Origin of the sequence: Allobosea caraganae, from assembly GCF_003351345.1 — a bacterium.
GTDB lineage: Bacteria > Pseudomonadota > Alphaproteobacteria > Rhizobiales > Beijerinckiaceae > Allobosea > Allobosea caraganae.
On record NZ_QQTO01000007.1, the window covers coordinates 56,367 to 112,486 of the forward strand.

The 56,120-nt window shown below is 66.8% G+C and carries 51 protein-coding genes (2 of these 51 cut by a window edge); 24 read left to right on the plus strand and 27 right to left on the minus strand.

Annotated elements, in window-relative coordinates:
- The 3 genes from DWF00_RS02995 to DWF00_RS03005 form a co-directional block, all read right to left on the minus strand.
- Positions 1-575, minus strand: partial view of an NAD-dependent epimerase/dehydratase family protein gene (locus tag DWF00_RS02995; RefSeq protein WP_114829934.1) — the 5' portion only. The gene continues 421 nt to the left of window position 1, outside the view; only the first 575 of its 996 coding nucleotides appear in the window; the start codon lies at positions 573-575; the stop codon falls past the left edge of the window.
- Positions 576-637: 62 nt separating this feature from the next.
- Positions 638-1,465: a WecB/TagA/CpsF family glycosyltransferase gene (locus DWF00_RS03000; protein ID WP_114829935.1), complete on the minus strand. Its 828-nt coding sequence runs from the start codon at positions 1,463-1,465 to the stop codon at positions 638-640.
- Positions 1,462-2,442, minus strand: a complete 981-nt coding sequence (locus DWF00_RS03005) for a UDP-glucuronic acid decarboxylase family protein (RefSeq protein WP_114829936.1) — start codon at positions 2,440-2,442, stop codon at positions 1,462-1,464. The genes DWF00_RS03000 and DWF00_RS03005 overlap by 4 nt, the downstream gene beginning before the upstream one ends.
- Before the next feature lie 546 nt (positions 2,443-2,988).
- Between DWF00_RS03005 and DWF00_RS03010 the strand changes: the two genes are divergently transcribed.
- From DWF00_RS03010 to DWF00_RS03040, 7 genes are all read left to right on the plus strand, one after another.
- Positions 2,989-4,305 (plus strand): polysaccharide biosynthesis/export family protein, encoded by a 1,317-nt coding sequence (locus tag DWF00_RS03010; RefSeq protein WP_181832705.1) that lies wholly within the window; start codon positions 2,989-2,991, stop codon positions 4,303-4,305.
- A gap of 226 nt (positions 4,306-4,531) precedes the next feature.
- Positions 4,532-6,676, plus strand: a complete 2,145-nt coding sequence (locus DWF00_RS03015) for a GumC family protein (protein WP_114829938.1) — start codon at positions 4,532-4,534, stop codon at positions 6,674-6,676.
- 33 nt (positions 6,677-6,709) lie between these two features.
- Positions 6,710-7,678, plus strand: coding sequence for an NAD-dependent epimerase/dehydratase family protein (locus DWF00_RS03020; protein ID WP_114829939.1), 969 nt, complete (start codon positions 6,710-6,712; stop codon positions 7,676-7,678).
- The gene (locus DWF00_RS03025; protein ID WP_114829940.1) at positions 7,675-8,940 is read left to right on the plus strand and encodes a glycosyltransferase family 4 protein; all 1,266 of its coding nucleotides are present in this window, start codon (positions 7,675-7,677) and stop codon (positions 8,938-8,940) included. The genes DWF00_RS03020 and DWF00_RS03025 overlap by 4 nt, the downstream gene beginning before the upstream one ends.
- Complete coding sequence (locus DWF00_RS03030) at positions 8,937-11,201, plus strand: NAD-dependent epimerase/dehydratase family protein (RefSeq protein WP_114829941.1); 2,265 nt, start codon at positions 8,937-8,939, stop codon at positions 11,199-11,201. Before DWF00_RS03025 ends, DWF00_RS03030 begins: the two co-directional genes overlap by 4 nt.
- The gene (locus DWF00_RS03035; RefSeq protein ID WP_181832706.1) at positions 11,191-12,447 is read left to right on the plus strand and encodes an oligosaccharide flippase family protein; all 1,257 of its coding nucleotides are present in this window, start codon (positions 11,191-11,193) and stop codon (positions 12,445-12,447) included. Before DWF00_RS03030 ends, DWF00_RS03035 begins: the two co-directional genes overlap by 11 nt.
- Positions 12,425-13,654, plus strand: coding sequence for a glycosyltransferase family 4 protein (locus DWF00_RS03040; protein WP_114829942.1), 1,230 nt, complete (start codon positions 12,425-12,427; stop codon positions 13,652-13,654). Before DWF00_RS03035 ends, DWF00_RS03040 begins: the two co-directional genes overlap by 23 nt.
- 139 nt (positions 13,655-13,793) lie before the next feature.
- Here DWF00_RS03040 and DWF00_RS03045 read toward each other — a convergent pair whose 3' ends face one another.
- The 3 genes from DWF00_RS03045 to DWF00_RS03055 form a co-directional block, all read right to left on the minus strand.
- Complete coding sequence (locus DWF00_RS03045; protein ID WP_114829943.1) at positions 13,794-14,540, minus strand: LuxR C-terminal-related transcriptional regulator; 747 nt, start codon at positions 14,538-14,540, stop codon at positions 13,794-13,796.
- A gap of 822 nt (positions 14,541-15,362) precedes the next feature.
- Entirely contained in the window at positions 15,363-16,688 is a 1,326-nt protein-coding gene (locus DWF00_RS03050; RefSeq protein ID WP_114829944.1) for an O-antigen ligase family protein, read from the minus strand.
- 10 nt (positions 16,689-16,698) lie between these two features.
- Positions 16,699-17,793 carry a glycosyltransferase gene (locus DWF00_RS03055; RefSeq protein ID WP_147283720.1) on the minus strand — a complete coding sequence of 365 codons (1,095 nt, stop codon included), beginning with the start codon at positions 17,791-17,793 and terminating at the stop codon, positions 16,699-16,701.
- Between the two features lie 287 nt (positions 17,794-18,080).
- On the opposite strand from DWF00_RS03055, the gene DWF00_RS03060 reads away from it, so the two are divergent.
- Positions 18,081-19,964, plus strand: coding sequence for a Wzz/FepE/Etk N-terminal domain-containing protein (locus DWF00_RS03060; protein ID WP_181832708.1), 1,884 nt, complete (start codon positions 18,081-18,083; stop codon positions 19,962-19,964).
- A 157-nt stretch (positions 19,965-20,121) separates the two neighbouring features.
- On the opposite strand, the gene DWF00_RS03065 is transcribed toward DWF00_RS03060, so the two are convergent.
- Positions 20,122-20,406, minus strand: coding sequence for a hypothetical protein (locus DWF00_RS03065; protein ID WP_114829947.1), 285 nt, complete (start codon positions 20,404-20,406; stop codon positions 20,122-20,124).
- A gap of 382 nt (positions 20,407-20,788) precedes the next feature.
- On the opposite strand from DWF00_RS03065, the gene DWF00_RS28970 reads away from it, so the two are divergent.
- The gene (locus DWF00_RS28970; RefSeq protein WP_147283721.1) at positions 20,789-21,031 is read left to right on the plus strand and encodes a hypothetical protein; all 243 of its coding nucleotides are present in this window, start codon (positions 20,789-20,791) and stop codon (positions 21,029-21,031) included.
- Between the two features lie 15 nt (positions 21,032-21,046).
- Here DWF00_RS28970 and DWF00_RS03070 read toward each other — a convergent pair whose 3' ends face one another.
- From DWF00_RS03070 to DWF00_RS03090, 5 genes are all read right to left on the minus strand, one after another.
- Positions 21,047-21,490 carry a hypothetical protein gene (locus tag DWF00_RS03070; protein ID WP_114829948.1) on the minus strand — a complete coding sequence of 148 codons (444 nt, stop codon included), beginning with the start codon at positions 21,488-21,490 and terminating at the stop codon, positions 21,047-21,049.
- Positions 21,491-21,550: 60 nt separating this feature from the next.
- Complete coding sequence (locus DWF00_RS03075) at positions 21,551-22,732, minus strand: glycosyltransferase (RefSeq protein ID WP_181832709.1); 1,182 nt, start codon at positions 22,730-22,732, stop codon at positions 21,551-21,553.
- A gap of 45 nt (positions 22,733-22,777) precedes the next feature.
- Positions 22,778-23,896: a glycosyltransferase family 4 protein gene (locus DWF00_RS03080; protein ID WP_114829950.1), complete on the minus strand. Its 1,119-nt coding sequence runs from the start codon at positions 23,894-23,896 to the stop codon at positions 22,778-22,780.
- A 113-nt stretch (positions 23,897-24,009) separates the two neighbouring features.
- Positions 24,010-25,452 (minus strand): exopolysaccharide biosynthesis polyprenyl glycosylphosphotransferase, encoded by a 1,443-nt coding sequence (locus tag DWF00_RS03085; protein WP_114829951.1) that lies wholly within the window; start codon positions 25,450-25,452, stop codon positions 24,010-24,012.
- A 325-nt stretch (positions 25,453-25,777) separates the two neighbouring features.
- Positions 25,778-27,364, minus strand: a complete 1,587-nt coding sequence (locus tag DWF00_RS03090) for a GMC oxidoreductase (RefSeq protein WP_181832710.1) — start codon at positions 27,362-27,364, stop codon at positions 25,778-25,780.
- A 712-nt stretch (positions 27,365-28,076) separates the two neighbouring features.
- On the opposite strand from DWF00_RS03090, the gene DWF00_RS03095 reads away from it, so the two are divergent.
- On the plus strand, positions 28,077-28,757 hold the full coding sequence (locus DWF00_RS03095) for an FkbM family methyltransferase (protein WP_181832711.1): 681 nt from the start codon (positions 28,077-28,079) through the stop codon (positions 28,755-28,757).
- 84 nt (positions 28,758-28,841) lie between these two features.
- A complete protein-coding gene (locus tag DWF00_RS03100; RefSeq protein WP_114829954.1) occupies positions 28,842-30,707 on the plus strand; it encodes an acyltransferase family protein in 1,866 nt (621 codons plus the stop codon).
- Positions 30,708-30,763: 56 nt separating this feature from the next.
- Here the strand turns inward: DWF00_RS03100 and DWF00_RS03105 are convergent, their stop codons facing one another.
- The gene (locus DWF00_RS03105) at positions 30,764-32,260 is read right to left on the minus strand and encodes a lipopolysaccharide biosynthesis protein (RefSeq protein WP_181832712.1); all 1,497 of its coding nucleotides are present in this window, start codon (positions 32,258-32,260) and stop codon (positions 30,764-30,766) included.
- 91 nt (positions 32,261-32,351) lie between these two features.
- Entirely contained in the window at positions 32,352-33,698 is a 1,347-nt protein-coding gene (locus tag DWF00_RS03110) for a UDP-glucose dehydrogenase family protein (RefSeq protein ID WP_114829956.1), read from the minus strand.
- Positions 33,699-33,928: 230 nt separating this feature from the next.
- On the opposite strand from DWF00_RS03110, the gene DWF00_RS03115 reads away from it, so the two are divergent.
- The 3 genes from DWF00_RS03115 to DWF00_RS03125 all read left to right on the plus strand — a co-directional run bounded on the left by DWF00_RS03115 (position 33,929) and on the right by DWF00_RS03125 (position 36,945).
- The gene (locus DWF00_RS03115) at positions 33,929-35,200 is read left to right on the plus strand and encodes a polysaccharide biosynthesis/export family protein (protein ID WP_114829957.1); all 1,272 of its coding nucleotides are present in this window, start codon (positions 33,929-33,931) and stop codon (positions 35,198-35,200) included.
- Between the two features lie 165 nt (positions 35,201-35,365).
- On the plus strand, positions 35,366-35,689 hold the full coding sequence (locus tag DWF00_RS03120; RefSeq protein ID WP_114829958.1) for a hypothetical protein: 324 nt from the start codon (positions 35,366-35,368) through the stop codon (positions 35,687-35,689).
- Positions 35,690-35,700: 11 nt separating this feature from the next.
- Positions 35,701-36,945 (plus strand): right-handed parallel beta-helix repeat-containing protein, encoded by a 1,245-nt coding sequence (locus tag DWF00_RS03125; protein WP_114829959.1) that lies wholly within the window; start codon positions 35,701-35,703, stop codon positions 36,943-36,945.
- A 36-nt stretch (positions 36,946-36,981) separates the two neighbouring features.
- Here the strand turns inward: DWF00_RS03125 and DWF00_RS03130 are convergent, their stop codons facing one another.
- From DWF00_RS03130 to DWF00_RS03145, 4 genes are all read right to left on the minus strand, one after another.
- Positions 36,982-37,218, minus strand: a complete 237-nt coding sequence (locus DWF00_RS03130; RefSeq protein ID WP_114829960.1) for a hypothetical protein — start codon at positions 37,216-37,218, stop codon at positions 36,982-36,984.
- Positions 37,219-37,527: 309 nt separating this feature from the next.
- On the minus strand, positions 37,528-38,106 hold the full coding sequence (locus DWF00_RS03135) for a tyrosine phosphatase family protein (protein WP_114830150.1): 579 nt from the start codon (positions 38,104-38,106) through the stop codon (positions 37,528-37,530).
- Positions 38,107-38,151: 45 nt separating this feature from the next.
- Complete coding sequence (locus tag DWF00_RS03140) at positions 38,152-38,364, minus strand: hypothetical protein (RefSeq protein ID WP_114829961.1); 213 nt, start codon at positions 38,362-38,364, stop codon at positions 38,152-38,154.
- A gap of 202 nt (positions 38,365-38,566) precedes the next feature.
- Positions 38,567-39,613, minus strand: a complete 1,047-nt coding sequence (locus DWF00_RS03145; protein WP_114829962.1) for an aldo/keto reductase — start codon at positions 39,611-39,613, stop codon at positions 38,567-38,569.
- 127 nt (positions 39,614-39,740) lie between these two features.
- Here DWF00_RS03145 and DWF00_RS03150 point away from each other — a divergent pair, with 127 nt between their 5' ends.
- Positions 39,741-40,322 (plus strand): TetR/AcrR family transcriptional regulator, encoded by a 582-nt coding sequence (locus DWF00_RS03150; protein ID WP_114829963.1) that lies wholly within the window; start codon positions 39,741-39,743, stop codon positions 40,320-40,322.
- Positions 40,323-40,328: 6 nt separating this feature from the next.
- On the opposite strand, the gene DWF00_RS03155 is transcribed toward DWF00_RS03150, so the two are convergent.
- Together DWF00_RS03155 and DWF00_RS03160 are read right to left on the minus strand one after the other, a co-directional pair.
- Positions 40,329-41,363, minus strand: coding sequence for an aldo/keto reductase (locus tag DWF00_RS03155; protein ID WP_114829964.1), 1,035 nt, complete (start codon positions 41,361-41,363; stop codon positions 40,329-40,331).
- A 49-nt stretch (positions 41,364-41,412) separates the two neighbouring features.
- Entirely contained in the window at positions 41,413-42,606 is a 1,194-nt protein-coding gene (locus DWF00_RS03160) for an MFS transporter (RefSeq protein WP_114829965.1), read from the minus strand.
- A gap of 103 nt (positions 42,607-42,709) precedes the next feature.
- Here DWF00_RS03160 and DWF00_RS03165 point away from each other — a divergent pair, with 103 nt between their 5' ends.
- A complete protein-coding gene (locus tag DWF00_RS03165) occupies positions 42,710-43,615 on the plus strand; it encodes a LysR family transcriptional regulator (protein WP_114829966.1) in 906 nt (301 codons plus the stop codon).
- A 177-nt stretch (positions 43,616-43,792) separates the two neighbouring features.
- Positions 43,793-44,149: an ArsC family reductase gene (locus DWF00_RS03170; RefSeq protein WP_114829967.1), complete on the plus strand. Its 357-nt coding sequence runs from the start codon at positions 43,793-43,795 to the stop codon at positions 44,147-44,149.
- A gap of 121 nt (positions 44,150-44,270) precedes the next feature.
- On the opposite strand, the gene pstS is transcribed toward DWF00_RS03170, so the two are convergent.
- On the minus strand, positions 44,271-45,317 hold the full coding sequence (gene pstS / locus DWF00_RS03175) for a phosphate ABC transporter substrate-binding protein PstS (protein ID WP_245973729.1): 1,047 nt from the start codon (positions 45,315-45,317) through the stop codon (positions 44,271-44,273).
- Positions 45,318-45,447: 130 nt separating this feature from the next.
- Positions 45,448-46,320 (minus strand): DMT family transporter, encoded by an 873-nt coding sequence (locus DWF00_RS03180; RefSeq protein WP_114830151.1) that lies wholly within the window; start codon positions 46,318-46,320, stop codon positions 45,448-45,450.
- Positions 46,321-46,412: 92 nt separating this feature from the next.
- Here DWF00_RS03180 and DWF00_RS03185 point away from each other — a divergent pair, with 92 nt between their 5' ends.
- The 3 genes from DWF00_RS03185 to DWF00_RS03195 all read left to right on the plus strand — a co-directional run bounded on the left by DWF00_RS03185 (position 46,413) and on the right by DWF00_RS03195 (position 49,285).
- Positions 46,413-47,273, plus strand: a complete 861-nt coding sequence (locus DWF00_RS03185; RefSeq protein ID WP_114829969.1) for a LysR family transcriptional regulator — start codon at positions 46,413-46,415, stop codon at positions 47,271-47,273.
- A 61-nt stretch (positions 47,274-47,334) separates the two neighbouring features.
- The gene (gene tgt, locus DWF00_RS03190; protein ID WP_114829970.1) at positions 47,335-48,459 is read left to right on the plus strand and encodes a tRNA guanosine(34) transglycosylase Tgt; all 1,125 of its coding nucleotides are present in this window, start codon (positions 47,335-47,337) and stop codon (positions 48,457-48,459) included.
- 28 nt (positions 48,460-48,487) lie between these two features.
- Positions 48,488-49,285, plus strand: coding sequence for a hypothetical protein (locus DWF00_RS03195; protein ID WP_114829971.1), 798 nt, complete (start codon positions 48,488-48,490; stop codon positions 49,283-49,285).
- Here DWF00_RS03195 and DWF00_RS03200 read toward each other — a convergent pair.
- A complete protein-coding gene (locus DWF00_RS03200) occupies positions 49,190-50,188 on the minus strand; it encodes a DMT family transporter (protein ID WP_114829972.1) in 999 nt (332 codons plus the stop codon). The two genes, DWF00_RS03195 and DWF00_RS03200, sit on opposite strands and share 96 nt — an antisense overlap.
- A gap of 179 nt (positions 50,189-50,367) precedes the next feature.
- Between DWF00_RS03200 and DWF00_RS03205 the strand changes: the two genes are divergently transcribed.
- On the plus strand, positions 50,368-51,030 hold the full coding sequence (locus tag DWF00_RS03205) for a hypothetical protein (RefSeq protein WP_114829973.1): 663 nt from the start codon (positions 50,368-50,370) through the stop codon (positions 51,028-51,030).
- Positions 51,031-51,144: 114 nt separating this feature from the next.
- On the opposite strand, the gene eno is transcribed toward DWF00_RS03205, so the two are convergent.
- A complete protein-coding gene (eno, locus tag DWF00_RS03210; RefSeq protein WP_114829974.1) occupies positions 51,145-52,428 on the minus strand; it encodes a phosphopyruvate hydratase in 1,284 nt (427 codons plus the stop codon).
- A gap of 129 nt (positions 52,429-52,557) precedes the next feature.
- On the opposite strand from eno, the gene DWF00_RS03215 reads away from it, so the two are divergent.
- From DWF00_RS03215 to queF, 3 genes are read left to right on the plus strand one after another with little or no spacing between them, the layout of a single operon-like run.
- Positions 52,558-52,854 (plus strand): type II toxin-antitoxin system RelE/ParE family toxin, encoded by a 297-nt coding sequence (locus tag DWF00_RS03215; RefSeq protein WP_114829975.1) that lies wholly within the window; start codon positions 52,558-52,560, stop codon positions 52,852-52,854.
- A gap of 1 nt (position 52,855) precedes the next feature.
- Positions 52,856-53,146, plus strand: a complete 291-nt coding sequence (locus DWF00_RS03220) for an addiction module antidote protein (RefSeq protein WP_114829976.1) — start codon at positions 52,856-52,858, stop codon at positions 53,144-53,146.
- 27 nt (positions 53,147-53,173) lie between these two features.
- A complete protein-coding gene (gene queF / locus DWF00_RS03225; RefSeq protein ID WP_114829977.1) occupies positions 53,174-53,629 on the plus strand; it encodes a preQ(1) synthase in 456 nt (151 codons plus the stop codon).
- 128 nt (positions 53,630-53,757) lie between these two features.
- Here the strand turns inward: queF and DWF00_RS03230 are convergent, their stop codons facing one another.
- From DWF00_RS03230 to DWF00_RS03240, 3 genes are all read right to left on the minus strand, one after another.
- Positions 53,758-54,963, minus strand: a complete 1,206-nt coding sequence (locus DWF00_RS03230) for an MFS transporter (RefSeq protein WP_114829978.1) — start codon at positions 54,961-54,963, stop codon at positions 53,758-53,760.
- Positions 54,960-55,829, minus strand: coding sequence for a 3-deoxy-8-phosphooctulonate synthase (gene kdsA, locus DWF00_RS03235; RefSeq protein WP_114830152.1), 870 nt, complete (start codon positions 55,827-55,829; stop codon positions 54,960-54,962). The genes DWF00_RS03230 and kdsA overlap by 4 nt, the downstream gene beginning before the upstream one ends.
- A 64-nt stretch (positions 55,830-55,893) precedes the next feature.
- A protein-coding gene (locus tag DWF00_RS03240; RefSeq protein ID WP_114830153.1) for a multicopper oxidase family protein crosses the window boundary here: on the minus strand, positions 55,894-56,120 show its 3' portion. 1,243 nt of this gene lie beyond the right edge of the window; 227 of the gene's 1,470 nt are visible here — the last part of the coding sequence; its start codon lies off the right edge, out of view — the gene reads right to left on this strand; the stop codon is at positions 55,894-55,896.

Consider the following 56,120-nt stretch of genomic DNA (forward strand, 5'->3'; position numbering starts at 1 on the left):
GCCTTCTCGCGCCCGCCATCATAGGTCCCGAGCGGGCCGTAGACGTTGTGGAAGCGCACGACCCTGGTCGGGAAGCCCCAGTCCTCGCTGAAGTACTGGCACATCTTCTCCATGTAGAGCTTCTCGAGCCCGTAGCCCTCCTCGGGATCGGCCGGGAAGGCGTCGTCCTCGCGCAGCGGCGTCACGTCGGGCTTGGTCTGGAGGTATTGCGGATAGACGCAGGCCGAGGACGAGAACAGGAAGCGCTTCGCGCCGTTCTCGCGCGCCGCCTTGATCATGTTCACGTTGATCAGCGTGTTGTGCAGCGTGATCGGCGCGCGCGAGGAGGTGATGTAGCCGATGCCGCCCATATCTGCGGCGAGATGGTAGATCTCGTCGACGCCGGCCGTGGCGATCTCGCAGTTCTTCTCGCTGCGCAGGTCGAGGACCTCGAACTCATGGGCGGCGGTCGGCGCATATTCCGGGTGCTTGATGTCGACGCCGCGGACATGGCGGCCCTTCTTGACGAGATAGTCGGCTAGGTGGTGGCCGATGAAGCCTCCGGCGCCGGTAACGAGAGCGGTCTTCTGCGTCATAATCCCCTCCGTGGATCCAGGAAGTGAAGCGGCCGAGCCGGCCGAATGGCGTCGTTGCGGGTTCATCCGATCGTGGGTTGGCGCAGGCGCTGGACGGCCCGCAGCCAGAAGGCCGAGGCGGCGCGCCGGATCAGCATCCCGCTCGCCGCGGCGATGAAGCCGGGCACGATCCAGGCATAGCGGCGCAACAGCCGGCGCGGCTCCTGGTTCAGGCGGAACAGCCATTCCAGGCCGTTGCGCTGCATCCAGAGCGGCGCCTGCGCCTTGCGGCCGGCGAGGAAGTCGAAGGCCGCGCCGACGCCGATCATCACCGGCGCGTCGATGCGCCCGGCATGGCTCGCCATCCAGTATTCCTGCTTCGGCGTGCTCAGGCCGACCCAGACGATGTCCGGCTTCGCCGCATTGATCTGCGCGACGATGCCGGCATCTTCCTCGCTGCTGAGCGGCCGGAAGGGCGGGCTCAGCGTGCCCGCGACGGCAAGGCCGGGATAGCTGCGCGTCAGGGCGGCGGAGAGCGCATCGGCGACGCCGACATCGCCGCCATAGTAGAACTGACGATAGCCGCGCTTTGCCGAGAGCGCGCTCAGCGCCCGCATCAGGTCCGGCCCGTAGACGCGCCGCGTCTTGGAATGGCCGAGCAGGCGTGACAGCCAGACCAGCGGCATGCCGTCGGGCGTCACCAGCCCGGCCTGGTTGTGGATCGTCCGCAGCGTTTCGTCGCGCTGGCTCTCCATCACGCCATGGGCGCCGGTGATGCAGACATAGCGCTGCTTGCGCTCGGCGATCCAGGATTCGATCGTGTCGAGCGCCAGCGGCAGGTTGATCGCGCTGACCCTGACGCCGAGAATGTCGACGCGCGCCGGCTCCTTGCGGGTCCGTTCGGGGATCATGCCACGACCCTCCGCTCGGCCAGCCGCACCGGCGCCGCGGAGGTGCCGAGCAGCGCGTCGAAATAGGCGATGGTGCGGCTGAGCCCCTCCTTCAGCTCGACGCGCGGCTGCCAGTGGATGAGCTGCGTCGCGCGGTCGATGTCGGGGCAGCGCTGGCGCGGATCGTCCTGGGGCAGGGGCCGGCGCACGATCTCGGAGCGCGAGCCGGTGAGCGCGATGATCGTCTCGGCCAGCTGCAGGATGGTGATCTCGTTGGGGTTGCCGAGATTGACGGGGCCCGCGACCTCGCCCTCGACGTTCATCAGCCGCACCAGGCCTTCGACGAGGTCGTCGACATAGCAGAAGGAGCGGGTCTGGCTGCCGTTGCCGTAGATCGTGATCGGCTCGTTGCGCAGCGCCTGGACGATGAAGTTGGAGACCACCCGCCCATCCTGCGGATGCATGTGCGGGCCGTATGTGTTGAAGATGCGGGCGACGCGGATCTGCAGGCCGTGCTGGCGCTGGTAGTCGTAGAACAGCGTCTCGGCGCAGCGCTTGCCCTCGTCGTAGCAGGCGCGCGGGCCGTTGATGTTGACCAGGCCGCGGTAGTCCTCGCGCTGCGGGTGGATCTCGGGGTCGCCATAGACCTCGCTGGTCGAGGATTGCAGGATGCGCGCATGCAGGCGCTTCGCCAGGCCAAGCATGTTGATCGCGCCGATGACGCTGGTCTTGGTCGTCTGGACGGGGTCGTGCTGGTAGTGCACCGGCGAGGCCGGGCAGGCCAGGTTGTAGATCTCGTCGACCTCGACATAGAGCGGGAAGGTGATGTCGTGCCGGACCACCTCGAAACCGGTGACCGAGAGCAACTGAGCGATGTTGCCTCGATTGCCGGTAAAGTAATTATCGACGCAGAGCACCTCATCGCCGCCCTGAAGAAGTTTTCGACACAGGTGGGATCCGATGAAACCTGCCCCTCCGGTTACAAGAATTCGCTTCATCTCGTTGATCTCCAGGGAAGGTATCAGTAACTTCGTGTATAAATTCGTAGTCTTACGTCATGTTGGCGCAGAAATGGGCTTTCTGCGGAATGTCTGCGCAGGCACGCCATCGAATGTGAATTCTTTCATCAACATGACGTCATCGTTTACTTGATGTCGCAGCGATGCAATTGACGCTTTTGGAGCGCGAGCTTCCAATGAAGCTGTTTTTGGAGGTACTCCGCCTCTGGCTGAACGCGAGGGGAGCTGCTGCAGGAGAGTGGGATGAAGTTTTCGGGCAATCATGAATTCGCTGCAGGGGCGGGGATACGATGCATGTCCATGCGCGAGGTCGCTGCGCAGCATGGCGAAAACTGCATAATCTCGCTGTTAGGCCGGTGGTTTAGTCGGAAAAGCAGCAGTAAATTCCAGGAGTAATCCCATCGCTCCTGTTGCTTGCCCCGAATAGCGCCCGGATTGTTCCCGCGTTGCTTTAGGCTCTCGTCTGTTCGTGCTCGGCCACTTGCGCCGGGCCTGTCTCCGATGACCGACGAAGGACGAGCCGTGATGCCAGCACGCGCTTCCGCCACACTTCAAGGCGCTCTATCCCACCATAATAAGAGCCGGCTCAGGGCTGGGGCCTCCTGGCCCGCGCGCCTTGCCCTGCTCGCAGCGCTCGCAGCCGCCGCGCCGGCTCCTCTGCTGGCGGCGCCCGACGCGCCGCCCGTCTATCGGGTCGCCCCGGGCGACCGCCTCAGCATCCTCGTCTTCGGGCAGGCAGAGCTGTCCGGCGAGTCGATGGTCGATGGCGCCAACACCGTCACGGTTCCGCTGATCGGTCCTGTCCCCGTGCTCGGCCTGAGCATCAAGGAGATCGAGCAGCGCATTACGCAGCGCCTGGCCGAGGGCTATGTGCAGAAGCCGGTCGTCTCGGTGCGGCTGACCGAGCCGCGGCCGATCTACGTGGTCGGCGACGTCAAGACGTCCGGCAGCTACGCCTTTCGCCACGGCATCTCGGTGATCGGCGCGGTCGCGCTCGCCGGCGGCTTCACCGTCTCGGAGGAGCAGGCCCAGGTCGTGCTGCGCACCGACTACCTCCAGGCCGACGAGCGGCTGCGGACGATGGAGACGACGCGCGCCTCCCTGATCGCCCGCCGCATCCGGCTGGAGGCGCAGCGCGACGGCCGCAACGCGCTCGATTTCGGCGAGTTGACCGGCCCCGGCGCGGCGAGCGAGCAGGTGACGCAGATCATCAAGGGCGAGCAGCAGATGCTCGCCTTCCAGAGCGACGCCCTGCAGCAGCAGGTCGCGACGCTGGAGCAGCAGCTGCCGAAGCTGGAGACGGTCAAGGCCTTTCTCCAGGACCAGCTCACGGCCGAGAAGCGCCAGCTCGAGCTGGTCCAGATGCATCTCACCGACTACAACACGCTCATGAGCTCGGGCCTGGCCCGGCGCTACACCGGCATCGAGCTGCAGCGCGAAGAGGCGCGCAACCGCGGCAACATCGCCCGCTTCTCCGGCGACATCTCCAGCAACGACATCAGCCGCGGCGAACTGACGATCCGGATCCAGCAGGCGAAGGACGCCTACCAGCGCCAGGTCAGGACCGAGTTGCAGGACACCATGCAGCGTCTCGCCGAGGTGGAGGCGGCCCTGCCGACGGCCCGGGCGACGCGCGAGCTCAGGCTGCGCCAGGTCGGCTTCGTCGCCGACGCCGGCGGCGCGCCACGGCGCGCGCTCTTCGTCACCCGCACGATCGACCAGAAGGCCGAGACGGTGAGCGTCACCGACGACGCGCCGCTGCAACCCGGCGACATCCTGCGCGTCGAGCGGCTGCGCGAGCCCGACCGTTCGGCCGAGCCGGTCTCCGTCACCTGGCGCTGAGGGAGCTCTGCCGCCCAGGTCAGCGCCAAGTTCTGCCAAGGCCGGCAGGGCCGTTCAGCCAGCCTCCTGATGCAACCGCCTGCCCAATACTGCTGCGCCGCAGCATCATCGCCGCAGCGCAATAGGATTACTCCCAGCGCACAGCTTCCATGCACCTGCGTAACCCCGTCCAATCACCGCATCGAAGCGCGTCGAACAACCCTCTCACGGGACGATCGTGGAACAGATGAACTGGGCCTTTCAAAATCCGATCCGGCTGGAAGGCGCCGTCCGGCGGCATTTCGAGAGCGTCGGCTACAGCGCCATGCTCACCCTGTGGCGGCGCAAGCGCATGATCCTCGCGCTGATGGCGCTGGCGGCGCTCGCAGCCCTGGTCGTGCTGCTGCGCAGCGACAAGCGCTACACCTCGAACGCGCTCGTCCAGGTCGATTTCGGCCGTGACGACCAGACCGGCAACGGCCGGCAGGGCGGGGGGCTGTCCTTCGACCTCTCGGCCCTGGTCGAGACCGAGGCCCGCTTCATCAGCTCGCGGGCGATCGCCAGGCAGGTGGCCGACAAGCTGGCGGCCGAGCGCGGCGGGACGCCGCCGGCCGGCGAGCACGAGATCCAGCAGTTGATGCGCAACCTCACGGTGCGCAACGACAGCCGCTCCTACCTGATCGACATCGGCTACACTGCGGAGGATCCGAAGCGGGCGGCCGAGATCGCCAACCTCTTCGTCGACACCTACCTGAAGAACCGCAGCGAGACGAGCTTCGCCGCAGCGCGCCGGGCGAGCGAATGGTACGCGGCCCAGATCAAGGAGGCGCGCACGGCTCTGGAGGCGGCCGAGAGCGCCACCTCCGACTACCGCGCCGCCTACGACATCATCGACACGTCGAGCGATGGCGGGGCCCTGCAACAGCAGCAGATGCGCGAGATCGTCAGCCAGGCCAACGGCGCCTCGCTGGCGCGGCTGAATGAGGAGGCGCGGCTGGAGCGTGCCACGCGCGCCGTCGCCGACGGCACCATTCCGCCCGATATCGCGGCGCTGCCGCAGATCCAGCGCCTGAGCGAGAGCCGCGAGACCGCGCGCCGGCAGGTCGCCGAGCTGGTTGCGGCGTCGGGCGAGCGCCATCCCAATGTCGAGCGCGCCAGGGCCCTGCTCGACGAGACCGAGAGCCGCCTGCGCGAGGAGGTCCGCAAGGCCGTCACCACCATCTCCGAGGACGTCAACAATGCCCGCAAGCTCGAGGCCGGGCTCGAAGCCAGTGCCCGCAAGGCCAAGCTCGCGCTGATCGACAACAAGTCGCGCGAGGCCGAGCTGCGCACCTTGCAGGGCAAGGCCGACGCCATCCGCAACCGCCTGAAGACGCTGAGCGACAGCTACGTCCAGGCTCAGGCGCTCTCGGATCTCAAGCCGGTCGCCGCGCAGGTCATGATCGCGGCCGAGCCGATCGATACGCCCTCGGGCCCGAAGGCCTCCCTCGTCCTTGGCCTCGCCCTGCTGGGGGCGGCGACTTTGGGGGCCGGTCTCGCCTTCCTGCTCGAACGCCGCGACACCGGCTTCCGGCGCGAGGACGAGGTCCTGCCGGAGACCGATTGCCCGTGCCTGGGCCTGATCGCGGCGACCTCGGGCACCGCGATGCGGCTCGACATCGCGGCGCGGCGCGAGACCATGCGGGCGATCGCCGCTTCCACCGGCCTGACCGCGTTCCAGACCAGCGCGAAAACCGTGCTCGTCACCTCCGCGCTGCCCGGAGAAGGCAAGTCGCTCGTGGTCGATTCCCTGGCGCTCAGCCTGATGGAGATGGGCCGCAGCGTCCTCATCATCGACGCGTCGCCGCGCAGCGAGCCCGCCCGCGAGAACCGGCCGGCGCTGGAGGACATGGTCGCCGACGCGTCGAGCCGCCGCCAGTTCCTCGAGAGCCGGCGCGGCGAGCCGTTGCCGGTGCTTCAGCGCCGCAACGCCAGCCTGCGCAGCAGCCTGCCGCTGGTTGCCGGCGAGTCCATGGCCCCGCTTTCGGTCATCCAGCGCCGGACCGGCCTGTCCGAGGGCGGGGCGGTCTTCGCCAACGCCGCCATCGGCGATCTGGTCCGGGAGGCCAGCTCGAAATTCGACGTCATCCTCATCGAGGCGCCGCCGGTCATGCTCGTGGCGGACTCGCTCATCCTGGCGCAGGTCGCCGACATCGTCATCCAGGCCGTGCGTTGGCACGACACGCCCAAGTCGACGGTCTCAGCCGCGCTGAAGCGGCTGCGCGAGGCTGCCGTGCGCGTCAACGGCATCGTGCTGACCGGCGTCAACCCGGCCAAATACCAGAGCTACCACAGCTTCTTCGGCGCTTCGTCCACCCGGAAGTTCCGCAAATACTACGCAGCATTTGATTGAGCTTTGCCCGACCTCGCTTCGACGGAGGTAACATTGAATAACGGCCACGATCGCATTTTGATCACTGGCGGCAACGGCTATGTCGGCCGCCAGGTCACCCGCCAGCTCTACGGGCGCCACGAGATCTGCATCGCGGATAATATCCGCTACGGCCAGGTCCGCTTCTCGGACGACGAGCTCAAGCGCATCCGGCTGGAGCGGGTCGACATCACCGACCAGCGCGCCATCGCCGAGCTGGTCGCCGATTTCCGCCCGGATGCGATCATCCACCTGGCGGCGATCCACTACATTCCGGAATGCGAGCAGGAGCCGGCCAAGGCCCTGCTGACCAACGTGGTCGGCGTGATGAACCTGCTGCTCGCCGCGCCGGAGGGCTGCTGCTTCGTCTATGCCAGTAGCGGCGCGGTCTACAAGCCCGACACCCAGCCGCATTGCGAGGGCACCGCCGCGCTGGAGCCCAACGACGTCTATGGGCTGAACAAGCTGCATGGCGAGCACTATGTCCGCTACCTCGCCAAGCAGCGCTCGCTCGCGGCCGTCGTCGTCCGGCTCTTCAACGTCGTCGGCCCGGGCGAGACCAATCCGCACCTGCTGCCGGAGATCGTCGCGCAGCTCAAGGCCGGCCGCACCACGCTCAAGCTCGGCAACCGCTGGCCGAAGCGCGACTACATCCATGTCGAGGACGCGGCGCGGGGCTTCGCCACCATCGCGACCGATGCCGGGCTGGAGCCGGGCGCGACCGTCACCGTCAATCTCGGCACCTCGCACCCCTATTCTGTCGACGAGATCCTGAGCAAGCTGCGCGGCATCGCCCAGATCCGCTTCGCGCTGGAGCAGGACAGCGATCGCGTCCGCGCCGTCGACCGGCCCTTCCTCGCCGCCGACACCACCCAGATCCGCCAGCTTTTCGGCTGGGAGCCCGAATTCACCATCGACGACGCCCTGAGCGACCTCTGGCGTGCGCCCGACCTGTCCGAGGCGCTGACCGCGAAATATCGATGATCAGGGTGCTCGCAGCCATCGTGGCCCCGCCACATCTGACGGTCAGCGGCGCCGGGCGTGCCGGCGAGCAGCTCAGCCTCGCGCTTGCCGAGCATTGCGAGGTCACCGTCGCCAACATGATGGCATCGCAGACGGGTCCGGACGAAGGCAAGCTGCGTCGCGTGCCCGTGAAAGTGAGCCTGCCGCCGCTGCTGCCCTGGCGCCGCGTGCCCAACCGCTACCGCACGCTGTTCTACCGCTCGAACATTCCCGACCTGATCGAGGCCGGCGGCTTCGACCTCGTGCACCTGCACAATCCGATGCCGGCGCTCGAAATGGCGCGGATCGCCCGCGCCTGCCGCCGCGCCGGCGTGCCCTATGTGATCTCGACCCACGGCTTCAACGAGATCGCCAATGGCGAGCGCATCTACGGCTTCGGCCTGCCGAAGCGGCTGGTCTGGAAGGCTCTGGTGACGGAGCCGGTCTCCTGGGCCGTCCGGCACGCCGCTGCGATCTTCGCGCTCTCGCCGGCCGACAAGGAGATCGCCCGGCAGATGGGCTTTGCTGGCGAGGCACTCGCGGTCGTTCCCAACGGCGTGCCGCAGCCGCGCCCCGCCGATCCCGCTGGCGACAAGGCGATCTATGCCCGCCTCGGCATCGCCGAGCCGAGCAAGGGCCGGATCACCTGCATGTTCCTGGCGAACCACACGCCGAACAAGGGCTTGCCCGTCCTGCTCTCGGCCTTCTCGCAGCTCGACTGTCCCTACCAGCTGATCGTCGGCGGCGAGACGCGCGCCGAGGTCGACTACAGCCTGGCAACCGCACCGCGCCGGCCCGATCAGCAGATCGTCGTGACCGGAAGGTTGTCGGATGACGAGGTGGCGGCGTTGTTCCGGCGCTCCGACCTCTTCGTCTTCCCGACGCTGGCCGACACCTTCCCGCTGGCGATCCTTGAGGCCATGTCCTACGGCCTGCCGGTCCTGGCCTCGAATGTCGGCGGCATTCCCTATCAGATCGACGAGCGCAGCGGCCGGCTGGTCGCGGCCGGCAATGCCGAACAGCTCGCCGATGCGGTTGGCCGCTTCGCGCGGGCGCCGGTCACCCTCGCCAAGATGGGACGCCACGCCAAAGCGCGCGTCGCCGCGCAATTCACCTGGGAGAGCGCCGCAAGCCGCGCCTTCGCCGAATACGAGCGGGTGCTCAGCCTGCCGCAAACCCGATCCGCGCCCGTGAAGACGCGCATCGCTGCCGCCCCCCATATGCAGAGAGGGACGCCTGCATGACCCAGCACGATTCAGCCCGCCAAGATTCCGCGCGCCTGGCCATTATCGGCTGCGGCGCCGTCGTCGATCACCACATCTTGCCCTCGCTCCGGCGCATCGGCTGGCTGCCGAGCGTTCTGGTCGACCGCTCGCCCGAGCGCATAGCGCTCGCTGCCGGCAAGCTCGGCGGCAAGGGCCGCACCATCGCCAAGGCGAGCGACTGGCGCGAGGTGGCCGATCAGTTCGACGCCGCCATCGTCGCCGTGCCGCATGTCCTGCACGGGCCGATCGGCCTCGACCTGCTCGCTTCCGGCAAACACCTCTTCATGGAGAAGCCGCTGGCGGTGAGCACGGAGCAAGGCGGCGCCATGATCGCCGCTGCCGAGGCCGGCGGCCTCTCGCTCAGGGTCGGCCTGCTCAGGCGCTATCTCCACGTCGCACGCTGGCTCAAGGCGCTGCTGGAGGCGCGCGTGCTGGGCGAGGTCAAGCGCTTCAGCATCCGCGAGGGCTTTGTCTTCAACTGGGCGACGAGCTCCGACGCCTTGCTGCGGCGCGACCTCGCCGGCGGCGGGGTGCTGATGGATACCGGCGCCCATACGCTCGACCTCATGCTCTGGTGGCTTGGCGACGTCGCCTCGCTGACCTACCGCGACGATGCCGGCCACGGCGTCGAGGCCGATTGCCTGCTTGAGTGCCGGATGGCCTCGGGCGCCACCGGCCGCGTCGAGCTCAGCCGCACGCGCGACCTGCGCGACACGATCCTGATCGAGGGCACGGAAGGTTTCGCCGAGGTCCATCTGGCGAAGAACCTCGTCCTGGCCGGCTCGCCCAACGCGCTTTCCTTCCAGCACGAGGGGCACTCGCCGGCGGAGATGCCGATGCAGCTCTTTCCCGAGCTGTTCGATGGCGAGCTGCGCGATTTCCGCGCCAGCGTCGCCGGCGATGCGGCCAAGGGGATAACCGGGACTGAGGGCCTGCGCTCGGTGGGGCTGATCGAGCGCTGCTACGCCGCGCGGGAAACGCTCGAAATGCCCTGGCAGTCGGCCCGGCCTTCGACCGGCGCAAATGGCGACGTGCCGAAGCTGCCCGCAGGCAGCACTGCGCTGATCACCGGAGCCACCGGCTTCATTGGCGGCCGGCTGGCCGAGCGATTGGTCGAGCAAGGCGTGCGCGTGCGCTGCCTTATCCGCAATTTCGGCCAGGCGACGCGGCTTGCCCGGCTGCCGGTCGAGATCGTCCATGGCCGGCTCGACGATGCCGAGGCGGTCAACCGCGCCGCAAAGGGCGCCGACTACGTCTTTCACTGCGCCTACGACCTGCGCGCGCGCACGCTCAACCTCGACGGGCTCGAGCGGCTGATCGAGGCCGCCCAACGCGAGAAGGCAAAGGGCTTCGTCTATGTCAGCAGCTTCTCGGTCTACGAGCCCTTCCCCGACGGCGTGCTGACCGAGGAGACCCGTGACGGCGACCGTTCCTGGATCTATGCCCGGACCAAGCTCGACCTCGAGGCGCGCGTGCTCAAGGCGGCGCGCGAGGAGGGGCTCAACGCCAGCATCGTCCAGCCCTCGATCGTCTACGGCCCGTTCTCGAAGCCCTGGACCAACGCTCCGGCCGAGATGCTGCTGACCGGCGAGGTCATCCTGCCCGATCTCGGCGAGGGGCTGTGCAACGCGGTCTATATCGACGATCTGGTCGATGGGCTGGTGCTCGCGGCGCAGCGCCCCGAAGCCAAGGGCGAGCGCTTCATCATGACCGGGCCGGAGCCGGTGATCTGGGCCTCGTTCTATGAGGCGATCGCCGAGGCGGTGCGCGCCAACAAGCCGTCCTATTGGCCGGCCGACGCGATCGCGAAGAACAATCACGGCTTCATGCACGACCTCAAGATGGTGCTGGCCAATCCGAAGCGGCTGATCCAGATCGTCGTGCGCTGGCCGACGGCGCGCCAGGCCCTGCAGGCCGGCTACGACGCCTTGCCGAAGCCGCTCTACGACCTGGTGACGCGCGTCTATTTCGGCGGCGGCGGGCGGCGCTTCGGCATGCGCTACCTGCCGGACCCGCAGGCGCTGGCGCTCTACCGCTCGCAGGCCCATGCCAGCAGCGAGAAGGCTGTGCGCCTGCTCGGCTATCGCCCGCGCTACGACTTCACGGCGGGAATGCGCGAGACGGCCGCCTATCTCGACTGGGCCTATGGCGATCTGCGCGAGCAGAGCGCGGCCCCCAGTCTCCCGCAGCCTGATGCGACGACCGGGAGCGCTTCGGCGAATCTCGCCCATGCGGGTTAGCGCGCACCTGCTCCGGTCCTCTCTGCTCCGGTCTTCCTGGACGGTGATCGACCAGGGCGTCGTCAGCCTTGGGGCGTTCCTGCTCAACATCGTGCTGGCGCGCCATTTGCCGCCGGCCGAATACGGCGCCTTCGCGCTGGTGCTCGGCACGCTCATGCTGGTCCAGCTGATCAACAGCTCGCTGATCTTCTATCCGATGTCGATCCGCAGCACCGTCCTGGCCGAGGACGAGCGGCAAAAGCTGATCGGCCGCAGCCTCGTCCTGCTCGCCGGCCTGTGCCTGCCGCTGATGCTGCTCGTCGGAACAGGGCTCGTGCTGATGGGCCGCGCCGACCTGCTGGTGCCGTTGCTGCTCTATTTCTTCGTTGCGCAGGTGCAGGAAACGCTGCGGCGCGGCCTCTTCGCCGAGTTCCGCCATCGCGACGCACTGATCGGCGACCTGATCGGCTGTCTCGGGCAGGTCGCCCTGGTGCTGCTCCTGCTGCAGCACGGGCCAGTCGACCTTGCCGAGGTGTTCTACGCCCTGGCGCTGGCCTCCAGCGTCGCGCTCGCGGTGAACTACTGGCAGGTCAGAGCCGATTTCCGCGACCTGCGCCGCCTGCGCGCGACGATGGCCGATTTCTGGTCGCTCGGGCGCTGGTCGCTCGCCAACAACCTGACCGGGGCATCGCGAATACAGCTCTTCCTCTGGGGGCTCGCCGCCCTGTTCGGCGCGGCCGCGACGGCCTCCTTCCAGGCGGCGCACAACGTCATCAACCTTGCCAACCCGATCCTGCTCGGCCTCTGCAACGTCATTCCGCAGACGGCGGCGCGAAAGTTCCAGGATGGCTACGGCACCGCCTGGCTGGCGGCGCGGCCCTATGCCCTGGCCGGGGCGCTGCCGATCCTGCTCTGCTACGGCGTGCTGCTGGTCGCCCCCGAGCTCGTGCTGCACCTGCTCTACGGCGCGGGCTCGGCCTATGCCGGGCTGGTCCTGCCCATCCGCATCCTCGCCGCCGGCGCGCTGCTCGGCTATTCGGCCGACATGGTCTGCTCCTACATGCACGGGGTCGACGCCGCCCGCCTCGCGCTCCTCATCAACGGGCTCGGCACCTTCGCCGCGCTCTCGCTGTTCCTGCCGCTTGCCACGCATTTCGGAGTCGCCGGCGCCTGCGGTGCCGTCCTGGCGTCGAGCTTCGTGCGGCTGATCGCGTCGCAATGGATCCTGTCGAGGATGATCGCAGATGGGCGCCAACCTGTTGTCTAGACCACGCCCCGTACTGCGCGTCGTCGCGTCGGCCGGCGCGCGCCGGCGGCTCGACATTCGCCATGTCATCATCGACGACGTCAGCCCGCACCCTTCGGCCGCCAATGGCATCCACCATGTCGCGGGCCGGATCGCGCGCGAGCAGGTCGCCGCCGGCGACGATGCCCGGATCATCTTCCTGCGGCAGCAGGACATGGCAGGCGAGGCGGAGTCCTTCGACCTGCCGACGCTGATCCTGCCGCTCGACGGCCCCAGGATCATGGGCCATCCCGTCGCCATGGTGCCAGAGGCCGTCGCCGCGCTGACCGCCGGCGCCGGTCCCGATACGATCTTCCACATCCACACCGCCCGGCAGCCATTGCTGCTCTCGCTCGTGCGGGAGCTGGCCCGGCGCAACCTCGCCTTCGGCATCACTGTCCATGGCCGCTATTCCCACGTCATCGACGCGCGGGGCCGTGTCGCGAACTGGAAGTCGGCGCTCTACCTCAGGCTGATCGAGCGTCGCGCCATCGAGCGCGCCCGCTTCGTCCAGGCCGTGTCGCAAGCCGAGGCAGACGTGATCCGCCGCCTCGCGCCGCGCGCCCGCATCTGCGTGATCCCCAACGCCGCCTTTTCCAGCGCGCTCGACGGTGCGCCGCCAGCGCCGCGCCGTGTCGCCTCCTTCGCGGCTTTCCCGACCTTCGGCTTCTGCGGTCGCTACGAGATCGTCCACAAGGGGCTCGACCTCCTCGTCGAGGGCTTCGCCCTCTATCGCCGCGAGGGTGGCCCCGGCCGCCTCGTGCTCATCGGCACCGGCCCGGCCCGAGACGTCATCGCAGCGATGGTCAACACCTCGGGCATTGCCGACGCCGTCGACATCCACGGGCCGTGCTTTGGCGCGGAGAAGCAGCGCCGGATGCAGGACTGGGACTTCTTCGTGCAGCCCTCGCGCTTCGACGGCGTGCCGATCGCCGCGCTCGAGGCGGCGCTGACGGGGCTTCCGCTGATCGTCTCGACCGAGACCGGCCTTGCCCAGGCCCTCCAGGCCGCAGGGGCCGGCATCGTGATCCGCAACCTCACGGCGGCGGCCGTCGCGCTGTCCTTCGCCGAGGCCGCACTGGTCTCGCCGAAGGCCTGGAGCGCGATGGCGGCCAGCGCCCATGACATGGCCATCGCGATCGGCGACTGGACGCCGATCGCCGCCAGCTTGCGCAAGCTCTACCTGTGACGATGGAATGAGAAGAGCCGGCCCCGGAAACGGGGCCGGCCTTAGAGCCGGAATCTGAATCCGTCTCTCATCCAAGAGTTAGAGCATGATGTCGCCCGAAAACCGGTGCCCACTTTTCGGCATCATGCTCTCACGCGCCTTACGGCGCCATGTGCACCCGCGTCAGCTTGAAGGCCGAGCCATGGGCGTCCATGGCGCTGTGGCCGTCCAGGATCGCGGGAGGCGGGTCCAGGCGGTTGACCGCCCAGATCGCCGCCTGGGTGCGGTTCTGCACGTGGATCTTGCGCAGGATCGCCTTGATGTGGACCTTCACCGTCGCCTCGACGATGTCGAGGTTGCGGGCGATCATCTTGTTGGACTGTCCGCGCACGAGACATTGCAGGATCTGCATCTCGCGGGCGGAGAGCGAACGGGATGAGTGCAGGATCGGCGGCTCCTCGACGGCGATCTCGTCCTCGATCTCGATATCCAGCCCATGCTCGTCGGCCATCCGGGTCAGGATCGCGGAGGGAAAGATGCTCTCCCCGAGCATGACCAGTTCGAGCGACTTGATCAGGGTCGAACAGTTGATCGTCTTCATCAGGTAGCCGCGCGCGGACATGCGAAAGGCGGTGTGGACTTGATCTGAATTATACTGATCGGCAAGGACGACGAGACGCGAATTTGGAAAGCGCTCCCGAAGTCTGCGGATGTTCTTTTCCAGGCCGGAATCGCTTTCACCGGTGCCCAGGATCATGAGCTCTGGTTCAGGCGAAATCTCACCGTCGATCTCATCGGCACTTGCTACGGTCGCGGTCACGATAAAGCCCGTTCTCGCCAGCAGCTTGCCGAGTCCTTCCCGAAATAGGGTGCTATGTTCTATCAATATTGTAGGAACGCCACTCATTGATGCCTCTCCCGAGAGGATTAAGAGTTAGCCGCAATTTTCACCGCAATCTTGCTGGAAATGTCTCTCATCTGGCTAAGAGTAAGTTATGCATAATTCTCGCTCATTTCCTAGCGGTTTGTAATGCATGCCAGCTTTGATTTCTGCCGAGGGATGCCAGATTAAATGACGCTATTGTTAAAAACATTTCGAAGTACATATTAATTCAATTGAATGTTTTATTCTAATTTCCTGATGAATCCGAGTTACTTTGGCAAATGCTTTGGGGCAAAGGTAAATTATGACGATACGGAAGGCAAATTATACGAAAGGCGTTCGATCGCTTACCAAAGGTAAGCTTTTAACGATCAAGTTTCGTGCGAATTTGACTTTAAGGATGGGGCGCTGTCTTGGGGAAATAATATTTCCGCTGGGAAGCAGCTGGAAGCCCGCCGCGGCATCCGTCCGGGGGATTACCTCCAAAGAGATGGATGCGTTTGAGCAATGCGCGCGAGGCCGTAAGGAAAGGTATCACGCTGCCGTGTCTTTGCCGTCGTTCTGAGGCTAAATATAACTATATTGTTTCAGATTTCGACCTTGGTGACTCGGTTGAGGCACAACAATAAATATCACTGATGAGTTTATGGGCAATTCGCCATAGATGACTCTAGGTCAATAGAACCGGCTAAGTATCACGGCCCGTCCTTAGGGTGGTTATGTGAAGGCTCACGTAACTGTGGTGTGGTCAATGAAACGGCTGCGGCGTCCGCTCTAAATTGGGGCCGGCTATCCTTGCGAGGCATGGCGGGCCGTGCGGCTCGCCTGACCTGGCCGGCGGTCACGTCAGGGCCGCGTCCTCCGGGCCGCCAAGCTTGCCCTTGCTGACGCCGGTACGGGTCCAATAAAGCGACCGTAATCGGCCACCCGCCGGACCAGCATGACCGTGGGGCGCTCCTGGCGGCCGAACTCGCAAATGAGGTAGACGCACAGGACCCAGAAGACCGTGTTGTACTTGAGCAGGAACGAGCCGACCCAGTTGCCAAGCAGCATGAAGATGATGGTCAGCGCCCCCATCAGCACGAGCTCCGTGCTGCCCTGCCTCGACAAGGCGGTGTAGACGCGCTGCCCGAGCGCGAAGAGGGCGAACAGGACGCTGAGCAGGCCGAAGATGCCGATATCGACGATCAGGTTGAGATAGCCGTTATGGGCATGGCCGATCTCGCGGCCGAGGAGCTCCTGCATCTTGTCGTTGACCAGCGTCTTCCAGCCCGAGCCGTAGCCGCCGCCGAGCAGCAGATTGCCGTGCAGGGCCTCGATCACCGCTGGCCAGATGTCGAGCCGTCCGGTCAGGGTCGGGTTCTTGCCGAGCGCCTCGAGCGCCAGCGCCACCACGCTGTCGCCGACCACGACGAGAAAGACCGCGCTTGGCAGCGACATCACTAGGAAGGCTGCGCGCGTCGGTGGCGACATCTTGCCGAGCGCGAGAAGATAGGCCAGCGCCAGAGCGCACAGGACGAGGAGCGAGATCGCCTGTCCCGAATGCGAGCCCGCGACGAGGCCGACCGCCAGCACGGCGCAGCCGATGAGGCCGAGATTGCCGCGCGGGCGGGTGAAGGCCACGACGCCGAAGACCAGCGCAGCGAAGGCGACGATCCGGCCGAAATCGTTCTTGAAGGGCGAGAGGCCGCGCCAGGCGCCGATATGCTCGTAGAAGCGCGTGTCGGCCGCCGTGTGCACGCCGATGCTGGGGATGGCGACGATCAGGAAGGCGCTGGCGGCGCAATAGATCAGCAGGCTCGCCAGCAGGCAGTTGACCAGTTGGCGCCCATCGAAGCGGATGGCGAGGAAAAGCCCGAAGAACGTGGTCAGCACCAGCGCCGAGCTGCGCCGGAAAGCCAGCTCCGGATCGCCCGACCACAGGATGGAGAGCAGGGTCACGAGAACGGGGACGAGCATCGGCCAGCAGCGGTTCAGCGTCTCCTTGAGCGCGGGCAGGCTGGCGATGATCCGCAGCAGGGCGATCAGGCCGATGGCGATGCCGAGATTGCGCAGGCCGGGCGAGCCGACATCGGCCGCCTCCTCGGCGCCGGCGGAGAGCAGCCCGGCAAAGCCTTCCGCCATGTAGAACAGGCCGAAGACGGCATAGGCATAGTCGAACGCCTTCAGCATGGCAGCCTCGCTAGGTGGCCAGTCGCAGGTAATGATCCGCCGCGCTCTGCAGCGAATACCGCCGCGCGATGGCTTCGAGCGCTTCGGCCGCGACCGGCGCCTGCAACTCCGCGACCATGCGCTCCGCCAGTGCGGCGGGGTCGTTCACCGGCACCAGCGCGTGTTCCAGCGACGGGCCGAGGATCTCGCGCGGACCTTCGCCGGCGCAATCGGTGCTCACCACCGGCACCAGGCAGGCGATCGCCTCGATCAGCGCATTGGGAAAGCCCTCATATTCCGAGCTCAGCACGTAGAGGTCGGCCCGCACCAGATAGTCGAGCCGGTTCATGGCGAAGCCGGTGAAATGGACCGTATCGGCGACGCCGCGCGTCTGCGCCAGCGCCGTCAGCGCCGCCTGCTCCGGGCCCTCGCCGAGAATGATCAGCCGCGCCGGCTTGGTCTGGCGAACCTGCGCCAGCGCCTCGATCAGGATGTCGTAGCGCTTCTGCCGCACCAGCCGGCCGATCGCGACGATGACCGGGCCCTGCTCGGCGAACCAGGGATGGGGTGGGGCGGCGGCGCGCGCCGACGCGATGTCCTGCTCGTCCGGCGGCGGGTTCGGGATGACCGTGATCTCGGAGAGCGGAATCCCGGCGATCCTGGCGACGTCCTTGGCGACGCCGCCGGAGACCGCCGTCACGGCATGCGCGCGCGGGTAGAGCAGGCGGATCAGGCCGTGCACCGCCAGGCGGCGCAGCGGGTTCGACTGGGCGAGGACGAAGGAGAGCTGGTTGCGCTCGCAGATCACCAGCTTGGCGCTGCTGCGCGACAGCAGGCACGCGAGCAGCGCGGTCAGGTTGTTGAAGGTCAGCCCGACGACCACGAGCCCGGGCTTTTCGCGCCGCAGGAACTGGGTCAGCCGGCCGAGCGCGTTGCGGCTGCGGCGGGCGCTGAGCTCGACCAGCTCGACCTTGTCCGACAGCAGGTCCTGCAATGGGCCGTGGCGGCGGTTGACGATGAAGCGGGTGCGCAGGCCCGAGCCGGCGAAGTGGTTGGCGAGGCGCACGAAAATCCGCTCCGCGCCGCCACCGGCGAAAGACGGGATGTAGAGATGCACGATATCCACTGGCGCAACTCCAACAAAAAACCTCGCCGCAATTCGAAAAGCAAGAAGTGGGCCGTGGCTGCCGAAGGGTTTTTCGGCGTGGCGCAATAAGGCGATTACCTAAGGTCATCATGCGCGCTTCCGCGCGTCTTGCGAGCGCTCCCGCGCGCAGGCTTTTGCGACGCTGACGCTGCGACGGCAAAAAGAACAGGAGGCGGTCAACCTAACTGCTGCGGCATGCATCTTGCTAGACGTTATTCGCGTCGAGCCATCGAAAGCCTGGCGGCTTAGTGCGCATGGAGATACCAATGCTGAAAGCCAACGAGCATTTCAAGCCGATGCTGGTTACGGAATCGATGCAGGACCGCGGGGCCGTGTCATTCCTCGACATATCCTACGTCATAGCTTTGCTGGCTCGGCAGAAATATTTGATAGCCGGCAGTATCCTGCTCTTCGGGCTGTGCGGACTGGCTTACGCATTACTGACGCCGCCGAGCTATCGCGCCGTTTCACAGATCATCATCGATCCGCGCCGGCTCGATCTGTTTCAAAAAGACTCACTCTTCACTGGCGCTCCGGTCGATGTCGGCACAGTCGAGAGTCAGGTCCAGCTGGTCGGCTCCGAGCGGATCGCCAGCAAGGTCATCGACGACCTGAAGCTCCTGACCGATCCCGAATTCACCAGCGTGCAGCCATCCTCCGCGCTCGAGGTCGTGATCAACTATCTCGGCTACGGCCCGTCCGCCGGCGACGACGTGCGCCCCAGCCGGCAGGCCGTCCTCGACAGCTTCCAGAAGCGGCTCGACGCCAAGCGGGTCGGGCTGAGCTACATCATCGAGGTCTCGTTCACCTCGCTCGATCCCGCCAAGGCGGCCAAGATCGTGAACGCTCTCTCCGACGCCTATATCGAGGACATCATCGCCGGGCGGCTCGGCGCGATCCAGCGCGCCAGCTCATGGCTGGAGACCCGGCTGGAGGAGCTTGGCCAGCGCGCCGTCGCGGCCGACCAGGCGCTGACCGCCTTCAAGGCCGACCCCAAGAACGTCGGCGCGGCCGAGATGTACGCCAAGGTCCGCGAGATGGAGAGCAATGTCAGCACCTATCGCGCGCTCTACGACAATTTCCTGCAGCGCTACATCCAGACGGTCCAGCAGCAATCCTTCCCGACGGTCGAGGCCCGCGTCGCGGCCATGGCGAACCCGCCGAGCGACAAGGCCGCGCCCAAGACCCTGCTGATCCTGGCGATCATGCTGGCGGCCGGCGGCGCGGTCGGGACCACGCTGGCGGCGTTCCGCGAATTGCTCGATCGCGCCGTCCGCACCGGCGACCAATTGGCCGAGGCGACGGGCGCGCCCTGCCTCGGCATCCTCCCGGCCCTGCAGATCCGGGAGCCGAAGCGGAAGCGCTGGTTCTCGTCCAACCGCATCAAGGTCGAGCCGGTCGAGCGCCAGTTCAAGAGCGAGGGCATTCTCTCCGTCGTCGAGAGCGCGCGCTTCTCGCGCTTCTCCGAGACGATCCGCAGCATCAAGATCGCCGCGGACCTCACGATACCGGGCGGGCGCTGCCGCATCATCGGCATCTCGTCCTGTCTGCCCAACGAGGGAAAATCGACGATCGCGGCGAATTTCGCCCACCTGATCGCCGGCGGCGGCGCCAAGGTGCTGCTGATCGACACCGACCTGCGCAATCCCAAGCTGTCGATGCTGCTGACGGCCAACCCGCAGCTCAGCCTCGTCGAGGTCGTGGAGCGGCCGGAGATCCTGAGCCAGGCGGTCTGGTGGAACGCCTCGCACCCGAACCTCCACTTCCTGCCGGGCCGGACGGTCGAGTCCGAGGCCGACAGCTTCGACGTCCTCAGCAGCAAGGGCATGCACGAGCTGCTCGCCCAGCAGGCGACGCTCTACGACTATATCGTGCTGGATTTCGCGCCGCTCGCGCCCGTCGTCGACGTGCGTGCGGCGCTCAGCATGGTCGATGGCATGCTGCTCGTCGCCCGCTGGGGCGTCACCACCATCAAGATCCTAGAGCGGGCGGTTCGGATGTCGGACGGCCTGGCGGACAAGCTCTTCGGCGTCGTGCTCAACCGCGTCGATATGAAGAAGCTCAAGCAGTACGACGATCTCGACAGCAAGTACTATCACAACTCCTACTACCTGAAGTACCGGAACGTGAAGGAATCCGCCGCCGCCTGAGTGCGTCGGCGCCACTCAGAGACCGTTCGAGACTTCGCTGGCGTGAGGCGTCTGGTGTGGCTGTCGGCAACCGGAGCGGAGCGTATGTTTGTACGTGAGCACCGAAAGCGCAGACGGCCACGTCAGACGGCCGCGCCAGTAGAAATATCAAACGGTCTCAGGCCTCGGGGGTCTTGCTGAGGCCGACATGCGGCGCCTCCGCGCTGCGCGTCCTCGGCGCCCGGAACTCCAGCACCGTGACGAGAAGGAACGCGAGCTGGCTGAGGAACAAGCATAGGCCGGTCCAGAGCAGCGCCTCGATCGTTCCAAAGCCATTGACCAGCAGGAAGGCGAGCGTGGACGCCGCCATCAATGGCGCGGCGATGACGATCGCACGGGCGCGAAAGGCCAAACCCACAGCGATGCCCGTCAGCACGTTACAAGCGACCAGAAAGACCAGCATTTTATTCTCTCTCGCTGCGCGGAACCGACAGGCAGCGGTTGGGGTGATGGGTAACCTAACGGGATGCATCATATCCTGGGACGATTTGGTGAATGGAAGGTTGAAACAGTTACGGCAACGCTTCGAATCATGTCCTTTTTCAACAATCTAATGGCCTTTTCTACCGTGATAGGCGCTGATCAAGCGTTACCTGCTCGAATCCCGGCTCCAGGCTGCCGTTCGGCCGGCCCCGCAAAGGGAATGGCCGCTTGCCCGCGCCGCCGCGGGCGAGGTGCATCGCTTACGATCTGGGGCGCCAATGATCTTCGTGAATCTGGCCTGAATATTGCTGGGTTGTTTCAGATCTGAATTGCGTCGAAGCACGCTGAGTGCGGGGGATTCCATGAAGATGCCTCAAGGCGACGCAGGTTTTGTTTGCCGAAAATGTGGTTCCCCGTCGATTGAACTTCCCACTCCTATCACCGAGGAGGCGCTCGTCATGTGCGGGCGCTGCCGCGAGGTGATCGGATCCTGGCTCGACTACAAGCGGACGATCAGCCGCTCCATCCGTTCCGCCGGCGGCAACGCGGTTGCCTGGTCGGCCGATCCGATCATCGATCTGGCCGTCAGCATGCAGAAGCGCTGAGCGCGCGGGCGGCGCTCAGTCGCGCCGTTCCGGGCGCGCCAGGCGGCGCAGGAGGGCGTGCGAGGCAAGCGCCAGGGCCGTGCCGAAGCAGGCGCCGGCCGCCTTCCAGTCGAGATCGTGCCAAAGCCCATGCCGGTCGGGGCGCAGGTTCTGCGCGGCCTCCAGCCCGGCGCCGAGCACGACCGCAAGCCCCAGGATCAGCAGCCAGCGCTTCGGCGCAGCGAAGACGAAACACCCGGCCACGCCCGCAAAGGCGAGGAAGCGCTCGACATCGGCATCGCTCGTCAGCATTGGCCGCAAGGCGAGCGGCGAGAGCGTGCTGAAGACCACGATCGCAGCGAGCACCAGGCCGAGCAGCGCAGCAGCGACGCGTAGCGCTTCGGCGTGCCGGTCGAGCGCGCGGGCGATCCGGCCGAGACAGCGCCCGAGCCAGGTTTCACGGCCAACCGCTTGGTTCATCAGCAGGGCCGGGCGATGGCGCGCCGCGGTACCGAGCGGGTGGCTGTCATGGCGTCGATCTCATGGGCCGAGGAACACGTTGCCGTCTGCCGCAGCCGGCGTCGTCTCAGCCTTGTAGAGGATTGTTCCCAGGACGGCCATATAGCGTTTCACCACCTGATCGGGGGCATAATCGGCCGCGCGCTGCCTGGCCTTGAGCGAGAAGCTCAGCCGCATCGGCTCTTCCGCCATCATTTGCATGGCGCGCGCCAGCGCCTGCGGCGCATTCACCGGGACGAGGATGCCATAGGGCGCGACGATCGGCTCCTGATCGGCGCGCTCGGCCGAATCCAGGATCTCGGCCGGCCCCGCCTCGCAATCGGTCGCGACCACCGGGCAGCCGAGCGCCATCGCCTCGACCAGCGCATTCGGGAAGCCTTCCGCGTTCGAGGACGAGACGAACATCCGCGCCCGCCTGATCACCGGGTAGGGGTTGGCGACATAGCCCGGCATCAGCACGCGGCCGCCGAGGCCGAGCGTCTCGACCAGCGAGGCCAGCTTCGGCCGCTCCGGGCCCTCGCCGAGGATGACGAGCGGGAAGGGCAGTCCGGAGCGGTGATAGGCCTCGATCAGCAGCGCGAAGTTCTTGGTCGGCACCAGTCGCCCGGCCGCGGCGATGAACGTGTCCGGCAGCGCGATTGCAGGCGCCTCGCTTGCGCGCCCCGCGATCGTGTCGGTGCTGATGCCGTTGCCGATCACCGAGATGCGCTCGGCCGGAACGCCGAAATTCTCGACCAGGTCCTGCTTGACGTTGCCTGACACGGCGATGACGTGATCCGCCCAAGGGTAGAGCAGTCGCACCATCAGCCGGCTGCCCAGGCTCGCGAGGCGCTTGCCGAAATGGCTGCTGGTATGGACCCGCTCGCTGATGACGCAGGGGCGGCGCAGCAGGGCCGAGGCGACCACGTTCGCGCAGTTCGAGCGGGTCAGGAAGCTGACGGTGACGTCGGGGCGCAGCCGCTTCAGGGCGCCGTGCAGTTGCACGAGGCTGGGCAGCAGGCTGTGGCGGGCATTCAGCGTCGTCTTCTGCACGGAGGCATCGACCTCGTGCCGCTCCGGCTCCTGGTCGAGCAGGACGAGGTGGACGTCGTCATTGGCAAGGTCGTCGCGGGCGAAGGCCAGCAGGTTGGTCATGGCCCGTTCCGCCCCACCGCCGGTCAGCGAGTTGATGACGAAGACGATGCGCTTCTTGTCGTTTGCCATGGGCATGCGGTGCGGGGGAGCGTTCAAGCGTCTTTGGCCCTCATCTCAGGCGGGCACGAGCGTGAGCCGGTCATAGACCGAGCTGGTCTGCACGCTGATCGCGCTCCAGTCATAGCGCCGCAGCAGGTCGCGGCCAATGCGGAACTGGTCCGGGTCCTGCCGCATCTTCGCCGCGAGCTCATCGACGTCGTGGAGCCGGAAATAGTTTTGCGCGGACAGCCCGATATCGAGATTGGGCTCGATGTCGCTGAGCAGCGTCGGGGCGCCGGCTGCGATCGCCTCCAGCGCGGCGATCGGCAGGCCCTCGTGCGAGGAGGGCAGCACGAACAGCGCCGCATGCGCCAGCAGCGTCTCGACATCGGGGCGCGGCAGCGGGCCGGTGAAGATCACCCGGTCGCCCGCCATCGCCTTGAGCTTCCTGAGATAGGGGCTGTCGGGCTCGGCGCCGCCGGCGATCACCAGCCGGTCGAGGTCCGGGACGCGCTCGAACGCCGCGATCACGTCCTCGAAGCATTTCTCCGGCACCAGCCGCCCGACGCAAGCGACATAGCGCATGTGCTCGAGCCGATGGCGCGTCACCACGTCCTGGTGCAGCGCTGCCGGCGCGAAGCCCGCGCCCTGACTATGGTTGGCCCCGTTGGGAATGTGCTGCAGCGCGACCGCGCGATCCGGGAAGCTCTGCCGAAGCCGGCGCGTGACCGATTGCGATACCGGGATCACCTGGTCGGCGAAGCGCATGCCGAGATACTCCCCGGCGCGCAGGGCCGCCTTGGCGATGCCGTTCCACTTGGCCCGGCGATAGTCGTCGCCGTGATGGGTGACGATCACCTTCATCCCGAGCAGCTTGGCGAGCGGCGCCACCAGCGCGGGCCCGATCGCGTGGATATGCACGATATCGGCCCGGATCTTGAAGCGGGCATGGAGGACGGCGACGAACGCGTTGCTGATCGCCTCGAAATACTTGTTGCGGGCGGCGTAGAGCGGCACGACGCGGACGCCCTGGTGCACTGTCTCCCGCCCGGGCAAATAGGGTTTGCGGCCGAAGACCACGATCTCGTCGGATGGGCGCATCGCCTTCAGCCGCGGGTAGAGCTGCTCGCAATGGGTCTCGACGCCTCCCATCACGCCTGGAAATCCGCGCAGGCCGATCACACAGATTTTCATAGATCTCGCCCCTTCTGAGACCGAATTGGCCAAGGCATCAATCGCAATATGAACAGGATCGTAAGTCGTTAATTCGGTAATCGCGCATCGCGATCCGCATCTCGGAGGTCTCGCTAGTAGACCTTCGAGATGTTCGTGATGACGCCGACAGTCCGGAACAGGATCTTGATGTCGAGCCACAGGCTCCAATTGGCGATGTACCAAAGATCGGCCTCGACGCGCCGGGCCATCAACTCGGGCGTCTCGGTTTCGCCGCGCAGGCCCGAGACCTGGGCGAAGCCGGTAATGCCCGGTTTCGCATGGTGGCGCAGCGCATAGTCGGCGATGAGCGCGCTGTACTGGCTGTCATGCGCGAGCACGTGCGGGCGCGGGCCGACCAGCGACATGTCGCCCTTCAGCACGTTGATGAACTGCGGCAGCTCGTCGAGGCTGGTCGAGCGGATCCAGCGCCCGACCGCGGTGATGCGCGGGTCGCCGCGCCGCGCCTGCCGGACGACCGGGCCGTTATCCAGCGTGCGCATGCTGCGGAACTTGAAGATCCGGAAGATGCGGCCGTTGGAGCCCGTCCGATCCTGCGCGAAGATCACCGGCCCGCGGCTGTCGAGCTTGATCGCAAGAGCGACCATCGCAAGCACCGGCCACAGGCAGGCAAGGGCGATCAGCGCCCCGGTGATGTCGAGCGCGCGCTTGACCGCCCGCTCATGCGAGCGCAGCGCCGGCCGTTGCAATTCAAAGGTCTTGAGCGGCCCGCAATCGAGGATCGGCTTTTGCAGCAGCGGCCGCATCTCCGGCGGCGCCACGAAGCGCACGCCGATCGGCAGGCGCCGCAACTGCGCCATCAGCGCGTCGAACCCCTCGGCGTTCGGGATCGGCGAGGTCACGAAGACCTCGTCGACCTGCTCGGACCGCACCAGGTCGGAGATCTTTTCGGGGAGATCGGTCTCGGGCCGGCCGGCGGCATCGCGCAGCGGCAGGCAGCGCATGACGCGGTGGCCCTGCCTCGCGAGCGCCGCGAGCAATTCGTCGGGTCCGGTCACCGGGTCGAAGAAGACGATCGCCCGGCGCGGCGGCAAGGTGCCGAGCCTGATGCCGGACTTGACCGCCGAGGCGGTGAGGATGCGCGCCGCCGTCAGCGTCGCCAGGCCGCCGCCGCAGGTGGCGATGGCGACGGCGCGTGAGAACTGGTCGCCGATCTTGAGCAGGAAGGCCGACATCGCGGCGATCAGCACCGCGGTGAACCATGACGTGGTCACGTCGGGCAGCGCAGCGCGGCTCGCCAGGATGCGGGGCGAACGATAGAGCCCGCGCGCATGCGCGATCAGCACGTAGAGCGCCGCGACGACGAGGCCGAGGCCGAAGGCGACGTCGAGATTGGCCGGCTGGCCCCAGAAGGCGATCGTGTAGAACGCCTGCGAGCCTGCTGCCACAGCAATAATGGCCGCTGCCTCAAGGGCGGCGAGTTGGACGCTGATAATCGGGTGAGGGAAACGCTCGGTGAGGACGAGCTCCCGCCCCAACGTATCCGGCATCTGATAGTTGGCACTATAGTCCGCCATCGATTGACTCCCGGACGCTGAACTCTGAAACCGCGATCATTTGGTTATCGAATTCTTAGCAACTCCCGGGCCAATTGATCTTTCGGTTTAGGGATTGATTATAATCTATGCAGGATTCGCCGGAGATGGCGGTAGGTGCCATTTTTATTTGCGAGTCGTAGTTTTGTGGACGACGAGTCGAAAGACGATCGCAAATTCGGCCCGGGAATAGCCAATTGAAATTGGAAAAGGTCTTTTGAGAGTGCAGGTGAAGCGCGGTGCACGAGTCGCGCCCGCGCAAGCTATACGGAGGAATCTGGGCTGAGCTTGGCGTGTGCGGCGGTGTCTATTGGGAGAGACGTATATCCGCGGCGCGGAGCGCAAGTTGAAGCAGTGTTAAACTCGGGTTTGCGCTGCCGGAACTTGGAAATACCGATGCGCTGACCAGGCTGAGATTGGCGACGCCGTGACAGCGGAGGAAGGGATCGACGACCGAGGCGCGGGGGTCCGTGCCCATGCGGGTCGAGCCGGCCGGGTGCAGCGTATCCTCGCTCCGTTCGATGAAGCGGGCCGGTTCGCCGGCAGCGGTTTCCGGCCAGGCGATGGGGCAGATCTCGTCGAACCCGGCGCGGGTCCAATAGGCGCGGAAGCGCCTGTGGGCGGCCTGGAACGTGTGCTCGTCCGCTTCGGTCGGGCTCCAATCCAGCGCCAGCACCGGCATGCCCAGGCCGTCGCGCTGCTGCGCCAGCTGCAGCCGGTTCTGCCGGTGCGGCGCCTGCTCGATCCGCAGGTCGGCGAAGAGCGACATGTCCGGCGGCAGGTAAAGCTGCCGGTATTTCAGTCGCCAGAGTGCGGCGCTGGCCAGGAAGCCCGGGTCGAGCAACTGCTTGATGGAGGCGAGATTTGACTTCGCGCTCCGGTGGCCCTGCACCCGGTGCCCCAGGCTGCGCAGGGCGTTGAGCGGCGAGTCCGGGGCGGGCGCGATGCGGATGTCGATATAGGCGCTGGCGATGCCGTCTTCCTGCTGCGCGGCGGGAGAGAGCTCGAAATGGATGCTGCGCCGCGTCGACCTCGTCAGGCGCTGGCCGAACAGCCGGTTGGTCAGGAAGGGATCGCGCATGGCGAGCTGGCCGAGCTCCACCCGCAGGTGATCCTGGAAGAAGCGCCCGAGCGCCTCGCAGCCGGCGAAGGCCCGCCCGTCCGAGATCTGGTCGAGATGGAGCGCCAGCCGCGTCGTCTCGAAGGTGCCGGCGGCGAAGAAGAAGGTTTTCGCCCGTATTTCCAGCCGCTTCCGGTTGGGGCTCGCCGCGATGACGGCGGCGAGCCGGCCGCGCTCCCGGTCGAGCACCAGGTCGCAGACCGAGGCGTTGAGCCAGGTCTCGATCCGCCCCTGGCCCTGCAACTGCACGCCGAGCGCCTTGGCGAGGTTGCGGTTGGAGAAGCGCGGCGTCTTCGGAAAGCGGCGAACCACGTCCGCATCGATGCTTCCGGCGGCTGGCAGCGGCGGCGAGGCGGCGGAATCGGCCTCGAACGAGCTGTGGTCGATCTTGAACAAGGTCTCGGTCAGCGGCGTATAGAGGCCGAGATCGGCGGGGGAGAGCGGCCAGGCCTCGATCGCGGCATGGGGCCGCGCCAGCATGTCGTGCGAGGTCAACGGGATGAGCCGCCCGCCCCAATGCGCGGAGGCGCCGCCGAGCCCGCGATATTCGCCCGAAATCATGCCCGCATGCCGTGACGAGCCGTTCAGGGCCTCGCGTACGGGCAACTGGCGGTTCGGCTGGCGCTCGCCGCTTTCGAGAATGACGACGCGGCGCCCGGCGCTGGCCAGCCGCCAGGCGATGATCAGCCCCGCCAGCCCGCTGCCGACGACGCAGAACTCCGCGTCGCGGCTAAGGATGGCCGCATCACTCTCGGCAAGATCGAATATCGCCACCGATCCTCGCAGTCCGCACGTGCGGCAGATCGTCCTACACAGCCAATCAATAGCGAGGGCATGTCCGGATGCCGCCACGTGGCGTATTCGCCCCGCGGCTGATTGGTATCGTCGACCTATATCAGCAAGACATGCGCCCAAATGCTTGAATTTACGCGTCAATGTAGCTTGTCGGGGAAACCGGCGGCGTTCAAGGAGCATGATTGGCGCTTGAGATGAGATGTCGGGGCAGATTGCCTAAATGGACATCGTTGTTCTGTATTGGATATGCTCTGCCATCTATAAGTATTGATGGGAGATATGCCATCGAATGCTTCGTGCATATAATTGGTGCAGGCTCGTCTTAGCGGGAGTGTCTGCGCAGATAAGTTCCGATCTTCGCTTGCGGGTGACGGTGACCGTCCCATCACGGAGCTTGAGCGAGCCAGTTCTCGTCAACGAAGACGTTGCGTCATGCTTTCGCGTACATCTGAACTGAAGTGGCGCTCGATTGGGTATTGAGGCGGCTAGCAAGTATCGATTCAGCTGAACCATGGCCCGTTGCGGCACTCCCGGGCCAAACGCCTCCGCCGACCGCGCTCCCGAACGGCATGAAATTTGCGGCGCCCCGTCAGGATAAACAATCCGAATAACGTTGCGGAGGGTGATGTTGATGGCTCAACTCAGCGTTTTGGATCGCGTGGGGTGCAAGTTAAAGGGTACGTTCCGCGAAATGCGCGGCGCCCAAATCGTCAGCAATGACGGCATTAGACTGATCGTCGACCGTGACCAGCTGAAGGATGACGCGATCATCCGGGCCCTGCTCTTCGATCGGCATGAGAGAACCGAGGCCGCGCTGGTCAAATATTGTTTGCGGCCCGGCGACCGGGTGCTCGAGCTTGGTTCGGGCGTCGGTTTCATCACGATGCTCTGCGCGCGCATCTGCGGCGCGGCCAATGTCGTGACGCTGGAGGGCAACCCGACGATGCACGCGCTTCTGGTGCGCAACCTCGCCATGAACCGTTACGCCGTCGATGCCCGCCAGTCGGTCGTCTCGCTCGATGGCGGGCCGGTGACCTTCCATCTCTCGGAGTCCCTGGTTTCGTCGAGCATGCTCGATCGCGGTGATGCCGCCGCCGAGACGGTGCCCTCGACCTCATTCCGCGACCTGCTCGCCGAAATCGAGCCTACGGTCGTCATCATGGATATCGAGGGCAGCGAGATCGACCTGCTCGGCACCTGCCCGATGCCGAGCGTGCGCGCCATCGGCGTCGAAACGCATCCGCAGATCGTCGGCGAAGACGCCATCGCCGCGATGGACAGGCGGCTGGCGGCCCTCGGCTTCCAGGTCGACGAGCGCTTCCCGACCGCATCGAAGCGCTGCCTCTACGTTCGCGAGCCGCGCAAGAACTGACATCGACAACAAAAGACCACTGAAAGGCTAGGCCGAAAGGGAAACGAGGCCAGGGGGATGTGATCCACGTGTTGGAGGAAGACGATGTATCGTCCCGACATCGACGGCCTGCGCGCATTGGCGATCCTGCCCGTTCTGCTCTTCCACCTGAACTTTCCCTTCGTCGAGGGCGGCTTCGTCGGCGTCGACATCTTCTTCGTGATCTCGGGCTACCTGATCACGCGCATTCTGCGCGACGATCTCGATAGCGGCTCCTATTCGATCGCGCGCTTCTACGAGCGCCGAGCGCGGCGCATCCTGCCGGCGCTCTTCGTCGTGCTGGCCGCGAGTTGCGTCGCCGGCTTCGCCGTCATGATGCCGCACGACCTTGTCGGCCTCGGCCAAAGCGCACTCGCGACGCTGCTGTTCAGCTCGAACATCCTGTTCCTCAATCAGGTCGGCTATTTTGCCGACCCGGCCGACATCAAGCCCTTGCTCCACACCTGGTCGCTGGCGGTGGAGGAGCAGTTCTACATCCTGTTCCCGCTGCTGCTGGCGCTGCTGCACCGCTTCGGGCGGCGGGCCGCCATCGCGGCTTGCCTCGCCATTGCCCTGGTCTCGTTCGGCGCCGGAATCTGGCTGGTGCAGAAGGACCAGGCGGCCGCGTTCTACCTCGCGCCGACGCGGGTCTGGGAGCTTTTGATCGGCTCGTTGCTGGCGCTTGGCCTGTTTCCGCTGCCGGGCAGCGACCGGCTGCGCCAGGGGCTGGGCTGCCTTGGCCTCGGCCTGATCGGCTTCAGCATCCTGACCTATTCCGAAAGCACGCTCTTTCCCGGCATCGCCGCGCTCGCGCCCAGCATCGGCGCCGGGCTGATCATCTATTCCGGCCAGAACGGCGTCACCTGGGTGTCGCGGCTGCTCTCGCTGCGCCCGCTCGTCTTCATCGGCCTGATCTCATACTCGCTCTACCTCTGGCATTGGCCGATCCAGGCCTTCTATCGCTATGAGGTCACCGATCATTTCAGCCGGCTCGAGAAGGTCGGGCTGCTCGCCCTCTGCTTTGCCTGCGCGATTCCGTCCTGGCGCTATGTCGAGCAGCCGTTCAGGACCGCGACGGGCTGGGGCCAGGGCCGCCGCGCCTTCACGGCTGCGGCGGTGGCGGCTTCGCTCCTCTTCGTGGCTGGCGGCGCGCTAGTCGTCGGGCATGGCGCCGCCTGGCGCTATCCGGCCAAAGCGGAGGCGGTGCTGGCCGGCATGGGCGGCTATGACGTCACCAGCGGCTATCGCGAGGGCTCGTGCTTCCTGACGAGCAAGTCCGACGACCTGGAGCTCTTCCGCAAGGAGCTCTGCCTGGGGCGGGACGCGGCGCGGAAGGATTATCTGCTGGTCGGCGACAGCCATGCGGCGGCGCTCTGGAGCGGGCTCTCCACGACCTTCACGGACATCCACTTCCAGCAGGCCACCGCGTCCGGCTGCCGGCCGCTGATGGACGGGCAGGGCGCCGAGCGCTGCCTTGGCCTGATGCGCTATATCTTCGAACAGCATCTGCCGCGGGCCGGGAGCGACGCCGTCGTGCTGGCGGCGCGCTGGACCCATGCCGACGTGGCGGGACTACTGAGCACGGTCGAGCGCCTCAAGCAGTTCGGCCGCCCGGTCTACGTCATCGGCCCCATCGTCGAGTACCAGCAGAAGCTGCCGCAGCTCCTGACCAAGAGCATCCTCTCCGACGATGCCGGCATGGTCGCGCGCAACCGCTCGCGGGCCCAGAAGGCCCTGGACGAGGAACTGGCGCAGGCGCTGCGCAATTCGGGGGCGACCTATATCTCGGCCTTCAAGACGCTGTGCCCCTCCGATCAATGCGTCACGCTGACCACGAGCGGCGTCCCGGTCCAATGGGATTACGGCCACCTGACGCGCGAGGGATCGCAGTTCGTGGCCGAGACCTGGCGGCGGAACCACCTCGTGCAATGAGAGGCGGCGCAGCATTTTGGAGCGAAGTGGGTACCGGTTCGCGTGAAGAAAAATAGCTACGGCTTGCGGCCGAGCGCCGAGCGCAGCCAGGCGCCCTCGTCGCCGAGCAGCTTGGGCACCGCGAAGAAGATCACCAGGGCGATCGCGCCCGCGACCGCACCGCCGGCCGCCAGGAGCAGGATCGGATGCCAGCCGAGCGACAGCAGGACCGGCTTGAGGAACAGCAGCGGCAGGTTGATCAGAGCCGCGACGAGGAGATGGCGGCCCATGATCGCCGCGATCTGGCGCAGCGAGAGCGCGCAGGCGCGCTTCGACAGCACGAGCCCGAGCACGAAGGTGATGACGATCGCCGCGCCGATGCCGGCTGCGACGCCGGAGAGCCCATAGGGCAGCCCGAGCCAGGCGCCGGCGCAGACGCTCGCAGCATAGAGCCACTGCCAGGAGGCCAGCCAAAAGGTCATGCCGCGCGCCCGGAGCAAGGTCGAGCTGATCTTGTAGGCGGTGCGGAAGAACAGCGACGCGACCAGGATCTGGAAGGGCAGGGTGACCTGCAGCCATTGCTTGCCGAGCAGCAGCTGGATGCATTCCTCCGCGAACAGGGTCAGGAAGCCGCTGAGCGGGATCGTCGCCAGCGCGATCAGCCCGACCGAGCGGCAATAGGCCCGTGCCAGCCGGTCCCGGTCGGACTGGATCGTCGCCAGCGCCGGGAAGAGCACCTTGTCGCCGACTGCGCCGAACAGGTTCACCGGCTGCATCAGGATCGTATAGGCGCGGTTGTAGATGCCGAGCGTCGCGGCCCCGAGCCAGCGGCCGACGATGAACTGGTCGGCGTTGAGCGCGACGTAGTTGCCGAGGCTCGAGAGCGTGATCCCGGCGCCGAAGCGCAGCAGCCGGCGCAGTGCCCCCCAATGCAGCAGCGGCCTCATCGCGTGGCGCGAGCAGGCGATGAAGGCGAGGCTCGCCAGGACGCTCTGCGCGATCTGGCCCCAGACCAGCGACCAGATGCCGAAGCCAGCGAGCGCGAGCCCGATCGCGACCGCGCCATAGCCCAGCGCATAGCTCGCCATTCCGATCAGGCTGATCGAGCGGAAGCGCATTTCGCGCTGCAGTTTCGCTTCGGCGACGATCGCGAAGCCGCGAATGGCGAAGATGAAGCATAGCACCCGCAGCGCCGGCTCGACGGCGGGAATCTGGAACAGCCCCGCAACGACCGGAGCCGCAACGAACAGGATCGCGGTGATCGCGAAGCTGGCCAGGGCGGAGACGGTGAAGCCGGTGCGCACGTGCTCGCGGTCGAGCTGCGGCATCTGCACGATTGCCGGCGCGATGCCGATCGTGCCGAAGATGTCGGCCAGCGCGACCACGGTCATGGCGGCGCTGACGACGCCGAAATCGGTCGGTGTCAGCAGCCGCGCCAGCACCGCCAGCACGGCGATGCGCAGCAGGGCCTGGCTGCCGGCGCCGACGAACATCCAGGCGAAGCCCTCGATCGTTCGCCGGGACAGGGATTTTGCTGGCGACGCGCCGCCCGCAACCGCGAGAGCGGGGGTCAACACAGCCTGCGAGGCATCTACCATCACGCAAGTCGCCTTCGGGTCGTCCGAGTGTTCGGGTCGGCTTAGAGCACCATCACTCGGAGCAAGGTCATTCGGCCGCGATGCGCGCGGCCTCGGGCAGCTTATAGCTCGCCGCCCGGCCGACGCTGACATAGGTAAAGCCGCGGGCGTGCATGTCCTCGGTGCGGTAGATGTTTCTGAGATCGACGATCACCGGCTCGCGCAGCGCCTGCTTGATGCGGTCGAGGTCGAGCGCGCGGAACTCGTCCCATTCCGTCACCACGACGAGCGCATCAGCGCCCTCGATGCAGCCATAGGCATCGCCGGCATAGTCGACGTTCTCCAGCATCAGCCGGGCATTGTCGGTGCCTTCCGGATCATAGGCCCGGACCCGGGCGCCGGCATCCTGCAAGGCGGTGATGACCGAGAGCGAGGGGGCGTCGCGCATGTCGTCGGTGTTCGGCTTGAAGGTCAGTCCGAGCACGGCGATGGTCTTGCCGCGCACCGAGCCGCCGCAGGCGGTGATCACCTTGCGGGCCATGGCGCGCTTGCGCTTGTCGTTGACGGCGACGACGGTCTCGACCAGCCGCAGCGGCGCGTCGTATTCCTGCGCCGTCTTCATCAGCGCCAGCGTGTCCTTCGGGAAGCAGGAGCCGCCATAGCCCGGCCCGGCATGCAGGAACTTGCCGCCGATGCGGTTGTCGAGGCCGATGCCGCGCGCCACCTCCTGGACGTTGGCGCCGACCTGCTCGCAGAGATCGGCCATCTCGTTGATGAAGGTGATCTTCGTGGCGAGGAAGGCGTTCGCCGCATATTTCGTCAGCTCGGCCGTGCGGCGCGAGGTCACCAGGATCGGCGCCTGGTTGAGGTAGAGCGGCCGGTAGACCTCCTTCAGCACCTCGATGGCGCGCTCGTCGTCGGTGCCGAGCAGGATGCGGTCGGGCCGCTTGAAGTCGGCGATCGCCGCGCCCTCGCGCAGGAATTCGGGATTGGAGGCGACCGCGAAATCGGCGTCGGGCCGGGTCTCGCGGATGATGCGCTCGACCTCGTCGCCGGTGCCGACCGGCACGGTCGATTTGGTCACGATGACCGTGTAGCCGTCCAGCGCCAGCGCGATCTCGCGCGCCGCCTGGTAGACATAGGACAGGTCGGCGAAGCCGTCGCCGCGCCGCGACGGCGTGCCGACCGCGATGAAGACGGCGTCGGCGCCGGCGACTGCGCTCTTCAGATCAGTCGAGAACGAAAGCCGGCCGGCCTGCGCATTGCTTGCGACGAGTGCTTGCAGGCCGGGCTCGAAAATCGGTATTTCGCCACGCTGCAAGGCTTCGATCTTGACCGGCATCTTGTCGACGCAGGCGACCACGTGTCCGAAATCGGAGAAGCAGGCCCCGGACACAAGTCCGACATATCCGGAGCCGATCATTGCGATACGCATCTTGAGCCACCCATGGTTAGAGCCGTAATTTGCTCGCTGGGACAGATGTTACGCAAAAGCCGTGCCTAAATATGCTTCGGTGAATACATTGATTAAGTAATAGGCTGCAATGTCAAATTTTGATCATTCGGCATATTGCCATGCTTGGCCTTTGCCACACAGAATTGGCTCGGAGCGCGAAAGTCATGGTCTCAGGTGGCATTGCGCCACGACGTTAAGGAGTGTCGCGCATGACGAAACGGTCACTGACGCGGTTGCTGGCTGTTGCCGGCGTCGCGAGTTTTTTGGGCCTGATCCCGGCCCGCGCCGACGACGCCGTGCCTGAATACAAGATCGCCCCGGGCGATCGACTTGAGGTGAAGGTCGTCGGCCTGCCCGAGCTCGGCCAGAAGGCGCTGGTCGATATCAACGGCAACCTGCCGCTGCCCATGCTCGGCTCGGTGAAGGTCAGCGGGCTGAGCCTGGCCGAGGTCCAGGACAAGCTGCGCACCGCGCTGTCCGGCAAGATCGTCTATCGTCGCGCGCTCGACGGCAAGAAGATCCCCAACATCGCCGATGTCGACGAGATCCTCGTCGAGGTCGCCGAATACCGGCCGGTCTACGTCAATGGCGACGTGCCGCGCGCCGGCGAGGTGGTCTATCGGCCGGGCATGCGCGTGCGCCAGGCGCTGAGCCTGGCGGGCGGGCAGGACCAGTCGGCAGCGCGCGCCAACGGCAACCTCGTCAACGTCTTCGACTATGGCAGCGCCCGCGACACGCTGATGCTCGAGTTCACCCGGGAGCGGGCGCAGTATTGGCGGCTGAACGCCGAGATCGACGATAATGGCAAGGCCTCGGCCGACGACCTGATCCAGCGCCTGCCGCAGATCGGCGGCGCCGACCTTGTCGCCAAGTCGGAGAGCGACCTCCTCGCCATCCGCACGCGCGACTGGCAGAACGAGAAGGCCTTCCTCAGCAAGTCGGCCGATCAGGCCGCCGCGCGGACCAAGGCGCTGGCCCTGCAGTTCGACACGGAGAACAAGGGCAGCACCGCCGACGCCGACGAGTTCGACCGGATGCAGAAGCTGCTCGACAAGAGCCTGACCTCGCAGAACCGCGTCACCGACGCCCGCCGCGCCATGCTGATCTCGGCGACGCGGGCACTGCAGATCGGCGTTCAGCTCACCACGGCCGAGCGCGACCAGGAGGAGCGGACGCGCAACCTGACCCGGACGGTCGACCAGCGCCGGGCCAACCTGATGAAGGAGCGCGACGATTCCGCGCTGAAGCTGGCCCAGCTCAAGGCCCGCATGGAGGCGAACGACAAGAAGCTCGTCTTCATGGGTGGCGCGACCAAGCAGATTCTCGGCGACGACCCGACCAAGATCCAGATCACGATCAGGCGCGATGGAGTGGACGGAGTCCAGACCATCGCCGCGACCGAGGACACGCTGCTCACGCCGGGCGACGTCGTCGAGGTCGTCCTGAAGCAGGGCGTCGATCTCGGCATGCTGGGGAAATGACCGCGCCTTCTCTGACGCGGCGGGCGCTGCTGCTGGCTTCGGTCGCGGCCGCCGCGCTGTTGGCCGGAGGCTTGCAACGGCCTCTAGCCGGAGAGGTCCGGGATCGGTCCATGCGCCGGCTCACGGCCGATTGCCTGGACCTGACGGTCGATGGAGAGCACGCCGATGCCAGTGGAGCGGATCGAAGTCGGATCCAGCGGCAATGACGGAACGGGCGATCCGCTCCGCACCGCCTTTGCCAAGGTCAACCGCAATTTCGAATGGCTCGCCTCGGCGCTCACCGCGCGCATCGCCAGCCTGCCGATCTTCGCGCATGTGCGCCACGAGCATGACGACTACGTGCCGCGCCATGTCGCCGACGGCCCGCCGAAGGAGCCGCCCACGCGCTATGGCGCCATGTGGATCGACGCCGGGCGCGGCCGCATCTACCTCGCGACCGGCACGGCCTCCGTCGCCGATTGGCGCGAGCTGCGCCTCGTAGAGCCCTGAAAGGCGAGCCCTTGGCCACGATCCGCTACACCAAAGCCGGAGGCGGCCGAGCCGACGGCTCCAATTGGGCCGACGCCAAGCCGCTCGCCGCGCTCGATCAGGACCTGCGTCGCGCCGCGGCCGCCGACAGCTTTCTGCTCGGCTTCGACCGCGACCGCGAGGACCCCGTCTTCTGGTCGCAGATCGGCATCGTGCTGAACCGGCCCGGCGCGGCACAACGCCCCATCCGCCTCGCGGTCGGCTATGTCGGCCACCAGGACGATGTCCAGCCGATCGAGCCGCAATCGGCCTCGACCTGCTTCATCAATTCCGCGATCTCGCCGCTCAAGCGCGCCGGCCCCGCCATGACCGGCGAGCCCTACCTCAAGTTCAGCAATGCGGCCGGCTTCATCGACGTCGCGGGGTTCACCGTCCGCGGCGCGCCCAATGACGGCTTCATCCGCTTCGACCAGGCGGCTTCTCCCTATTCCCAGGTCTCGCTGCGCGGCATTCATGCCGAGCGCGTCGGCCGGGTCATCGAGACCCTGCGCGGCGCGCGGCTGAGCAATGTGGTGATCGAGAATTGCAGTGCCTTCGCGGTTGCGCGCGGCTTCGCGCGCTTCCGTTCGATCGAGAATTCGATCTTGCGCAACATCGTCGCCGATGGCGGCGGCCTCGACGGCACCGGCGAGAACGTCTGCCAGATGCTGGCCTTCGAGACCGCCTCCAACATCACGTTGGATTCGGTCTTCCTGAACAACGCCGTCAATATGAGCGGCGCGGGCGAGGGCAAGCGCAGCAACTACGTCCAGGGCGACGGCATCGTCTGCGAGCGCGAGACCTCGGATTTCACCTTCCGGAACTGCCATGTCAGCGCGATGGGCGATGGCGGCTTCGACCTGAAGACCCGCAACGTCACGATGGAGGATTGCAGCGCGCTGCGCTGCAAGTTCGGGCTGCGGATCTGGTCTGACGGCACGAACGTCGTTCGCCGCACTGCGATCCACAGCCCGCGCCCGGCCGGCCCCAATCATGGCGCCTGCGTCTGGTTTGCCGGCAAGGCGGACCTGATCGATTGCGATCTGCAGGCCGGCGCCTATTCGGCCGTGTTCCAGTCGGGCGAGGGCGGCAGCGGCGCCCCGAAGCTGCGCCTGTTCGGCGGCTCGATCCGCACAGACGGCAATTTCCCGATGCTGGTGGGCAGTGGCGGCGGTGTCGTCGAGCTCAACGATGTCGCGGTGAACGGCGAGATGCGCACGGCGACGCTGAAGCTCTGAGGGAGCTTCCGGCCAGGGGGCTTGGATGCGGCGAAATTAAAGCGCGCGCTGACGTCCTGGCATTACGCTCGCCGCCACGATGAAGCGGAGGGTGAGGGCCAGGAGCGCGGCGCCATAGAAGACGATCCAGAACTGGCTGACGATCGCGATGATCAGCGCGTCGCGAAACGTGAGCCTGTCACCAGGATGTTCGAGGACGGAATTGACCGCTGACCATGCCGCGACCGCAGCATATGCGAAAACAAGGGCGCATTGAATGGCAATCGGCAGCATCGATAATGTCCATCAGAAAAGACCCAGTGATTAATCCAGATAAGCCGCAAGAGAACAAGTTCAATTTTAAGGCAATTCTGCTCAAAATGATGATCTGCTCTGTCGATTTGGAGGTATTGTCGGCAGCGAACACATCCGCGCAAGCTTTGCGCTGCCGAGGCGACCCGGTTCGCGGGCCAGCTTAGAGACCGTTCGAGACTTCGCTGGCGTGGTCGCCGAGAACCGGAGCGGAGCGGACTACCGTCCGTGAGCATCGGAAGCGCAGGCCGCGTCAGACGGCCACCACTGGTAGAATCATCAAATGGTCTCTCAGCGCGCCATTTCGAGTTCGGCGCCGCGCTTCAGCTGCATCATCCAGCGGATATAGTTGGGCTCGGCCCTGACCTGATGGCCGTAATGGTCCCGCAGCGCCTCGACGAGCCGGCCCCGGCGGCCCAGCAGGTTGTCGCCCAGGCTGATCATGCGCGAATTCGGCCAGGCCTGCGGCCTGATCTGGCGCAGCCGCGCGAAGAGTTCGGGCTCGCTGGCCGCGGGGTCGAGGCGGGCCAGCAGCAGCAGCATCGCCGCGGTCGAGCGCGACAGGCCCATATGGCAATGCACCAGCAGGTGCCGCTCCGCATTGGGCGGCGTCGACGCATCGAGCTCGTCGGCGAAGGCGATGATCCGGTTGACATGCTCGGCTTCGGGAGCGACCCGGTCCGGCAACGGCTCGATGATGTCGTGGAAGCGCAGCATCAGCCTGTGCGGCGCGCCATAGCTGCCAAGGACTTCAAGCTCTGGCCAGCCCGGATCGAGCAGCGAGAGCACGTTGGTGACGCGGGCCTTGCTGTGCAGGGCCAGTTCGTCGATGCCGCAAATGGTCAATGTGGAGATGGCGAGGCGCTTCATCGGCTGCGGCATAGATGGGACGGCCGGCAAGGCTCTGACGGACGCTCAGGCATGGCCGGCGTGGGCAAAATCCGCGAACTCGGCCACATGACGACTCGTCCCATCGCTCTCGGTCGTCTTCGCCGGTTCCGAGCCACCTGCGTGCTGATCGCGGCGTTCTCGTCGCCAGCCGATAAAGGCGCTGACCGACAGCCCGAAGGCAATCATCAACATCATAAGCGTCCAAGTCATGGCAATGACCTCGCCTGTACGCGGCATGGCCTAGTATCGCAGATGCTTGACGGGTGGTTAATGATATTCGTCACGCTGGCCGAACAAATTTGAAGCGTTTTGAACAGCGATGGGGCAGGTGGAGCAGCGTCGGGCGCCGCTCGCTTGCGCGGCGCCTCAGTCAGGTCCGCCCATCAGGGCAGGCGAGCTTCGATCGGCCGGAGCGGTGCGCCCCGGCCGGCCGCTTTCGCTAGGCAACCGGCGTCTTCGGCCAGTCGAACTGGTCGAGCTTGCCGCCGGTGTAGCGCTGCTGGTTCTCGGGGTTGTCGAGCAGCGTGTAGGGGAAGACCGGCGGCAGCGCGCTGACCTCGTCGAGCCGTGCGATCTGCTCCGGCGCGAGCTTGAGCTCCGCGGCGCCGAGATTGTCCTTGAGCTGCTCGACGCTGCGCGGGCCGATGATCGGCAGCGCGCCCTTGGCGGCGACCCAGGCGATCGCGACCTGGCCCGGCGTCGCGCCCGTCTCTTCGGCGAGCTTCAGCACCTCGTCGAGGATGGCGGTGCGCTGGGCGCTGTTCTCGGCCTGGAAGACGCGGCCGCCAAAACCCTGCGCCCGGCCGGCCTCGCCGCGACGGTACTTGCCGGTCAGCATGCCGCCGCCGAGCGGCGACCAGGCGACGATGCCGAGGCCGAGCGCCTTGCCCATCGGCAGCAGTTCTTGCTCGGGCGTGCGCTCGACCAGGCTGTGCTCGACCTGAATGCCGGCGATCGGCAAGGTGCCGCGCAGCTCGGCGATGGTCGCCGCCCGCGCCACGCGCCAGGCCGGGAAGTCGGAGAGGCCGCCATAGAGGATCTTGCCGGCGCGGGCGAGGTCGTCGAAGCCGCGCAGAATCTCGTCGACCGGCGTCACGCCATCGGCGAAATGCACCCAGTAGAGATCGATCCGGTCGGATCTCAGCCGCTTCAGGCTGGCCTCCAGCGAGGCCACCATCGCCTTGCGGCTGTTGCCGGTGCCGAGGATGCCGCGGTTCGGGTCGACGCCGAGCGTGAACTTGGTCGCGAGCACGAACTCGTCGCGCTTTCCCTGCAGCGCCTCGCCCAGGATCTCCTCGGATTCGCCGAACTGGTAGCCGTCGGCCGTGTCGAGGAAATTGCCGCCGGCCTCGGCATAGGTCTCGAGGACGCGGCGGGCCTCCGCCGGCTCGGCGCCATGGCCCCAGCGCGTGCCGAACGTGCCGGTGCCGAGCACGAGTTCCGAAACCCGCAGGCCCGTATGCTCGCCGAAAAGCTTGTAGCGCATGGGATTCTCCTGATGACCGCCAGCCGGCGGTGCGTTCCGTTAAATGACGATCATCATGATCGTTGCGAATAAATGTCGATCATCATATATTCTGTCAAGTCGTCATGTTGCGCCTGGGAGCACGGATATGAAAGTCAGCAGGGAGCAGGCGGCCGAGAACCGCGAGCGCATCATCGAGGTCGCCGGCAGGCTCTTCCGCGAGCGTGGCTTCGACGGCATCGGCGTCGCCGACCTGATGAAGGCGGCGGGCCTCACCCATGGCGGCTTCTACGGCCATTTCAAATCGAAGGAGGACCTGATCGCGCAGGCCAGTGCCCGGGCCCATGCCGGAACCTGCGAGGCATGGTCGCAGACCGCCGACAGGCTGGGCGGGGAAGCCTTCGCTGTTCTGGCCAGCCAGTACCTTTCTGTCGCTCACCGCGACAATCCCGGCATGGGCTGCGCCTTCGCTGCGCTCGGCAGCGAGGCGGGACGGCAGGGTGAGGCGGTCCGCAGCGTCTTCAGCCAGGGATTGGAGGGCTTCGTCGGCGTCCTCTCGCGCATCCTGCCCGGACGCTCCGCTGCTGCGAGGCGTCGCAAGGCGCTGGCCGCGATGGCGCAGATGGTCGGCGCGCTGGCGATCGCGCGGGCGGTGGATGACGAGGCCCTGTCAAAGGAGATCCTCGCGGCCGCCCGCGAGGATCTCGGTATCGAGCCGGCAGTGAACTGAGGACGCTCAGACCAGCGGCGGGTTCAGCCGGGCGAAGCCGCCCGGGCGCCGGTAGGGATAATAGGGGTAGGGCGCCGTCACCACGCTCGCGGCATCGAGCCGTGCGATCTGCTCGGCCGTCAGCGACCAGCCGACCGCGCCGAGATTCTGCCGGAGCTGCTCCTCATTGCGGGCGCCGATGATGACGCTCGACACGGTCGGGCGCTGCAGCAGCCAGTTGAGCGCGATCTGCGGCACCGATTTGCCGGTTTCCTTGGCGATCTCGTCGAGCAGGTCGACGATGGTGTAGAGCCGCTCGTCATCGACCGGCGGGCCGAACTCGGCCGTCTGGTGCAGGCGGCTGCCCTCGGGCAGCTTTTCGCCGCGGCGGATCTTGCCGGTGAGCCGGCCCCAGCCGAGCGGGCTCCAGACCATGGCGCCGACGCCCTGATCGTGGCCGAGCGGCATCAGCTCCCATTCGTAGTCGCGTCCGACCAGCGAGTAGTAGACCTGATGCGCGACATAGCGCGGATAGCCGTGCCTTTCGGCCGCCGCGAGCGACTTCATCAGCTCCCAGCCGGCGAAGTTGGAGACGCCGACATAGCGCAGCTTGCCGGCGCGGACAAGGTCGGAGAGCGTCGACAGCACCTCCTCGACCGGCGTGCCGGCGTCGAAGGCGTGCAGTTGCAGCAGGTCGATATGGTCGGTGCCGAGCCGGCGCAGCGCATCCTCGACCGCCTTGATCAGCCGGAAGCGCGAGGAGCCGGCCTCGTTCGGCCCATCGCCCATCGGCAGGCTGGTCTTGGTCGAGATCAGCACCTCGTTGCGCCGCCCCTTGATCGCCTCGCCCAGCACCTCCTCGGAAGCGCCGTTCGAATAGACGTCGGCGGTGTCGAAGAGGTTGAGCCCGGCCTCGAGGCAGATATCGACGAGGCGACGCGCCTCCTTGGCGTCGGTATTGCCCCAGGCGCCGAAGAGCGGGCCGGAGCCGCCGAAAGTGCCGGCGCCGAAGCTGAGCGCCGGGACCTTCAAGCCGGAATTGCCGAGACGACGATAGTCCATGGTGCCTGTCCTTCTAGGTAAGCGAATCTCTGTAAGCGTTTGAAACGAATCAGGAGCCGAGCGCCGGGCCGACCGTGGCCGCCTTCAGCGCGGCCTCCCTCCGGTCGAGGCGCAGGCTCCAGAAGGCGATGGCGAGCGCCCCGATCGGCATGATCATGGCGACGAGCGGGATCGCGGTCAGGCCAGGCCCGTAGTCGATGGTCGCGCCGCCGGCCCAGGCGCCGAGCGCATTGCCGAGGTTGAAGGCGGCGATATTGAGGCTGGACGCGAGGCTCTGGCCGGCGCCGCTCGCCCGCTCCAGCACCCACATCTGCAGCGGCGGCACGGTGGCGAAGCCGGCGGCGCCGAGCAGGAAGACGAAGATCGTCGCCGCGATGCCGTCATGGATGGCGAAGGTCATCAGGCCGAGCACGACAGTGAGCACGAGCATGCTGCCGATCACGGTCGGGACGAGGTACTTGTCGGCGAGCTTGCCGCCGATCAGGTTGCCGACGATCAGCCCGCCGCCGAACATCAGCAGGATCGGCGAGACGGAGGTTTCGGCGAGGCCGGTCACCTTGGTCAGGATCGGCGCGATATAGGTGAAGATCGCGAAGACGCCGGCAAAGCCGAGCACCGTGGTCAGCAGGCCAAGCAGCACCGGCCGCTGCGCCATGGCCTTGAGGTCGGCGCGCCAGTCGCTTGCCTCGGGCGCGGCCTCGTCCTTGGGCACGAAGGCGGCGATGATCGCGAGCGCGGCAATGCCGACGATGGTCACGGCCCAGAAAGTGGCGCGCCAGCCGAGCTGCTGGCCGAGCCAGGTGCCGAAGGGCACGCCCACGATGTTGGCGATGGTCAGGCCGGTGAACATGATCGCGATGGCCGAGGCCTTGCGATCGGCCGGCACCAGGCTGGTCGCGACCACCGAGCCGACGCCGAAGAAGGTGCCGTGCGCGAAGGCGGTCAGGATGCGCGCCGCCATCAGCGTGCCGTAGCTCGGCGCCAGCGCGCAGGCGGCGTTGCCGAGGGTGAAGATCACCATCAGCGCCAGCAGCACGGTCTTGCGCGGCCAGCGCGCGGTGAAGGTGGTCATCAGCGGCGCGCCGACGACGACGCCGAGCGCATAGCCGGAAATCAGCAGGCCGGCCGCCGCGATCGAGACGCCGAGATCGGCGCTGACTTCGAGCAGCAGGCCCATGATGACGAATTCGGTGACGCCGATGCCGAAGGCGCCGGCGGTGAGGGCATAGAGGGCAATGGGCATGGGTTCGATCCGCGTGACAGAGGATGTCTGGCGGCAAGATGGTGCAGCGCGGCATGGTGCGTTAGACTGCCGGCAGGAACATCATTTGTGAGTTGAATTCATCATGGCTCGACTGGACGTCAACCGCTCCGGCGAGATGGAGGTTTTTGCCCGCGTCGTCGAGCTCGGCGGCTTTTCGGCCGCGGCGCGTGCCTTCGGCATGACGCCCTCTGCCGTCAGCAAGCTCGTCGCCCGGCTGGAGATGCGGCTCGGCACGCGGCTGGTCAACCGCTCCACCCGCAAGCTCCAGCTCACGCTCGAAGGCATGGCCTTCTACGAGCGCAGCATCCGCATCTTGGCCGATCTCGACGAGGCCGAGCGCAATGTTGCGAGCAACGAGCGCCCCGTCGGCCGCATCTCCCTCAACACCAGCGCCTCCTATGCCACGCATATCCTGATGCCGGTCGTGCCCGAGTTCCTGGCGCGCTATCCCGAGGTGACGCTCCACATCATCCAGACCGACACGGTGATCGACCTGATGGAGGAGCGCACCGATGTCGCGGTCCGGGCCGGGCCGCTGAAGGACTCCAACCTGATCGCCCGCAAGCTCGGCGCGACGCGCATGACCCTCGTCGCCGCGCCATCCTACCTGAAGCAGTTCGGCGAGCCGAAGAGCGTCGCCGACCTCGACAATCACAATCGCCTCGGCCACTGCTACACCCGCGCCATCGAGGGCTGGCCGCTGCTGCGCGACGGCGAGCCCGTCACCATCCCGATCACCGGCAACGCCAAGACCAGCGATGGCGAGGCCCTGCGCCATCTCGTGGTCGCCGGCGCCGGCATCGCCCGGCTGGCGACCTTCACCGTGCGCGAGGATATCAAGGCCGGGCGGCTGAAGGCCGTGCTGGAGGATAACAATCCGGGCGATCTCGAAGAGGTCCACGCGGTCTATCTCGGCCAGGGCGGGCCGCTGCCCTCGCGCATCAGGGCCCTGCTCGATTTCCTGGGGGAGAAGGCCCGCGTCGGCTGAGCGCGGAACCGCTAACGTCATGCTCGCCCTTGTGGCGAGCATCCACGTCTTGAACGCTCATCGCAGCCAAAGACGTGGATGGCCGGGACAAGCCCGACCATGACGGGGAGGGGCGTTGCAAGGGTTCCGCCGACTCGCGCGATGCTCTAGATCGCGGGCACCACGCGAGAAAACCTCATGGCGATCACGATCTACGGCATCAAGAACTGCGACACGATGAAGAAGGCGCGCACCTGGCTCGACCAGCACGGCGTCGCCTACCTCTTCCACGACTACAAAGCCGAGGGCGTGTCGAAGGTGCTGCTCGAAAGCTGGTGCAAGGAGCACGGCTGGGAGGTGATTCTGAACCGCGCCGGCACCACTTTCCGCGCCTTGCCTGAGTCCGACAAGCAGGGGCTCGACGCCAGGAAGGCCGTGGCGCTGATGCAGGAGCACACCTCCCTGATCAAGCGCCCGGTGCTCGACCTCGGCGACCGCCGCCTCGTCGGCTTCAAGCCCGAGCTCTATGCAGCAGCCTTCAAGGTGGCGGCCTGATTTGTATCGTCATTGCGAGCGTAGCGAAGCAATCTAGGAGGACCGGGTGCGCGGTTGCTCCTGGATTGCTTCGTCGCTGCGCTCCTCGCAATGACGGGTAGAGGCGTCGCGCCGTCGCCTGTTAGCTCCCGGCCTTCATGCTGGTCGCCCAGTAATCCTTGACCTGCTTCACCAGCGTCTCCGGCAGCGGCACGTAGCCGAGCGCGCTCGCATCGGCTGCGCCACCCTCGAAGGAGATGCGGAAGAAGTCGAGCACCTCCTGGGTGCGGCGGGTATGAGGCTTCGGCACCAGCGCGAAGGTCGTGGCGACGATCGGGTAGGCCTCAGTGCCCGGCGCGTCGGTCAGCATCAGCGAGAAATCCTTGGCCTTGGCCCATTCGGCGCTGGCCGCAGCCGCGGCGAAGCTCGCCGGCTCCGGCTTGACGAAGCTGCCGGCCTTGTTCTGGACGAGGCCATAGGCGAGGGCGGCCCGCACCACCTGGCCGAACTCGATATAGCCGATCGAGTTCCTGATCCGCTTCACCGAATCGGCGACGCCCTGGGTGCGCTCGGCGCCGGCGCCGACCGGCCAGGCGACCTGCGTGTTGACGCCGATTTTCTGGCGCCATTCCGGGCTCGCCTTGGCGAGGTAGTCGGTCCAGTTGAAGGTCGTGCCCGAGCCGTCGGCGCGGTAGATCACGTTGATAGCGGCGTCGGGCAGCTTCAGGTCGGGATTGACCGCCTTGATCGCCGGGTCGGACCAGGTCTTGACCTTGCCGAGATAGATGTCGGCGAGCAACGCGCCGGTGAACCTGATCTGGCCGGCGTTGACGCCGTCGATGTTCACCACCGGGACGATGCCGCCCATCACGATCGGGAACTGGATCAGGGCCGAGCGCTGCAACTCCTCGGAGGAGAGCGGCCGGTCGGAGGCGCCGAACTCGGCGGCGCGCTGGGTGACGCGGACCTCGCCGCCGAGCGAGCCGATCGGCTCATAGTCGACGCCGATGTCGAGCGGGGTCATCTCGGCGCCGTCGGACTTGGCGACGCGGTAGTTCTGCGCCCATTTGCCGATGACCGGGAAGGCGAAGCTGGAGCCCGCGCCGGTGATCGGCTCGGCCTGGCTGGGGGCTACGGTCGAGGCCAGAAGGGCGCCGGCGACAGCCAGGATGGCCAAGGGCTTCATCATTCTCTCCCTGCAACGGAACCGGCCCGAGGGCGCTGGTCGGTAGACTTATTGCTATGGTCGCGCGGTGACGTTGCGATGACGGTTGTGACAACCACAGGAAGCTGGAGCGGGCGGGAAATCGGCCCTCTTTTCAGCGCCTTCCCGTGGTCGCGATCCAGATGCCGGCGAGCACCGCGGCGAGCCCTGCGACGACGTTCCAGCCGACCGCCTCGCCCAGGAGAACCGCGCCGGTGATCGCGGCGATGACCGGATTGACCGTGACCGAGATCGCCACCCGCGTCGGCGTGGTCCGGCCGAGCGCGAAGGACCAGAGGAAGAAGGCGAGCGTGCTGCCGGCGAGCCCGACATAGGCGAAGGCGAGCCATTGCGCGGTCCCGGCTGCGCTCAGCCGCTGCAAGCCGCCGCTCGCGGCCGAGATCGCGATCAGCCCGAGCGCGCCGACCGCCATGCCCATCGTCGTGAAGGTCACCGGCCCGGAGCGCTTGATGAAGGGCCGCGACCAGACGCTGTAGAGCGCCATGCACAGCGCCGCGCCGACCATAAGCAGGTCGCCGCGCCAGGCGCCGGCCGGCGCCGTGGCGAGCCCGGTCAGCAGCGCCAGCGCCACCCCGGCCATGGCGATGCCGACGCCGAGCGACTTGCGCGGGGTGAGCATCTCGACCCGCAGCAGCGCCGCGGCCAGCATGGTCAGCAGCGGCAGGGTCGAGAGCGCCAGCGCCCCGCGCGCCGCCGTGGTGAAGATCAGCGAGGCGTTGAACAGGATCGGGAACAGCCCGAAGAACAGGGCGCCCAGCCCCGCCGCTGCCGGCCAGTCGCGACGTGGCGGCCAGGGCTGGCTTTGCAGCAGCGCAATCGGCAGCAGGCCGAGGAAGCCGATGCCGAAGCGCAGCGCCCCCAGCGTCATCGGGTCGGTGGCACCGACGACATAGCGCGTCGCCGCAACCGAACTGCCGCCGATCGCGCTCGACAGCATCGCCGCCAGCACGCCCAGCATCTCGTTCATGACAGCCTCCGCAACCGCATTGCGCTGCTTGTGCCGGAGACGGTACAAATCAGGGAATGGAATTTCCTGGATAAACCTCATCAGGAAACGTGATGACTATCGCCGCCGCGCTCGATCCCGACCTGCTGCAAGCCTTCTTGGCGGTGGCCGACCTGCGCTCTTTCACCCGCGCCGCCGCGAAGCTCAACCGCACCCAATCGGCTGTGAGCATGCAGGTGCGGCGGCTGGAGGAGCGGTTGGGGGCCGAGCTGTTCCACCGCAGCACCGTTCATGTCGAGCTCAGCGCCTCGGGCGAGGCGCTGCTCGGCTATGCCCGCCGCATCCTCGTGCTGAACGAGGAGGCGTTCTCGCGGCTGCGCGAGCATGAGACGCAAGGCCATGTCCGGCTCGGCGTGATGGATGATTACGGCACGCTGCTGGTCCCGCCGCTGCTGGGAAGCTTTGCCGCGCTCTATCCGCGCATCCAGGTCGAGATGCAGACGGGCCTGACCGCGACCATGCCGGACCGGCTCGGCGAGGCCTATGACCTCGTCATCGCCATGCATCCGGCCGGGCAGGGCGACGGCATGCTGCTGCGGCGCGAGCAGGCGCTCTGGGCCGTGGGCGCGACGCGTTCGGCCTTGGCGCAGGAGCCTCTGCCGGTGGCGCTCTATCCGCAAGGCTGCCTGTTCCGGCAATGGGCGATTGCGGCGTTGGATGGCGCCGGCAAGCCCTGGCGCCTCGCCTTCGTCAGCCATTCTCTCGCTGCAGTCGAGGCCGTGGCGGCGCAGGGACTCGCGGTCACCGTAGTCAAATCCGGCACCTGCCCGCCGAGCCTGCGCACCCTCACCGAGGCCGATGGAATGCCGCCGCTGCCCGCCGCCGATATCCGGCTGCACAAGGCGCCCGGGCTGTCGCAGGCGGCGGCGCTGCTGGCCGATCACCTCGTCGCAGCGCTGGCTCGACCGTCCTGACACGCCCGCCCGGCGTCGCCGGCACTTCCTTCAACCTTCCGGCTGGGCTAAGCGCCTGCCGATGACGACAGATTTCAGCTTTCACCTGCTCGGCCGCGATGGCGCCGCCCGCACCGGCGAGATCCGCATGCCGCGCGGCGTGATCCGCACGCCGGCCTTCATGCCGGTCGGCACGGCCGCCACCGTCAAGGGCATGTATCCGGAGCAGGTCAAGGCGCTCGGCGCCGATGTCGTGCTCGGCAACACCTATCACCTGATGCTGCGCCCGGGTGCGGAGCGCATCGCGGGCCTTGGCGGCCTGCACAAGTTCATGAACTGGCCGCACCCGATCCTGACCGACTCAGGCGGCTTCCAGGTGATGTCGCTGTCGCAACTGCGCAAGCTGACCGAGGAAGGCGTGACCTTCCAGTCGCATATCGACGGCTCCCGTCACATGCTGTCCCCGGAGCGTTCGGTCGAGATCCAGAACCTGCTCGGCTCCGACATCGTCATGCAGCTCGACGAATGCGTCTCGCTGCCCTGCGAGGACAAGGTGGCCGAGAAGGCGATGCGCCTGTCGCTGCGCTGGGCCGAGCGCTGCAAGACGGCCTTCGGCAACCCGACTGGAAGGGCGCTGTTCGGCATCGTCCAGGGCGGCGCCGTGCCGGCGCTGCGCGTCGAGAGCGCCAAGTCGCTCGTCGAGATGGACCTCAAGGGCTACGCCATCGGCGGCCTCGCGGTCGGCGAGCCGCAGGACGTCATGCTGGCGATGATCGAGGTCGTCGAGCCGCATCTGCCTCAGGACCGGCCGCGCTACCTGATGGGCGTCGGCACGCCGGACGATCTCGTCGAGGCCGTCAGCCGCGGCGTCGACATGTTCGATTGCGTGATGCCGACACGGGCCGGCCGCCACGGCCAGATCTTCACCCGCTTCGGCCGGATGAACCTGCGCAACGCCAAGCATGCCGACGACCCGCGCCCGATCGACCCGCAATCGTCCTGCGAGGCCGCCAACTCCTATGCGCGCGCCTATCTGCACCACCTCGTCAAGGCCGACGAGATGCTCGGCAAGATGCTGCTGACCTGGGTCAACCTCGCCTATTATCAGGAGCTGATGGCTGGCCTGCGCGCGGCCATCGCCGAGGGTAGGCTCAAGGATTTCGCGGCCGAGACCAAGGCGGCTTGGGCTCGGGGCGAGGAGCCATGAGCCTGCCTGGCTTGGTCCTGCCGCCGCGATGATCGACCCCTGGCTGATCATGCTGCTGCTCAAGATGGCGGTCGCGGCTGCGATCGTCGTTGGCTGTTCCCTGCTGGCCGAGCGCTCCGGCCCGCTGGTCGCGGCGATGATCGCGACGCTGCCGATCTCGGCCGGGCCGGTCTATGTCTTCCTGGCGATGGATCACGACGCCGCCTTCATCTCGGGCGGGGCGCTCGGCAGCATGAGCTCCAATCTCGCCAATGCCGCGCTCTCGGTCGTCTATGTCCTGCTGGCGCAGCGCTTCGGCACGCTGGTCAGCCTCGGCTCGGGGCTGCTGGCCTGGCTCGCCACGGTGACATTGCTGCGCGACCTGGCGCCGCCCTTCATCGTGCTGCTCGGCCTGACGCTGGTCGTCTTCCCGGCGGCGCATCGCCTGTTCCGGCCTTATCTTGCGGCGCGTCCGGAAAAACCTCCCGGCCGGCTCTGGTACGTCATCCCGCTGCGCGCCGCCGCCGTGGCGACGCTCACCGGCCTCGTCACCACGCTTAGCGCCAAGGTCGGGCCGGGCTGGTCCGGCGTGCTGGCGGCCGTCCCGCTCGTGCTCTCCAGCCTGATCGCGATCCTGCATTCGCGCATGGGCGGGCCGGCCAGCGCCGCGGTGATCGCCAACAGCGCGCTCGGCCTGCTTGGCTTCGGCCTCGGGCTCGGCACCGTTCACCTCACGGCGCTGCCGCTCGGCTCATGGCCGGCGCTGGGGCTCGGCCTTCTCGTCTGTATCGCCTGGAATCTGGCTCTGATGGGCTTGGCTCGCCGGTCGCGCCGCGCTGCGCCATGAGGCGATGAACAGCCCGAAGATGATCAGCGCGATGCCGCCGATCTGCAGCCCGCTCGGGATCTCGCCCAGCGCCGGAATCGCAAGCAGCGTGCCGACGATCGGGATCATCGGCGGGAAGCGGCCGGCGACCGCTGCGCCGAGCACCGGCGTCGACCAGCTCCAGATCCACAGGCCGACGATGACGTTGAGCACGCCCTGATTGAAGGCATGCGCGGCGATGATCCACCACGGCACGACATCGAAGCCGCGGAAGAAGAACAGCGCGTAGACCGGCAGATAGAGCATCGACAGCACCGAGACGACCGCGGTCGCCTTGAGCGCATCGACCTTCCAGAGCTGGATCAGCAGGGGATAGCCGGCCCAGATCAGCCCCACGCCGAGGAAGCAGAGATCGCCCAGCATGATCGTCGGGCTGGAGTGGTGGGTGCCGGCAATGCCGAGGCAGGCGAGGCCCACGAGCACGGCGCCGACGCCGAAGACCAACTGCTTCGTCAGCAGGGCGCCGAACAGCATGACGCTGCCGACGATGCCGACCACGGTCACGGTGCCCGGCCCGATCACCGCGCCATGCGCTGCCGGCGCGTAGCCGAGCCCGGTCAGCAGCAGGTAGCTCATCGGGAAGCCGCTCATGACCGCGAGCGTCACGCCGCGGCCCCAGCCCAGCCCGCCGCAGGAGGCGAGCCCGCCGGCCAGGAAGAAGCTCGGCAGCAGCAGCAGCCCCGCCGTGGCGAAGCGCAGCGCCAGCATGTCGTGCGCGGTCAGCCCGTTCAGCACGGCATGGCGGCTGACGACGAAATTCGCGCCGAAGATCAGCATCGCCAGGATCATGGCGGCAATGGCCAGCCGCCGCCTCAGGCGGTCGCGCTGATCGTTGAGAGGGGAGGTTTCGACGAGCGCGTCCATGCCTTCGATTAATCCCGCAGCGCACAAGGGCGATAGGGCCAATCCTGCATGACCCTATGGCGCGGCTGGCGGGATGAGGTGCCGAAATGGCCGCAATTGCTCCGCTGCTGCGCCATTTTGTCGCCGTCTCGCTCGGGCCTTGATCGATCACGATTGAGGGAATGCCCAAGGGAGTGCCCATGAGCAACGACACCATTCCGGCGACGATCAGCCGGGTCCTGCGCGATTTCAGCGGCCAGGTCGCGATCTCCGTCGCCGCCTCGGCCGTGGCGGCCGCGATCTTCGCCTTCCCGGACATGCTGTCGTTTCGCGCGGGAGCGCCGGCACCGGCCGGGCTCTCGGTCGAAGCAGCTGCGAGCGATGCCCGGCTCCCGGCCCCGCAGGCCGGCAAGTTCGTGCAGCGGCATGGCGAGCAGGTGGGAGGCGCGGGCGATGCGACTGGCCATGGCCTGGTCCTGCCGGCGACGCTGATGATGCCGCTATCCGTGGCCTGGATCGCGCCGCTCCCGGCCGAGCCTGAGCCCATTCCGGTCGCCAGGCTCGAACGGCCGGCGCCATCCGCCCAGGTCGCGCGTGCGGCTGCCGGCACAACGCGCGAGCGCGGCCGGCTTGCGATTGCGCAACCCTTGCAGATCGCCTCGGTGCTTCAGGCAGCAGTGCCCGCGGCCGTGCAGGCGGACGCCGACAAGCCGGCGACGATCCTCGGCGTCGCGTTGCCCGACAGCGTCACGCGGGCAGGCCGCGCCATTGGCGGCGTTGCCGGCACGGTCGGTGCGGCCGGGAGCTGGACGGTCTCAGCCGCCTCGAGCCTGCTGCCGAGCTGGGGCAGCTCGGCGCGCTAGATCGCCGTGCGTCCTATCGGACGCAAAGTGGCGATCTAGGCTTTTGTTATTGCATCGGATCTTTCCGAAAACCGGATTCCACTTTTCGGTCCGATGCTCTAGGTCTATCGTTGCTCAGGCGAGCGCCTTCAGCGCGCTGCGGCCGGCATAGATCGCCTGAGTGCCGAGTTCTTCCTCGATGCGCAGGAGCTGGTTGTACTTGGCGGTGCGGTCGGAGCGGGCGAGCGAGCCGGTCTTGATCTGCCCGCAATTGGTCGCGACCGCGAGGTCAGCGATGGTCGAATCCTCGGTCTCGCCCGAACGGTGCGACATCACGGCGGTATAGCCGGCGCGCTGCGCCATATCGACGGCGGCGAGCGTCTCGGTCAGCGTGCCGATCTGGTTGACCTTGATCAGGATCGAGTTGGCCGTCTTCGCCTTGATGCCCCGCGACAGGCGCGTGACGTTGGTGACGAAGAGGTCGTCGCCGACGAGCTGGCACTTGGAGCCGACGAGGTCGGTCACGGCCTTCCAGCCCTCCCAATCGTCCTCCGACATGCCGTCCTCGATCGAGACGATCGGATAGTTGGCGACGAGCTTGGCGAGGTACTTGGCCTGCGCCTTCGGATCGCGGGTCTTGCGCTCGCCCTCATAGACATAGGCGCCGTCCTTGAAGAACTCGGTCGCCGCGCAGTCGAGCGCCAGCGCGATGTCCTCGCCCGGGCGGTAGCCGGCCTTCTCGACCGCCTGCATGACGAAGTCGAGCGCGGCCTCGGCCGATTTCAGGTTCGGCGCGAAGCCGCCCTCGTCGCCGACATTGGTGTTGTGGCCGGCATCGTGCAGGGCCTTCTTCAGGGTGTGGAACACCTCCGAGCCCATGCGCAGCGCCTCCGCGAAGGAGGGCGCGCCGACCGGCATGATCATGAATTCCTGGAAGTCGATCGGGTTGTCGGCATGGGCGCCGCCATTGACGATGTTCATCATCGGCACCGGCAGGACGCGGGCCGAGGTGCCGCCGACATAGCGGTAGAGCGCCAGGCCCGATGCGTCGGCCGCGGCCTTGGCGACGGCGAGCGAGACGCCCAAAATGGCGTTGGCGCCGAGGTTCTTCTTGTTCGGCGTGCCGTCGAGCTCGATCATCACCTGGTCGATCGCCGTCTGGTCCTCGGCGTCCATGGCGACGATGGCCTCGGCGATCGTGGTGTTGACGGCCTCGAGCGCCTTGAGCACGCCCTTGCCGAGATAGCGGCTCTTGTCGCCGTCGCGCAGCTCGACGGCCTCATGCGCGCCGGTCGAGGCGCCGGAGGGAACGGCGGCGCGGCCCATCGAGCCGTCCTCGAGCACGACATCGACCTCGACCGTAGGATTGCCGCGGCTGTCGAGGATCTGGCGGCCGATGATGTCGATGATCGCGGTCATGGGAAGCTCCGGGCTTGGCGTCGGCTTGGACGAGACAAATGGATGCCGGGCTTCTCTAGCCAAGCGCGGGCGCGACGGGAAGGGGAAGCGGCCTTGACGGATTGTAATTTATAAATTACGAGCCCTGCCATGATCCGATTGAGGCAGACCGAGACCTTTCGGAAATGGGAGCGCAAGCTCAAGGATCAGAAGGCGAGAGCGGCGATTGCCGCCCGCCTGTTTCGGTTCGCGAATGGCCTTGCCGGAGATGTTTCGCCTGTCGGCGATGGCGTCAGCGAACTGCGCATTCACTACGGCCCAGGCTATCGCATCTACTTCCAGCAGCGGGGCGAGGAGATCGTCATTCTGCTCTGTGGCGGCGACAAGAGCACGCAGGATCGGGATATCAAGACGGCGAAGCAACTCGCCGTTCAATGGGAAGATTAGGATGGCAGAGAAGCTCTACGACTATGATCCCGCCGACGCCCTGAAATCGGACGAGGCGATCGAGGTCTTCCTCAGCGACGCGTTCGAGAGCGGTGATGCGCGCTATATCGCCAAGGCTCTGGGAGTGGTCGCTCGCGCCAAGGGCATGACGAAGATCGCCCGCGAAACCGGTCTTGCGCGTGAGCAGCTCTATAAATCGCTCAGCGAAAACGGTAATCCCACGCTCGAAACCACCTTGGCTGTCTTGAAAGCGATCGGCTTCGAAATCACCGGCAAGCGTCACGCTGCCTGAGCCCGAGCGCGACGGAGTAACTCTGAAATGACCATCGACGCCTCGACGCTGCAGCTCGGCCACGCCACCGCCTTGCCGGCCTCGCCTGAAGAAGCCCGCCTCGACCGCGTGCCCAATCCGCATGAAGGCACGCATTATCTCGCCCGCTTCACCTGCCCGGAATTCACCTCGATCTGCCCGGTCACCGGCCAGCCCGATTTCGGCATCCTGGTGATCGACTACCTGCCCGGCCAATGGCTGGTCGAATCGAAGTCGCTGAAGCTCTACCTCAACTCCTTCCGCAACCACGGCGCCTTCCACGAGGACTGCACCGTCCGCATCGGCAAGAAGCTGGTCGAGCTCTTGGAGCCGGAATGGTTCCGCATCGGCGGCTACTGGTACCCGCGCGGCGGCATCCCGATCGACGTGTTCTGGCAAACCGGCAAGCCGCCGGAAGGGCTCTGGCTGCCGGATCAGGGCGTCGCGCCCTATCGCGGGCGCTGAGCCACCACCGTCATTGCGAGGAGCGCAGCGACGAAGCAATCCAGGGGGGCTGAGTGCGCGGCCGCCCCTGGATTGCTTCGCTGCGCTCGCAATGACGGCGGTGGTTCGGCACCGGTCGGCCGCAGGGGCTAGGTCCGGCTCCCCGCCAACGGCAAAATCCGCGGCGTCAGGAAGCCGAGCAGGCCGATGGCTGCCGCGAAGAGCAGCACGGCGCCGCTCGTCCCCAGCAGATGCAGCGCCAGCCCCATGATCACGGGGCCGAGCGCATGGCCCATGAACAGCGAGCAGGCGAAGAGCGCCATGCCCGAGCTGCGCGCCGTGGGAGCGAGTTCGGTCGCCTGCGCCTGGAAGGTGCCGTGCATCAGGAAGAAGCCGAAGCCGTTCAGCACGAAGAAGCCAAAGGCGCTCCACCAGGGCAGGAAGGGCAGGGCGAAGAGCGCAAAGCCCAGCGCCATCAGCAGGCCGCCGACCGTCGTCATCCGCGCCGGGCCGAGCCGTTCGACCAGGACGCGCGTCAACATGCCGTAGACGATGCCGCCGACACCGGTGCCGGCAATAACGAGTCCGGCGAGCGACGGGCCGATGCCGGAGCGCTCCTGCAGGATCGCGGCGACATAGGGCGGCATGCCGAAGATCAGGCTGCCCTCGGTGATCACCAGCGCATAGATCAGCTTGGTGCGCGGATTGGCGAAGACGGTGCCGTAATTCGCCAGCGCGTTCCTGAAGCTGAGCGGCAGCCGCGCCGCATCCGGCCGCGGCTTCAGCACCAGCACCACCAGCAGGGCCGCGACGGCCGCCAGCGCCGCCGCCGCGACGAAGACGCTGCGCCAGCCGATATGCTCGGCGATCACGCCCGAGCAGGCTGCGCCCGCCATCTGGCCGACGATCATCAGCACCAGGAAGCGCCCGAGCATGACCTGCCGCTCGGCCATCGGGGCGCGGTCGCCGATCGCCGCCATCGCGACCGGGATGACGCCGCCGGCGGCGATGCCGGTCGCGGCGCGCACCGCCGTCAGCATCTCGAAGGAGAGGGCGAAGCTCGCCGCAAGCGAGAGCAGCGCGAGGATGAAGAGGCAGGCGCTGATCGTCCGCAGCTTGCCGACCGAGTCGGCGACCGGCCCGAGGAAGGGCTGGCCAATCGCATAGGAAAAGGAGAAGGCCGTTGCCATGCCGGCCACCTGCGCGATGCTCCGGCCGAAGTCAGCGGCGAGTGTCGGCACCAGCGGATCGACGAGCCGCATCGTGAAGGTCGAGGCGAAGCCGCAGGCTCCGAGGACCAGGATGAGCGGGCGTAGCGAGGCGGATGTGGCTGGTGGCGGCAGCGAGACGTTCATGCGCCATGAACAGGCGCGGACCTTGCCTTGGCAAGGCGATCGAACGCTTGCAGCTCTGCGATCAGCGCAGGGAAGTCCCTGAGCGGCACCATGTTCGGCCCGTCGGACGGCGCGTTGTCCGGGTCGGGATGGGTCTCGATGAAGACGCCGGCGACGCCGACCGCGACCGCCGCCCGCGCCAGCACCGGCACGAACTCGCGCTGGCCGCCGGAAGAGGCGCCCTTGCCGCCCGGCTGCTGCACCGAATGGGTCGCGTCGAAGATCACGGGAGCGCCGATCTCGGCCATGATCGGCAGCGCGCGCATATCGGTGACCAGCGTGTTGTAGCCGAAGGAAGCGCCGCGCTCGGTCACCATCACGTCGGGATTGCCGCTCTCGGTGATCTTGGCGGCGACGTTGACCATGTCCCAGGGTGCCAGGAACTGGCCCTTCTTGACGTTGACGACGCGGCCGGTCTTGGCGGCTGCGACCAGAAGGTCGGTCTGGCGGCAGAGGAAGGCGGGGATCTGCAGCACGTCGACCACCTCGGCCACGACAGCGCATTGCGAGGCGTCGTGCACGTCGGTCAGCACTGGCAGGCCGGTCCTCTCGCGGATTTCGGCGAAGACGGGCAGGGCAGCTTCCAGCCCCATGCCGCGCTGGCCCTTCACGCTGGTGCGGTTGGCCTTGTCGAACGAGGTCTTGAAAACCAGCCCGATATCAAGGCTGTCAGCCATCTCCTTGAGAGCGAGCGCGATCTCCAGCGCATGCTCGCGGCTCTCCATCTGGCAGGGCCCGGCGATCAGCGACAGCGGCAGGGCGTTGCCGAAGCGCACCGGCCTGGCGAGGTCGGCGCCGATCGTGACGATGGCATTGGCAACGGTCATGGCGAAATCCAATCCTGAAAGTTCGGGCCGGCTTACGGCGCTGAGGTCGGCAGGGTCAACCCGCTCACGTGACCTCGAACCAGGTCCAGAGCCCGAGATCGAAACGCTCCAGCACGGTCGAGGAGATCAGCCAGCGGCCAGGATTGTCGGCGATGAAGGCGATGTGCAGCTTGCGGCCTTCCGGCACCTGCACCGTGTCGAGGAAATAGGCCTCCCAGCCGTCGTCGAGCGGGTGCAGCAGCCGGAAGCTGTGGCCATGGACGTGCAGCGGCTGCGGAAAGGCGGTCTTGT

Excerpts from the sequence above, each read along its gene's own strand:
- DWF00_RS03085 (WP_114829951.1), bottom strand. The coding sequence starts at position 25,452 with ATGGCGGACTATAGTGCCAACTATCAGATGCCGGATACGTTGGGGCGG.
- DWF00_RS03165 (WP_114829966.1), top strand. The coding sequence starts at position 42,710 with ATGGCTCGACTGGACGTCAACCGCTCCGGCGAGATGGAGGTTTTTGCC.
- DWF00_RS03200 (WP_114829972.1), bottom strand. The coding sequence starts at position 50,188 with ATGGACGCGCTCGTCGAAACCTCCCCTCTCAACGATCAGCGCGACCGC.
- DWF00_RS03135 (WP_114830150.1), bottom strand. The coding sequence starts at position 38,106 with ATGAAGCGCCTCGCCATCTCCACATTGACCATTTGCGGCATCGACGAA.
- DWF00_RS03170 (WP_114829967.1), top strand. The coding sequence starts at position 43,793 with ATGGCGATCACGATCTACGGCATCAAGAACTGCGACACGATGAAGAAG.
- DWF00_RS03115 (WP_114829957.1), top strand. The coding sequence starts at position 33,929 with ATGACGAAACGGTCACTGACGCGGTTGCTGGCTGTTGCCGGCGTCGCG.
- DWF00_RS03035 (WP_181832706.1), top strand. The coding sequence starts at position 11,191 with ATGCGGGTTAGCGCGCACCTGCTCCGGTCCTCTCTGCTCCGGTCTTCC.
- DWF00_RS03230 (WP_114829978.1), bottom strand. The coding sequence starts at position 54,963 with ATGAACGTCTCGCTGCCGCCACCAGCCACATCCGCCTCGCTACGCCCG.
- DWF00_RS03080 (WP_114829950.1), bottom strand. The coding sequence starts at position 23,896 with ATGAAAATCTGTGTGATCGGCCTGCGCGGATTTCCAGGCGTGATGGGA.
- eno (WP_114829974.1), bottom strand. The coding sequence starts at position 52,428 with ATGACCGCGATCATCGACATCATCGGCCGCCAGATCCTCGACAGCCGC.
- DWF00_RS03195 (WP_114829971.1), top strand. The coding sequence starts at position 48,488 with ATGATCGACCCCTGGCTGATCATGCTGCTGCTCAAGATGGCGGTCGCG.
- DWF00_RS03030 (WP_114829941.1), top strand. The coding sequence starts at position 8,937 with ATGACCCAGCACGATTCAGCCCGCCAAGATTCCGCGCGCCTGGCCATT.
- pstS (WP_245973729.1), bottom strand. The coding sequence starts at position 45,317 with ATGATGAAGCCCTTGGCCATCCTGGCTGTCGCCGGCGCCCTTCTGGCC.
- DWF00_RS03060 (WP_181832708.1), top strand. The coding sequence starts at position 18,081 with ATGCTGAAAGCCAACGAGCATTTCAAGCCGATGCTGGTTACGGAATCG.
- DWF00_RS03215 (WP_114829975.1), top strand. The coding sequence starts at position 52,558 with ATGATCCGATTGAGGCAGACCGAGACCTTTCGGAAATGGGAGCGCAAG.
- DWF00_RS03000 (WP_114829935.1), bottom strand. The coding sequence starts at position 1,465 with ATGATCCCCGAACGGACCCGCAAGGAGCCGGCGCGCGTCGACATTCTC.
- tgt (WP_114829970.1), top strand. The coding sequence starts at position 47,335 with ATGACGACAGATTTCAGCTTTCACCTGCTCGGCCGCGATGGCGCCGCC.
- DWF00_RS28970 (WP_147283721.1), top strand. The coding sequence starts at position 20,789 with ATGAAGATGCCTCAAGGCGACGCAGGTTTTGTTTGCCGAAAATGTGGT.
- DWF00_RS03045 (WP_114829943.1), bottom strand. The coding sequence starts at position 14,540 with ATGAGTGGCGTTCCTACAATATTGATAGAACATAGCACCCTATTTCGG.
- DWF00_RS03075 (WP_181832709.1), bottom strand. The coding sequence starts at position 22,732 with ATGGCAAACGACAAGAAGCGCATCGTCTTCGTCATCAACTCGCTGACC.
- DWF00_RS03140 (WP_114829961.1), bottom strand. The coding sequence starts at position 38,364 with ATGCCGCGTACAGGCGAGGTCATTGCCATGACTTGGACGCTTATGATG.
- DWF00_RS03205 (WP_114829973.1), top strand. The coding sequence starts at position 50,368 with ATGAGCAACGACACCATTCCGGCGACGATCAGCCGGGTCCTGCGCGAT.
- DWF00_RS03220 (WP_114829976.1), top strand. The coding sequence starts at position 52,856 with ATGGCAGAGAAGCTCTACGACTATGATCCCGCCGACGCCCTGAAATCG.
- DWF00_RS03050 (WP_114829944.1), bottom strand. The coding sequence starts at position 16,688 with ATGCTGAAGGCGTTCGACTATGCCTATGCCGTCTTCGGCCTGTTCTAC.
- DWF00_RS03040 (WP_114829942.1), top strand. The coding sequence starts at position 12,425 with ATGGGCGCCAACCTGTTGTCTAGACCACGCCCCGTACTGCGCGTCGTC.
- queF (WP_114829977.1), top strand. The coding sequence starts at position 53,174 with ATGACCATCGACGCCTCGACGCTGCAGCTCGGCCACGCCACCGCCTTG.
- DWF00_RS03025 (WP_114829940.1), top strand. The coding sequence starts at position 7,675 with ATGATCAGGGTGCTCGCAGCCATCGTGGCCCCGCCACATCTGACGGTC.
- DWF00_RS03120 (WP_114829958.1), top strand. The coding sequence starts at position 35,366 with ATGCCAGTGGAGCGGATCGAAGTCGGATCCAGCGGCAATGACGGAACG.
- DWF00_RS03145 (WP_114829962.1), bottom strand. The coding sequence starts at position 39,613 with ATGCGCTACAAGCTTTTCGGCGAGCATACGGGCCTGCGGGTTTCGGAA.
- DWF00_RS03005 (WP_114829936.1), bottom strand. The coding sequence starts at position 2,442 with ATGAAGCGAATTCTTGTAACCGGAGGGGCAGGTTTCATCGGATCCCAC.
- DWF00_RS03110 (WP_114829956.1), bottom strand. The coding sequence starts at position 33,698 with ATGCGTATCGCAATGATCGGCTCCGGATATGTCGGACTTGTGTCCGGG.
- DWF00_RS03130 (WP_114829960.1), bottom strand. The coding sequence starts at position 37,218 with ATGCTGCCGATTGCCATTCAATGCGCCCTTGTTTTCGCATATGCTGCG.
- DWF00_RS03100 (WP_114829954.1), top strand. The coding sequence starts at position 28,842 with ATGTATCGTCCCGACATCGACGGCCTGCGCGCATTGGCGATCCTGCCC.
- DWF00_RS03070 (WP_114829948.1), bottom strand. The coding sequence starts at position 21,490 with ATGAACCAAGCGGTTGGCCGTGAAACCTGGCTCGGGCGCTGTCTCGGC.
- DWF00_RS03180 (WP_114830151.1), bottom strand. The coding sequence starts at position 46,320 with ATGAACGAGATGCTGGGCGTGCTGGCGGCGATGCTGTCGAGCGCGATC.
- DWF00_RS03065 (WP_114829947.1), bottom strand. The coding sequence starts at position 20,406 with ATGCTGGTCTTTCTGGTCGCTTGTAACGTGCTGACGGGCATCGCTGTG.
- DWF00_RS03015 (WP_114829938.1), top strand. The coding sequence starts at position 4,532 with ATGAACTGGGCCTTTCAAAATCCGATCCGGCTGGAAGGCGCCGTCCGG.
- kdsA (WP_114830152.1), bottom strand. The coding sequence starts at position 55,829 with ATGACCGTTGCCAATGCCATCGTCACGATCGGCGCCGACCTCGCCAGG.
- DWF00_RS03160 (WP_114829965.1), bottom strand. The coding sequence starts at position 42,606 with ATGCCCATTGCCCTCTATGCCCTCACCGCCGGCGCCTTCGGCATCGGC.
- DWF00_RS03095 (WP_181832711.1), top strand. The coding sequence starts at position 28,077 with ATGCGCGGCGCCCAAATCGTCAGCAATGACGGCATTAGACTGATCGTC.
- DWF00_RS03150 (WP_114829963.1), top strand. The coding sequence starts at position 39,741 with ATGAAAGTCAGCAGGGAGCAGGCGGCCGAGAACCGCGAGCGCATCATC.
- DWF00_RS03010 (WP_181832705.1), top strand. The coding sequence starts at position 2,989 with ATGCCAGCACGCGCTTCCGCCACACTTCAAGGCGCTCTATCCCACCAT.
- DWF00_RS03185 (WP_114829969.1), top strand. The coding sequence starts at position 46,413 with ATGACTATCGCCGCCGCGCTCGATCCCGACCTGCTGCAAGCCTTCTTG.
- DWF00_RS03155 (WP_114829964.1), bottom strand. The coding sequence starts at position 41,363 with ATGGACTATCGTCGTCTCGGCAATTCCGGCTTGAAGGTCCCGGCGCTC.